The sequence below is a fragment of the Stenotrophomonas sp. YJH_SMC_37 genome (assembly GCF_059370035.1).
In genome coordinates this window covers 1-54,632 of the sequence record NZ_JCAFTG010000019.1, presented here as the reverse complement: position 1 = coordinate 54,632, position 54,632 = coordinate 1, and the positions used below count along the sequence as shown (strand labels likewise).

56 protein-coding genes, 2 tRNA genes and 2 pseudogenes (1 of these 60 running past the window's edge) are annotated in these 54,632 nt (G+C 67.1%); 34 read left to right on the top strand and 26 right to left on the bottom strand.

All coding sequences use genetic code 11. The features are described 5' to 3' along the window. Both AC5P8J_RS19145 and AC5P8J_RS19140 read right to left on the bottom strand, forming a co-directional pair. Positions 1–567, bottom strand: the start of a protein-coding gene (locus tag AC5P8J_RS19145) for a phosphoglycerol transferase I (RefSeq protein WP_494540277.1). It extends 1,539 nt beyond the left edge of the window; the window shows 567 of its 2,106 coding nt (coding positions 1–567); its start codon is at positions 565–567; its stop codon lies beyond the left edge, outside the window. A gap of 244 nt (positions 568–811) precedes the next feature. Beyond that, a pseudogene (locus AC5P8J_RS19140) lies at positions 812–2,458 on the bottom strand (ABC1 kinase family protein); the annotation flags it as partial. A 207-nt stretch (positions 2,459–2,665) separates the two neighbouring features. Here AC5P8J_RS19140 and AC5P8J_RS19135 point away from each other — a divergent pair. Next, complete coding sequence (locus AC5P8J_RS19135; protein WP_021202649.1) at positions 2,666–3,592, top strand: DUF808 domain-containing protein; 927 nt, start codon at positions 2,666–2,668, stop codon at positions 3,590–3,592. Between the two features lie 95 nt (positions 3,593–3,687). Here the strand turns inward: AC5P8J_RS19135 and AC5P8J_RS19130 are convergent, their stop codons facing one another. Further along, entirely contained in the window at positions 3,688–5,226 is a 1,539-nt protein-coding gene (locus AC5P8J_RS19130) for a GGDEF domain-containing protein (protein ID WP_494540278.1), read from the bottom strand. 105 nt (positions 5,227–5,331) lie between these two features. Between AC5P8J_RS19130 and AC5P8J_RS19125 the strand changes: the two genes are divergently transcribed. The 3 genes from AC5P8J_RS19125 (at position 5,332) to AC5P8J_RS19115 (ending at position 7,332) form a co-directional block, all read left to right on the top strand. Continuing rightward, the gene (locus AC5P8J_RS19125) at positions 5,332–5,967 is read left to right on the top strand and encodes a Rossmann-fold NAD(P)-binding domain-containing protein (RefSeq protein ID WP_227853778.1); all 636 of its coding nucleotides are present in this window, start codon (positions 5,332–5,334) and stop codon (positions 5,965–5,967) included. Then, on the top strand, positions 5,967–6,674 hold the full coding sequence (locus tag AC5P8J_RS19120) for a helix-turn-helix transcriptional regulator (RefSeq protein WP_227853779.1): 708 nt from the start codon (positions 5,967–5,969) through the stop codon (positions 6,672–6,674). The genes AC5P8J_RS19125 and AC5P8J_RS19120 overlap by 1 nt, the downstream gene beginning before the upstream one ends. A 271-nt stretch (positions 6,675–6,945) precedes the next feature. Continuing rightward, entirely contained in the window at positions 6,946–7,332 is a 387-nt protein-coding gene (locus tag AC5P8J_RS19115) for a VOC family protein (protein ID WP_227853780.1), read from the top strand. A gap of 136 nt (positions 7,333–7,468) precedes the next feature. Here the strand turns inward: AC5P8J_RS19115 and AC5P8J_RS19110 are convergent, their stop codons facing one another. The 4 genes from AC5P8J_RS19110 to pdhA are packed head-to-tail and all read right to left on the bottom strand — an operon-like array spanning position 7,469 to position 11,357. Beyond that, the gene (locus AC5P8J_RS19110; RefSeq protein WP_495217047.1) at positions 7,469–8,863 is read right to left on the bottom strand and encodes a dihydrolipoamide acetyltransferase family protein; all 1,395 of its coding nucleotides are present in this window, start codon (positions 8,861–8,863) and stop codon (positions 7,469–7,471) included. Next, positions 8,860–9,213 (bottom strand): SH3 domain-containing protein, encoded by a 354-nt coding sequence (locus AC5P8J_RS19105; protein WP_005411349.1) that lies wholly within the window; start codon positions 9,211–9,213, stop codon positions 8,860–8,862. The genes AC5P8J_RS19110 and AC5P8J_RS19105 overlap by 4 nt, the downstream gene beginning before the upstream one ends. A gap of 1 nt (position 9,214) precedes the next feature. Continuing rightward, positions 9,215–10,282 carry an alpha-ketoacid dehydrogenase subunit beta gene (locus AC5P8J_RS19100; RefSeq protein ID WP_005419896.1) on the bottom strand — a complete coding sequence of 356 codons (1,068 nt, stop codon included), beginning with the start codon at positions 10,280–10,282 and terminating at the stop codon, positions 9,215–9,217. Continuing rightward, the gene (gene pdhA / locus AC5P8J_RS19095) at positions 10,275–11,357 is read right to left on the bottom strand and encodes a pyruvate dehydrogenase (acetyl-transferring) E1 component subunit alpha (RefSeq protein ID WP_099485913.1); all 1,083 of its coding nucleotides are present in this window, start codon (positions 11,355–11,357) and stop codon (positions 10,275–10,277) included. Before pdhA ends, AC5P8J_RS19100 begins: the two co-directional genes overlap by 8 nt. Positions 11,358–11,692: 335 nt before the next feature. On the opposite strand from pdhA, the gene AC5P8J_RS19090 reads away from it, so the two are divergent. The 4 genes from AC5P8J_RS19090 (at position 11,693) to AC5P8J_RS19075 (ending at position 16,301) form a co-directional block, all read left to right on the top strand. Beyond that, positions 11,693–12,568 carry a tryptophan 2,3-dioxygenase gene (locus tag AC5P8J_RS19090; RefSeq protein ID WP_005419892.1) on the top strand — a complete coding sequence of 292 codons (876 nt, stop codon included), beginning with the start codon at positions 11,693–11,695 and terminating at the stop codon, positions 12,566–12,568. A gap of 181 nt (positions 12,569–12,749) precedes the next feature. Continuing rightward, positions 12,750–14,249, top strand: coding sequence for a peptide MFS transporter (locus tag AC5P8J_RS19085; protein ID WP_005419890.1), 1,500 nt, complete (start codon positions 12,750–12,752; stop codon positions 14,247–14,249). Between the two features lie 19 nt (positions 14,250–14,268). Continuing rightward, positions 14,269–14,874, top strand: a complete 606-nt coding sequence (locus tag AC5P8J_RS19080) for a thioredoxin family protein (protein WP_069138720.1) — start codon at positions 14,269–14,271, stop codon at positions 14,872–14,874. Between the two features lie 287 nt (positions 14,875–15,161). Then, positions 15,162–16,301, top strand: coding sequence for a hypothetical protein (locus AC5P8J_RS19075; protein ID WP_495217045.1), 1,140 nt, complete (start codon positions 15,162–15,164; stop codon positions 16,299–16,301). 81 nt (positions 16,302–16,382) lie between these two features. On the opposite strand, the gene AC5P8J_RS19070 is transcribed toward AC5P8J_RS19075, so the two are convergent. After that, positions 16,383–16,877 (bottom strand): MarR family winged helix-turn-helix transcriptional regulator, encoded by a 495-nt coding sequence (locus AC5P8J_RS19070; RefSeq protein ID WP_014648685.1) that lies wholly within the window; start codon positions 16,875–16,877, stop codon positions 16,383–16,385. Positions 16,878–17,006: 129 nt separating this feature from the next. Here AC5P8J_RS19070 and hppD point away from each other — a divergent pair, with 129 nt between their 5' ends. Together hppD and hmgA are read left to right on the top strand one after the other, a co-directional pair. Next, on the top strand, positions 17,007–18,119 hold the full coding sequence (hppD, locus tag AC5P8J_RS19065) for a 4-hydroxyphenylpyruvate dioxygenase (protein WP_495217043.1): 1,113 nt from the start codon (positions 17,007–17,009) through the stop codon (positions 18,117–18,119). An 85-nt stretch (positions 18,120–18,204) separates the two neighbouring features. After that, a complete protein-coding gene (gene hmgA / locus AC5P8J_RS19060) occupies positions 18,205–19,512 on the top strand; it encodes a homogentisate 1,2-dioxygenase (protein WP_111099322.1) in 1,308 nt (435 codons plus the stop codon). A 48-nt stretch (positions 19,513–19,560) separates the two neighbouring features. Here hmgA and AC5P8J_RS19055 read toward each other — a convergent pair whose 3' ends face one another. After that, the gene (locus AC5P8J_RS19055; protein ID WP_111099321.1) at positions 19,561–20,100 is read right to left on the bottom strand and encodes a hypothetical protein; all 540 of its coding nucleotides are present in this window, start codon (positions 20,098–20,100) and stop codon (positions 19,561–19,563) included. 125 nt (positions 20,101–20,225) lie between these two features. Between AC5P8J_RS19055 and AC5P8J_RS19050 the strand changes: the two genes are divergently transcribed. Next, positions 20,226–20,882 carry a hypothetical protein gene (locus AC5P8J_RS19050; RefSeq protein ID WP_180876467.1) on the top strand — a complete coding sequence of 219 codons (657 nt, stop codon included), beginning with the start codon at positions 20,226–20,228 and terminating at the stop codon, positions 20,880–20,882. Positions 20,883–20,955: 73 nt separating this feature from the next. Continuing rightward, the gene (locus tag AC5P8J_RS19045; protein WP_021202661.1) at positions 20,956–21,921 is read left to right on the top strand and encodes a sodium:calcium antiporter; all 966 of its coding nucleotides are present in this window, start codon (positions 20,956–20,958) and stop codon (positions 21,919–21,921) included. An 83-nt stretch (positions 21,922–22,004) separates the two neighbouring features. On the opposite strand, the gene AC5P8J_RS19040 is transcribed toward AC5P8J_RS19045, so the two are convergent. The 8 genes from AC5P8J_RS19040 to AC5P8J_RS19005 form a co-directional block, all read right to left on the bottom strand. Then, positions 22,005–22,394 carry a Na+/H+ antiporter subunit G gene (locus AC5P8J_RS19040; RefSeq protein ID WP_012481450.1) on the bottom strand — a complete coding sequence of 130 codons (390 nt, stop codon included), beginning with the start codon at positions 22,392–22,394 and terminating at the stop codon, positions 22,005–22,007. Beyond that, positions 22,391–22,675, bottom strand: coding sequence for a K+/H+ antiporter subunit F (locus tag AC5P8J_RS19035; RefSeq protein ID WP_005411334.1), 285 nt, complete (start codon positions 22,673–22,675; stop codon positions 22,391–22,393). The genes AC5P8J_RS19040 and AC5P8J_RS19035 overlap by 4 nt, the downstream gene beginning before the upstream one ends. Continuing rightward, a complete protein-coding gene (locus AC5P8J_RS19030) occupies positions 22,672–23,178 on the bottom strand; it encodes a Na+/H+ antiporter subunit E (protein WP_021202662.1) in 507 nt (168 codons plus the stop codon). The genes AC5P8J_RS19035 and AC5P8J_RS19030 overlap by 4 nt, the downstream gene beginning before the upstream one ends. Continuing rightward, positions 23,175–24,710, bottom strand: a complete 1,536-nt coding sequence (locus AC5P8J_RS19025; RefSeq protein ID WP_495217042.1) for a monovalent cation/H+ antiporter subunit D — start codon at positions 24,708–24,710, stop codon at positions 23,175–23,177. The genes AC5P8J_RS19030 and AC5P8J_RS19025 overlap by 4 nt, the downstream gene beginning before the upstream one ends. Further along, on the bottom strand, positions 24,707–25,099 hold the full coding sequence (locus AC5P8J_RS19020) for a Na+/H+ antiporter subunit C (protein ID WP_005419863.1): 393 nt from the start codon (positions 25,097–25,099) through the stop codon (positions 24,707–24,709). Before AC5P8J_RS19020 ends, AC5P8J_RS19025 begins: the two co-directional genes overlap by 4 nt. Further along, on the bottom strand, positions 25,099–27,927 hold the full coding sequence (locus AC5P8J_RS19015; RefSeq protein ID WP_495217041.1) for a monovalent cation/H+ antiporter subunit A: 2,829 nt from the start codon (positions 27,925–27,927) through the stop codon (positions 25,099–25,101). The genes AC5P8J_RS19020 and AC5P8J_RS19015 overlap by 1 nt, the downstream gene beginning before the upstream one ends. 333 nt (positions 27,928–28,260) lie before the next feature. Beyond that, positions 28,261–28,746 (bottom strand): Mpo1 family 2-hydroxy fatty acid dioxygenase, encoded by a 486-nt coding sequence (locus AC5P8J_RS19010; RefSeq protein ID WP_021202665.1) that lies wholly within the window; start codon positions 28,744–28,746, stop codon positions 28,261–28,263. A 203-nt stretch (positions 28,747–28,949) separates the two neighbouring features. Beyond that, positions 28,950–29,876, bottom strand: a complete 927-nt coding sequence (locus AC5P8J_RS19005) for a phosphoribosylaminoimidazolesuccinocarboxamide synthase (RefSeq protein ID WP_167693003.1) — start codon at positions 29,874–29,876, stop codon at positions 28,950–28,952. Between the two features lie 141 nt (positions 29,877–30,017). On the opposite strand from AC5P8J_RS19005, the gene AC5P8J_RS19000 reads away from it, so the two are divergent. The 10 genes from AC5P8J_RS19000 to AC5P8J_RS18955 all read left to right on the top strand — a co-directional run bounded on the left by AC5P8J_RS19000 (position 30,018) and on the right by AC5P8J_RS18955 (position 38,587). Then, complete coding sequence (locus AC5P8J_RS19000) at positions 30,018–30,347, top strand: J domain-containing protein (protein WP_008265098.1); 330 nt, start codon at positions 30,018–30,020, stop codon at positions 30,345–30,347. Positions 30,348–30,404: 57 nt separating this feature from the next. Next, entirely contained in the window at positions 30,405–31,082 is a 678-nt protein-coding gene (rpe, locus tag AC5P8J_RS18995; protein ID WP_006474082.1) for a ribulose-phosphate 3-epimerase, read from the top strand. A 12-nt stretch (positions 31,083–31,094) separates the two neighbouring features. Beyond that, positions 31,095–31,577, top strand: coding sequence for a GNAT family N-acetyltransferase (locus AC5P8J_RS18990; RefSeq protein ID WP_134735182.1), 483 nt, complete (start codon positions 31,095–31,097; stop codon positions 31,575–31,577). Positions 31,578–31,801: 224 nt separating this feature from the next. After that, the gene (gene yegS, locus AC5P8J_RS18985) at positions 31,802–32,731 is read left to right on the top strand and encodes a lipid kinase YegS (protein ID WP_019661512.1); all 930 of its coding nucleotides are present in this window, start codon (positions 31,802–31,804) and stop codon (positions 32,729–32,731) included. 312 nt (positions 32,732–33,043) lie between these two features. Continuing rightward, positions 33,044–34,519: an anthranilate synthase component I gene (gene trpE, locus AC5P8J_RS18980; protein WP_111103628.1), complete on the top strand. Its 1,476-nt coding sequence runs from the start codon at positions 33,044–33,046 to the stop codon at positions 34,517–34,519. Positions 34,520–34,586: 67 nt separating this feature from the next. Continuing rightward, on the top strand, positions 34,587–35,366 hold the full coding sequence (locus AC5P8J_RS18975; protein ID WP_021202668.1) for an SIMPL domain-containing protein: 780 nt from the start codon (positions 34,587–34,589) through the stop codon (positions 35,364–35,366). Positions 35,367–35,368: 2 nt separating this feature from the next. Continuing rightward, the gene (locus AC5P8J_RS18970) at positions 35,369–35,956 is read left to right on the top strand and encodes an anthranilate synthase component II (RefSeq protein WP_019661509.1); all 588 of its coding nucleotides are present in this window, start codon (positions 35,369–35,371) and stop codon (positions 35,954–35,956) included. A 16-nt stretch (positions 35,957–35,972) separates the two neighbouring features. After that, the gene (gene trpD, locus AC5P8J_RS18965; RefSeq protein WP_111113252.1) at positions 35,973–37,004 is read left to right on the top strand and encodes an anthranilate phosphoribosyltransferase; all 1,032 of its coding nucleotides are present in this window, start codon (positions 35,973–35,975) and stop codon (positions 37,002–37,004) included. Between the two features lie 75 nt (positions 37,005–37,079). Further along, positions 37,080–37,874, top strand: coding sequence for an indole-3-glycerol phosphate synthase TrpC (trpC, locus tag AC5P8J_RS18960; RefSeq protein WP_019661507.1), 795 nt, complete (start codon positions 37,080–37,082; stop codon positions 37,872–37,874). Continuing rightward, a complete protein-coding gene (locus AC5P8J_RS18955) occupies positions 37,871–38,587 on the top strand; it encodes a haloacid dehalogenase-like hydrolase (protein WP_111098432.1) in 717 nt (238 codons plus the stop codon). The genes trpC and AC5P8J_RS18955 overlap by 4 nt, the downstream gene beginning before the upstream one ends. 141 nt (positions 38,588–38,728) lie before the next feature. On the opposite strand, the gene AC5P8J_RS18950 is transcribed toward AC5P8J_RS18955, so the two are convergent. Together AC5P8J_RS18950 and crp are read right to left on the bottom strand one after the other, a co-directional pair. Beyond that, positions 38,729–39,490: a sulfite exporter TauE/SafE family protein gene (locus AC5P8J_RS18950; RefSeq protein WP_019661505.1), complete on the bottom strand. Its 762-nt coding sequence runs from the start codon at positions 39,488–39,490 to the stop codon at positions 38,729–38,731. 62 nt (positions 39,491–39,552) lie between these two features. Continuing rightward, on the bottom strand, positions 39,553–40,242 hold the full coding sequence (gene crp / locus AC5P8J_RS18945; RefSeq protein WP_010482649.1) for a cAMP-activated global transcriptional regulator CRP: 690 nt from the start codon (positions 40,240–40,242) through the stop codon (positions 39,553–39,555). A 149-nt stretch (positions 40,243–40,391) separates the two neighbouring features. On the opposite strand from crp, the gene speD reads away from it, so the two are divergent. Both speD and AC5P8J_RS18935 read left to right on the top strand, forming a co-directional pair. Then, positions 40,392–41,186 (top strand): adenosylmethionine decarboxylase, encoded by a 795-nt coding sequence (gene speD, locus AC5P8J_RS18940; protein WP_019661504.1) that lies wholly within the window; start codon positions 40,392–40,394, stop codon positions 41,184–41,186. A 167-nt stretch (positions 41,187–41,353) separates the two neighbouring features. After that, positions 41,354–41,674 carry a DMT family transporter gene (locus AC5P8J_RS18935; RefSeq protein WP_005419816.1) on the top strand — a complete coding sequence of 107 codons (321 nt, stop codon included), beginning with the start codon at positions 41,354–41,356 and terminating at the stop codon, positions 41,672–41,674. An 83-nt stretch (positions 41,675–41,757) separates the two neighbouring features. Here AC5P8J_RS18935 and coq7 read toward each other — a convergent pair whose 3' ends face one another. Beyond that, on the bottom strand, positions 41,758–42,402 hold the full coding sequence (gene coq7, locus AC5P8J_RS18930; RefSeq protein ID WP_019661503.1) for a 2-polyprenyl-3-methyl-6-methoxy-1,4-benzoquinone monooxygenase: 645 nt from the start codon (positions 42,400–42,402) through the stop codon (positions 41,758–41,760). A 199-nt stretch (positions 42,403–42,601) separates the two neighbouring features. Between coq7 and rplM the strand changes: the two genes are divergently transcribed. Then, entirely contained in the window at positions 42,602–43,030 is a 429-nt protein-coding gene (rplM, locus tag AC5P8J_RS18925) for a 50S ribosomal protein L13 (protein WP_005414692.1), read from the top strand. Between the two features lie 2 nt (positions 43,031–43,032). Next, positions 43,033–43,425, top strand: a complete 393-nt coding sequence (rpsI, locus tag AC5P8J_RS18920) for a 30S ribosomal protein S9 (protein ID WP_019661502.1) — start codon at positions 43,033–43,035, stop codon at positions 43,423–43,425. 281 nt (positions 43,426–43,706) lie between these two features. Here the strand turns inward: rpsI and AC5P8J_RS18915 are convergent. Together AC5P8J_RS18915 and AC5P8J_RS18910 are read right to left on the bottom strand one after the other, a co-directional pair. Next, positions 43,707–43,781 (bottom strand) — tRNA-Gln (locus AC5P8J_RS18915). A gap of 55 nt (positions 43,782–43,836) precedes the next feature. Next, positions 43,837–43,913 (bottom strand) — tRNA-Met (locus AC5P8J_RS18910). Between the two features lie 121 nt (positions 43,914–44,034). Between AC5P8J_RS18910 and AC5P8J_RS18905 the strand changes: the two genes are divergently transcribed. The 3 genes from AC5P8J_RS18905 to bfr all read left to right on the top strand — a co-directional run bounded on the left by AC5P8J_RS18905 (position 44,035) and on the right by bfr (position 45,585). Further along, complete coding sequence (locus AC5P8J_RS18905; RefSeq protein WP_019661501.1) at positions 44,035–44,655, top strand: RNA pyrophosphohydrolase; 621 nt, start codon at positions 44,035–44,037, stop codon at positions 44,653–44,655. 108 nt (positions 44,656–44,763) lie between these two features. Further along, positions 44,764–44,973 carry a (2Fe-2S)-binding protein gene (locus AC5P8J_RS18900; RefSeq protein ID WP_134732075.1) on the top strand — a complete coding sequence of 70 codons (210 nt, stop codon included), beginning with the start codon at positions 44,764–44,766 and terminating at the stop codon, positions 44,971–44,973. Positions 44,974–45,114: 141 nt separating this feature from the next. Next, a complete protein-coding gene (gene bfr, locus AC5P8J_RS18895; RefSeq protein ID WP_005414691.1) occupies positions 45,115–45,585 on the top strand; it encodes a bacterioferritin in 471 nt (156 codons plus the stop codon). A 1-nt stretch (position 45,586) separates the two neighbouring features. Here the strand turns inward: bfr and AC5P8J_RS18890 are convergent, their stop codons facing one another. The 3 genes from AC5P8J_RS18890 to AC5P8J_RS18880 are packed head-to-tail and all read right to left on the bottom strand — an operon-like array spanning position 45,587 to position 50,368. Continuing rightward, positions 45,587–47,818, bottom strand: a complete 2,232-nt coding sequence (locus tag AC5P8J_RS18890) for an ATP-binding protein (RefSeq protein ID WP_021203725.1) — start codon at positions 47,816–47,818, stop codon at positions 45,587–45,589. 1 nt (position 47,819) lies between these two features. Beyond that, positions 47,820–49,706 (bottom strand): EAL domain-containing protein, encoded by a 1,887-nt coding sequence (locus tag AC5P8J_RS18885; protein ID WP_308306100.1) that lies wholly within the window; start codon positions 49,704–49,706, stop codon positions 47,820–47,822. 44 nt (positions 49,707–49,750) lie between these two features. Continuing rightward, positions 49,751–50,368: a DUF4126 domain-containing protein gene (locus AC5P8J_RS18880; RefSeq protein ID WP_019661497.1), complete on the bottom strand. Its 618-nt coding sequence runs from the start codon at positions 50,366–50,368 to the stop codon at positions 49,751–49,753. Between the two features lie 179 nt (positions 50,369–50,547). Here AC5P8J_RS18880 and AC5P8J_RS18875 point away from each other — a divergent pair, with 179 nt between their 5' ends. The 5 genes from AC5P8J_RS18875 (at position 50,548) to ampE (ending at position 54,284) form a co-directional block, all read left to right on the top strand. Next, positions 50,548–51,291: a DUF6776 family protein gene (locus AC5P8J_RS18875; RefSeq protein WP_019661496.1), complete on the top strand. Its 744-nt coding sequence runs from the start codon at positions 50,548–50,550 to the stop codon at positions 51,289–51,291. A 4-nt stretch (positions 51,292–51,295) separates the two neighbouring features. Continuing rightward, a complete protein-coding gene (locus AC5P8J_RS18870; RefSeq protein WP_006398829.1) occupies positions 51,296–51,760 on the top strand; it encodes a bactofilin family protein in 465 nt (154 codons plus the stop codon). A 31-nt stretch (positions 51,761–51,791) separates the two neighbouring features. Beyond that, complete coding sequence (gene erpA, locus AC5P8J_RS18865; RefSeq protein ID WP_005419789.1) at positions 51,792–52,184, top strand: iron-sulfur cluster insertion protein ErpA; 393 nt, start codon at positions 51,792–51,794, stop codon at positions 52,182–52,184. A gap of 160 nt (positions 52,185–52,344) precedes the next feature. Then, positions 52,345–53,250 (top strand): NAD(+) diphosphatase, encoded by a 906-nt coding sequence (nudC, locus tag AC5P8J_RS18860; protein ID WP_134735180.1) that lies wholly within the window; start codon positions 52,345–52,347, stop codon positions 53,248–53,250. Between the two features lie 146 nt (positions 53,251–53,396). Beyond that, complete coding sequence (gene ampE, locus AC5P8J_RS18855; RefSeq protein WP_021203729.1) at positions 53,397–54,284, top strand: regulatory signaling modulator protein AmpE; 888 nt, start codon at positions 53,397–53,399, stop codon at positions 54,282–54,284. A 236-nt stretch (positions 54,285–54,520) separates the two neighbouring features. On the opposite strand, the pseudogene AC5P8J_RS18850 reads toward ampE, so the two are convergent. Next, positions 54,521–54,632 (bottom strand): annotated as a pseudogene (locus tag AC5P8J_RS18850) (IS110 family transposase); the annotation flags it as partial.

Here is a 54,632-nt window from a genome sequence, read left to right as displayed (position 1 = left end):
CGTGGCCAGGCGGTTGAGATTGGGCATCAGGCCTGGGAACACGTTCTCGTCCAGGTAGGTGCGCTCCAGGCTCTCGCCGTAGATCCAGACGATGTTGCGTGGGCGCTGCAAGGGCTGCGTCGGTACTTGATACTCGGGGGCGATGCGGGAGAAGTCGACCGGGCGCAGCTGCTGGTACAGGCGTTGGCCGTCGCGGGCCAGCGGGCTGATCATGATCGTGGCCACCCACACGGCCGCGAAGCCCGCGAACAGCGCGCCACCGTGGCCGGGCCGGCGCCAGCGCTTCACCCGCGTGGCGAACAGCGGCAGCAGCGAGACCAGCGCCAGCACGATGAAGCCGGCGATGTAGCCCTTGAAGTCGGAGACACCGGCGCCTTCCATGTCGGCGCCGAGGTGGTAAAGGGTGGCAGCGTTGAGCCCATCACCGGACAGCTTGTCGATCAGCCACCATGCGCTGAGCATGAGCAGCAGCAGCGAGAACGCACTGGCCTTCCACCACACCCACTTCTCGGACGCGAGGAACAACCAGCACAGCAGCAACAACGACAGCAGCAGTATCCAGAGCATAGGCAGCTTCGGCAGTGACGGGGTGGTGGTGATGGACGTCGTACCGACGCGTGTCCATCCGACCGGCGCTGCCGCAAGCACATGCATGTGACAGGCCGATGACCCGATAGTGCATGCACGAACCTGACTGAAATGTTTGTTGAAATGACGCGCGCGTAATCGCGCTCAGAAGGTAAAACGAGCGTGAAAGGGGTAGCTGGATTGCATTAAAAATTGCATGAATACGGGTGTTTTTGTCGATGCGCTAGCGATGCCCGCGTTCTTCGCGTGCCCGCGCACGACGGTCGAACAGCAATGCACTGGTTACGATGCCAAGGCCGAGCACTACGCCGATGAACAACAGAATCAGGGCGATGAGTGGATAGCCGAACAGGTGCCAGCCGGTGTCGATCTTCATCATCATCGCGGCGGCCATGATCAATGCCGCGCTGATGATGCCGGCCGCCACGCGGTTGGCGATCTTCTGCAGGTTCTCCATCAGCCGCGATTCTTCCAGGCCCGTCACCTTCATCTGCAGACGGTTCTCGGCCAGCAGCGCCATGATGTCCGACAGCTTGCGCGGCCCATCGCGCAGCAACTGCTGCAGCTCCATCGCCTCGCTGGCGATGTTGGCTGCGGACAGTGATTTTTTCAGGCGCGCACGCATCACATGCTGCAGCTGGCGCTCGACGATGCGGCGGGTATCCAGTTCGGGTGCCAGCAAGCGGCATACGGTTTCCAGGTTGAGCAGTGCCTTGCCCAGCAGGCTCAGTTCCGGCGGCGTGCGCAGCCCGCAGGCGGTGGCGATGCGCACCATGTCCAGCACCACGCGGCCTTCGGAGAACGTGCCGCTGGCGGCGTAACGCGCGATCAACTGGCCGGTCTCGCGCAGATAACGTTCCTCGTCGAACGCCTCCAGCCGCGTGCTGATGCTGATCAGGTCGTCAGCCACTTCCTCGCCACGGCCATCGACCGCTGCGAACAGGATCTTCAGCAAGCGCTCGCGCAGGCGCGGCGGCATGTGCGCAACCATGCCCAGGTCGAAGATCGCCAGCCGTCCATCGGGCATCACCCGCAGGTTGCCGGGGTGCGGGTCGGCGTGGATCTCACCGTGTACGAAGATCTGGTCGAGGTAGCCGCGGATCAACGCCGCCGCCAGCGGGTCCATCGATTGTTCGGTGCGGCGAACATCGGGAATCGCATCCACGCGCACGCCGGTGGCCAGTTCCATGGTCAGCACGCGCTGGCTGCTGTAGTCCCACAGCGGCTGCGGTATCCACAGGCGGCGGAACGGCTTCAGGTGTCGGCCGAAACGGGCCAGGTTCTCGGCCTCGGCGTGGTAGTCCAGCTCCTGCATCAGGGTCTTGGCGAATTCGTTGAGCCAGTCGCGCAGACGCACGCGGCGGCCCACCTGGGTCAGGTGGTCGGCGGCCAGCGCGAAGCTGCGCAGCGCCTCCAGGTCCGAGCGAAGTTGTGCGGCCACTTCAGGCTTCTGCACCTTCACCGCCACCTGGCGTCCGTCGTGCAGCACGGCCCGATGCACCTGCGCGATCGATGCGCAGCCCAGCGGCTCGGGGTCGAACGCGGCAAACAGCTTGTTCACCCCTACACCCAGCTCCTGCTCGATGATGGCGTGGATGCGCTCGACGGGAATCGGCGCTACCTTTTCCTGCATGCGCTCCAGCGCCGTGGCGAACTCTACCGGCACCATGTCCGGGCGCGTGGACAGCATCTGGCCCAGCTTGACGAAGGTTGGCCCCAGAGCTTCCAGATCGCTGACGAACTGTTCCGGGTTGCCGTCCGCGGGAACGTCGGCTGGATTGCCTGCGGCATCCAGGTTCATGCCCGAGAACACCCCTGAATGGCGATAGCGCATCAGCAGGCGCAGGATCTGGCTGCGCCGGTTCATGCCTTTGACCAGCGGAGGATTGCCATTGGCGGTGGGCGGATTGCTCAAGCGGAACTCCCATGCGACGAAGACAGGTAGCGCCGGCCACGGGCCGGCAATGTCCGGACTCCGCAGTGTCGCCGGGGGGCGGTGGGCACGCGGTGAATCCGACGTCTTCCGCAGTCCACACCGGATCGGTCAGAATCCGCTCATTCCCTCTCTGGACTTCCCATGGCCGGTGCCAGCCTGTTCGCCCTGCTCGACGATATCGCCACCCTCCTCGACGATGTCTCGGTCCTGACCAAGGTCGCGGCGAAGAAAACCGCCGGCGTGCTGGGCGACGACCTGGCGCTGAACGCGCAGCAGGTGACCGGAGTCAACGCCAACCGTGAACTGCCGGTGGTGTGGGCGGTGGCCAAGGGCTCGCTGGTCAACAAGGTGATCCTGGTACCGGCAGCACTGGCGATCAGCGCCCTGGAGGCCTGGCTGCGCAGCCGCGGCTGGAACGTGCCGCTGATCGTGCCGCTGATGATGATCGGTGGTGCCTTCCTCTGTTTTGAAGGCGTGGAGAAGCTGGCGCACCGCTTCCTGCACTCAGCTGAGGACGACGCCGAGCATCAGGCCGAACGGCGCAAGGCGCTGGCCGATACGCAGGTGGACATGGTGGCGTGGGAGAAGGACAAGGTGAAGGGCGCGATCCGCACCGACTTCATCCTTTCGGCCGAGATCATCGTGCTGACGCTGGGGGTGGTCGCCACCGCACCGTTCACCAACCAGCTGGTCACGCTGGCCGTGGTTGCACTGGCAATGACGGTCTTCGTCTATGGGCTGGTGGCGGGCATCGTGAAGCTTGATGACGTCGGCCTGTACCTGTCGCGCAAGGGTGGGGCTTTGGCCGCCTTCGGTCGCGGCCTGGTGGCCTCGGCGCCGTGGCTGATGAAGTTCCTGTCGGTGGCTGGCACCATCGCCATGTTCCTGGTCGGCGGCGGCATCCTGGTGCACAACGTGCCGGCGCTGCACCACGCGGTGCAGGCGCTGGGCGGTGAAGGGCAGTGGGGCTGGCTGATCAGTGCTGCGGCCAACATGGTGGTCGGCATCATCGCCGGCGCCATCGTGCTGGCGGCGGTGACCGGGTTCCAGAAGCTGCGCGGGAAATGATCTGTAGAACCGAGCCCACGCTCGGCTGCTCTACGGCGCTGCGCGCCGCCGCCCGAGCATGGGCTCGGGCGCTACAGCGTCTGCACGCTGGATCATCAGCCCGCCTGCACCCGGTTCTTGCCTTGCCGCTTGGCCGCATACAGCGCGTCATCGGCGCGGCGCAGCAGGGTCTCGGTATCGTCACCGGGCTGCCATTGCGCCAGCCCGGCGCTGAAATGCACCGGCACGCGCCGGTCCTGCACGGTCAGCACGCGGTGCGCCAGTGAACGTTGCAGGCGCTGCACGGTGGCCATGCTGTCGGCGCCCTGGGTTTCCGGCAGTACCAGAACGAACTCGTCGCCGCCCAACCGTGCGATGCCGTCGGTGGCGCGCAGCAGCAGCTTGCACACGGCCACCAGGTGCTGCAGCAAAGCATCGCCACCAGCGTGACCGTGCGCCTCGTTGGTCAGGTGGAAATCATCCAGATCGATCACCGCCACGCCCAGCGGCGAGTTGTTGCGCATGGCACGCGCCAGTTCACGCTGGAGCAGTTCGTCCAGGCCGCGGCGGTTCAGTGCCTGGGTCAGCGGATCGATACGCGCCAGGTCACCGGCAGCACGCAGTTCCTGCTCCAGCTCGGCAATGCGCTGCTCTGCGCGTTCCACTTCCTGCCGCGCGCTGGCCAGGTGATCGCGGGCCTGCGCGGCCTGCTGCTGCACCTTGCCGGTGTCGCGCATCACGTCCTGTAGCAACTGGTTGAGGTCGGCGATGCTACGCGCCTCGCGCAGCTGCAGTGCGTAGCTGCCGATGCGGTCGTGGTATTCGCCGGTGCTGGTGGCCATGCCATCCATGCGCTCGATGAACTCGCCCATCAACCCGCGCATCGCCGCCTTCGAATCGTCGATGCCCTGGCGCAGCAGGCCCTGCTTGTAGATCACTTCGCGCAACTCGGCGCGGGTGCGCTCGACCGCTTCCGCTTCCAACGGCCCGTCCAGCAGCTGGCGTACTGCCGCGATCTGGCCCTGCAGCCAGCTGCGGTCATCCAGCAGCTCGCTGACGTTCTCCAGCAGCAGCGCGAACAGCTCCAGCAGCAGCGCCTGCTGCTCCTGCCAGCTCTCGGCACGCACACCGACCTGGTGGCCGAGTTCGCGCACTCCTTGTTCGATCGGCTCCAGTGCGGTACCCGGCTGCCACTGGCGGAGGCGCGTGGCCAGGGCCTGCGCCTGTTCGCGCAGGTCCGGGTCGTGCTGCAGCAGGGCCACCACCGCACCGCCCAGCAGCAGCCGCAGCTGCTCGGACAAGCGCAGGCTTTCCGGCTGCCCGTCCGGCGAATGCTGTTCGATGGTGCGGATGTACTTGTCGATCAGCTGCCGCATCGCGCGCCCATAGCGCGGCCAATCGGCGCTGGCCTGTGCCGACTGCAGGCGGTCGCCCATGTCGCCCAGCTCGCCCGGCAGGGTGGCCATGCCGTCGGCGAACGCCGCCAGCAGCGGTTCCGGCGCGTCGGCGCCTGCGAACAGCTGCTGCAGGGCCACGCCACCGCCGCCCTGCAGCACCACGCGGTCACCCAGCCCATCGTCCACCACCGCGCGCACGCGTGCCGGCGGCCCAAGGGCGGTACCGGAGGCAGGGCGGTGGTCGGGCTGGTCCGTCATGGAGCGAATCCTGGGGCTGGCAGGGACTGGTTCCAGCATATCGGCGCGGCCGCCGACGGCTTGAACGGCTAGGATGGGCGACAGGATGCCGCAGTGGAGGTGCTGATGCGCGTGATGTTGCTGGGGGCGACCGGCCTGGTCGGTGGGCTGACCCTGCCCAGGCTGCTGGACGACCCGCGCTGCAGCGCCGTGGTGGCGCCCACTCGCCGTCCGTTGGGTGTAACTCACGGGAAGCTCGAGAACCCGGTGCTGGCCTTCGACGCGCTGCCCACTTCGCCAGAATGGGCGCGCGTGGACGCGGTCATCTGCGCACTGGGCAGCACCATCGCCCAGGCCGGCAGCCGCGAGGCCTTCCATCGCATCGACCACGACTATCCGCTGGCGTTCGCCCGCCTGGCACAGGCAGAGGGGGCGCGGACCTTTGTGCTGAACTCCGCAGCCGGCGCCAACCCACAGTCGTCGATCTTCTACAGCCGGGTGAAGGGTGCATTGGAGCGCGATCTGCGCGCGCTGGGCTTCAACTCGTTGACCCTGGTCCGCCCAGGGCTGATCGGTGGCGAGCGCAACGAGGTGCGTCGCGGCGAGCGTTTCGCACTGACGGTACTCGGCGCGTTGGGGCCGGTACTGCCGCGGGCGTGGCGGATCAACCCGGCCAGCGAGATCGCCAAGGCACTGGTCGAGGCCGTGCTGGCCCCGCAACCGGGCGAGCACGTGGTGGCATCGCGCGCGCTGGTCGGCTGATGTCGCGTGCGCTGCGCCTGACCCAGCTGCTGCAGCTGCTGCGCCGCCATCGGCGACCCGTGGCCGGGCAGACGCTGGCCGACGCGCTGGGCATCAGTCTGCGCACGCTGTACCGCGATATCGAGACCCTGCGAGAGCAGGGCGCCGACCTGCGTGGCGAGGCCGGCGTCGGCTACCAGCTGGCGCCGAGCGACACCGTGCCACCGATGACCCTGCCGCCGGCCGAGATCGATGCGCTGGTGCTGGGCCTGCGCTGGGTTGCGGCCCGTACCGAACCCGCGTTGGCCGAAGCCGCACGCGATGCCCTGGCGCGTATCGCGCATGTGTTGCCCGCAGCGCGGCGCGAGGCCTTGCGTGACAGTGGCCTGCGGGTGGGCCCTTCGCGTGCGGCGGCCAAGGTTCCCCCAGCTCGTCTGCAGGCCGTGCGAGAGGCTGTCGGTTCACAGCAGCGCCTGAAGTTCGGCTACGAGGACGCGCACGGCCAGCGCAGCGAGCGCATCGTCTGGCCGTTCGCGCTGGGCTACTTCGATGAGGTGCCGATGCTGGCGGCGTGGTGCGAGCGCCGCGAGGATTTCCGCCATTTCCGTCTGGACCGCATCCGCCAGGCGCGTGTGCTGGAGGATCACTACCTCGTGCCACGCGCCACCCTGCTGCGACGCTGGCAGAAGGCGCAGGGCATCGCGCCGGACTGGCTGGACCGTTCGTAGCCACAGCAACAGCGGGGAGCGGGCGGCGGGGTAGAGTCGACTGTTAGTCGACTATCGCGCGCAGCGCGGGGTTTCAAGCGCGTTGAAGGAAGAGCAGTCGACTAACAGTCGACTCTACCGACGGTCGACTATCGCGCGCAGCGCGGGGTTTCAAGCAGGCTGAAGGAAGAGCAGTCGACTAACAGTCGACTCTACCGACAGACGAATCTGCTGACAGAATCTGTCAGCAGGGCCGTACCACCATGATCGCTCCCAACAACGGAGCTTCCCCATGTTCAAGCCCAGCACCCTGCTGCAGCACGTGCGCGACGTCGCCGCCAGCGCCACCTTCTACAGCGGCATCCTCGGCAAGCCGCCGGTCGAGCAGTCGCCCGGCTTCGCCCTGTTCCTGCTCGGCGATGGCGCCGCACTGGGCCTGTGGCAGCGCGACGACGTGCAACCGCCGGTGTTCGCGCAGGCAGGCGCCGCCGAACTGGCAATGGTGGTGGCCAACCCCGACGCCGTGCAGCAGATGCACGATGCGTGGCGCGCTCTTGGTGTGGAGATCCTGCAGGCGCCGGTGACGCTGGAGTTCGGCCATACCTTTGTCGGGGCAGATCCTGATGGCCACCGCCTGCGGGTCTACAGCCGTGCCGAGGGCTTGGTCGCGCGCGATTGATCGCCCGCATTGTGTAGATCCACGCCATGCGTGGATGGAGCGCGACGGAGCAGGCACAAAAAACGCCGGGCTGTGCCCGGCGTTTTTCCAGTTCATGTGCCAACCAACGGTTGGCACCTACCGGTCAGGTGGCCGATCAGCTGGCCAGCGCCAGGTCGTCCATCATCGCGCGCAGGAAGCGGGCGGCTTCACCACCCGTAGCCGCGCGGTGGTCGAAGGTGACCGACAGCGGGATTACCTTGTGCGCTTCCACGCCGCCCATCACCGGGGTCATCTGGTGGCGGGCACGGCCGGCACCGACGATGGCCACGCACGGCGGCACCACGACCGGGGTCGCGTAGCGGCCGGCGAACATGCCGAAGTTGGACAGCGAGATGGTGTAGCCGCTCAGTTCCGAGGCGGCGATCGAACGCGATTCCACCTGCTCGCGCAGGCGATTGACGCCTTCGCGGATGCCGCGTGCATCGAGCATGTCGGCATTGCGCAGGGCCGGCACGAACAGGCCGTCGTCGGTGTCCACGGCGATGCCGATGTCCACCTGGGCGTGCAGGGTGCGGGTCAGCGCTTCACCGTCGAACCAGGCGTTCATGGCCGGCACCTTCTGTGCGGCAACGACGATGGCGCGAACCAGGCGGGCGGTGACGTCGTTGCCCGGCAGCCAGGCGTGGATGTCGGCGTCGTCGTTCAGCGTGGTCGGCACGACCTTGCTGTGCGCGTCGGCCATGACGCGGGCCATGTTGCGGCGCACGCCCTTCAGCGGTTCCGGCTGGCCCTTGGCGACCACGCCCGGCGGCTGGGTGCGCATCGGCTTGCCGGCGGCGGACAGCGGAGTGCGGGCTTCGCTCTGCACCGGGGCAGGTACCTGCGCCGGGGCCGGCGCGGCATACGCGGCGGCAACCGGTGCCGGGGCGGCGCCGAGTTTGGCGGTGCCGTTGGCGGCGGCCTGCTTGACGTCGGCCATGGTCACCGCGCCATCGGTGCCGGTAGCGGCCACGCGGCTCAGGTCCACGCCCAGCTTGCGCGCCATCGCACGCACGGCCGGCACGGCCTTGACGCCACCGACGGCCAGCGCCTGCTCGGCGTGCACGGCATTGGAGCTCTGCATCGCGCCGACCACGGTACCGGCGTCATCGCGCTCGGCTGCGGCGGGCTTGGCGTCCTCGGCGGCAACCGGAGCGGCCGCAGCCGGCAGCGGCGGCGGGGTCGGTGCGGCAGCCGCCGCCGCCGGTGCGGCGTGACCATGGCTGTGGCCGGTGTCCTGGCCATCGGCGCGCTGCGGCAGGTTCGGGTCCAGTTCGAAGCTGGCCAGCACCGAACCGGTCGGGATGATGTCGCCGGCAGCGCCGGACAGCTTCAGCACCTTGCCGGAGAACGGCGAGGGCACTTCCACCACGGCCTTGGCGGTCTCCATCGACACCAGCGGCTCGTCCAGCTTGATCACATCGCCTTCCTTGACGAACCACTCGACGATGGTCGCGTCCGGCAGGCCTTCGCCCAGGTCGGGCAGGTTGAAGTTCTTGGTCTGGCTCATTTGCAGTTCTCTTCCAGCAGTTCCAGTTCGCGGGCCGGCAGCCAACCCGTCGCGCCATTGGCGCGCTCGGACCACCACCACCCGCCGTGTTCGTGATGAAGCTTCACCATCTCGCCGCTTTCCACATCCAGCTCGCGGGCGTCGTAGTCGCACAGGGCTTCGGCGCGACCCTCGTCCAGCAGCTGCAACCAGGCGATGGGCGCCCATCCAGCGCGCCCATCGTTGGTGCGTACCCAGGCAAACGCCGGCCATTCCTCGTCACGTACACCTACTTCGACGATCTGGCCGGTGTGGAACCGGAGCGGGTTGGGATACTGGCTGCGGTAAGCCCCCAGAAGGCGGGCCCGCATGTCAGCCGGCCGCCACCGCGCGCTTGGCCGCCGCCACGATCCGCTCAACGCTCGGCAGGTACTTCATTTCCAGGCGGAACAGCGGAATGTGGGTGTCGTAGCCAGTGACGCGCTCGACCGGGGCCAGCAGGTCGTAGATCGATTCCTCGGCCAGGCGCGCGGCGATCTCGGCGCCGAAGCCCGCGGTCTTCGGGGCCTCCTGCACGATCACGCAGCGGCCGGTCTTGGCCACCGATTCGGCGATGGTGGCGAAGTCCAGCGGGCGCAGCGTGGCCACGTCGATGACTTCGGCACTGATGCCTTCGCCGGCCAGCTTGTCGGCCGCTTCCAGTGCTTCCTTCACCTGCGCGCCCCAGGTCACCAGGGTCACGTCGGTGCCGTCGCGCAGCACGAAGCAGACGTCCAGCGGCAAGGCTTCGCCGTCGTTGACGACCACTTCCTTGTACTGGCGATAGATGCGCTTGGGCTCCATGTAGATCACCGGATCCGGTTCGCGGATCGCGGCCAGCAGCAGGCCGTACGCACGCTGCGGCGACGACGGCAGCACCACGCGCAGGCCCGGCACGTTGGTGAAGATCGCCTCGTTGGCTTCGCTGTGGTGTTCCGGCGCGCGGATGCCACCGCCCCACGGCACGCGCAGCACCATCGGGCAGTGCAGGCGGCCACGCGTGCGGTAACGCAGGCGTGCGGCGTGGCAGACGATATGGTCGACCATCGGGTACATGAAGCCATCGAACTGGGCTTCGGCCACCGGCTTCATGCCTTGTGCGGCCAGGCCGATGGTCAGGCCGGCGATGGTGGTTTCGTCCAGCGGGGTGTCGAGGATGCGGTCCGAGCCGAAGCGCTGCTGCAGGCCGGCAGTGGCGCGGAACACGCCGCCGTTGACGCCCACGTCCTCGCCAAGCACCAGCACCGACGGATCGTGTTCCAGCTCCCAGGCCAGCGCCTGGGTGATGGCTTCGATGAGGGTGATCGGGGTGGTGGTCATGCTGTCATCTCCGCGCGCGACTGCAGCGCTGTCGGCGGCGTTGGTATGCGCGCCGGGCGCGCCGTTCTTGATCTCATCCATGGCGCTTCTCCAGGGCGATCGCCTGGGCACGCTGGGCCAGCAGGTCCGGCGGCGGATCGGCATACAGGAAGTCGAACATCGCCTCGACCGGCTGCACCGGCGTGTTGAGGTACAGGTTCACTTCCTCGTCCACGCGCGCGCCGCACTCGGCGGTCCAGGCGGCTTCTTCTTCCTCGCTCCACACCCCGGCGTTGATCAGGTACTTGCGCAGGCGCAGCATCGGCTCGCGCTGCCAGGCATCCTTCACTTCGGCATCGTCGCGGTAGCGGCGCGCGTCATCGGCGGTGGTGTGGTCGGACAGGCGGTAGGTCATCAGTTCCAGCACGGTGCCACCGTCGCCGGCCAGCGCACGTTCGCGCGCCTGTTCCATTGCCGCCAGCACCGCGATCAGGTCGTTGCCGTCCACCTGCAGGCAGTGCAGGCCGCCTGCCAGGCCCTTCTGCGCCAGCGTTTCGGCACCGGTCTGGGCCGAACGCGGCACCGAGATGGCCCAGCCGTTGTTGACGATGCATAGGATCAGCGGCAGCTTGTAGGCGCCGGCCGAGTTCAGTGCCGCGTAGAAGTCGGTCTTGGAGCTGCCACCGTCGCCGCACACGGCCACGGCGATCTGCGGTTCCTTGTTGAGCTTGAACTTCAGCGCGGCACCTGCCGCATGCAGGCACTGGGTGGAAATCGGCACGCAGAACGGGAAGTCCTTGGCCGCGTTGCCGCCGTAATCGTTGCCGCGTTCGTCGCCGCCCCAGTACATCAGCACGTCGTGCGGGCGCACGCCACGCATGAACATCGCGCCATACTCGCGGTACGAAGGCGCGAACACGTCGTCCTTCTGCATCGCCGCGCCGATACCCACGTGCGCGGCTTCATGGCCCAGGCAGGCGGCATAGGTGCCGAGCTTGCCGGTGCGCTGCAGCGCGATGGATTTGCTGTCGAACGTGCGTACGAACAGCATCTGCTTGAACAGCGGTACCAGGACCTTGGGGTCGCGCAGCGACGCGGGCAGGTCGTCACGGACGAGCGTGCCGTCCGTGTCCAGATACTGCAGGTATTCGATCTTGAATTCAGCGGCAACCGTCATTGCGTACTGCACCTTCGACAGAGAAGTTACAAATGATATGAATCGCCATGTTAAGGAACGCGTACGGAATAGCCTTCCTGCGCCGCAACACGGAGATTCCCCGTTTTACCCCTGCCGGCGGGTGGGGGGCCAATAACAACAACGTATTCAGTCGTTGCTGCAAAGCATCAGAATACGCCTCTGGCTGACTGCCGGTACAACGGCGCGGACGGTTCCACGCGCAGGCCGGTGGTCGGCCGATGCTCCACGGCCAGCCGCACGCCCCGGTATGGACCGGGCGGCTGCCAGCGCGGCGGCAACGCGCTACCCTTGCCGCCCCCGATCTGGTCCCGCCCATGTCCGTCGACAACAACCAACGCGATCTCGAAGCCGGCATCCACACCGACCTGCAGGGACGCCTGACCTACGGCGGCTACCTGCGGCTGGACCAGCTGCTCAGCGCGCAGCAGCCGCTGTCCAGCCCGCCGCACCATGACGAGATGCTCTTCATCATCCAGCACCAGACCTCGGAGCTGTGGCTGAAGCTGCTGGGCCATGAGCTGCGTGCCGCAATCGGCTTCCTGCAGCGCGATGAAGTCTGGCAGTGCCGCAAGGTGCTGGCGCGCAGCAAGCAGGTGCTGCGCCAGCTGACCGAGCAATGGTCGGTGCTGGAAACGCTGACCCCGTCCGAGTACATGGGCTTCCGCGACGTGCTGGGCCCGTCGTCGGGCTTCCAGTCGCTGCAGTACCGCTACATCGAGTTCCTGCTGGGCAACAAGAACGCGCAGATGCTGCAGGTGTTCGAGCATGACCCGGCCGGGCAGGCGCAGCTGCGCACCGTGCTGGAGGCGCCCAGCCTGTACGAGGAATTCCTGAAGTACCTGGCCCGCTTCGGCCATGCCGTGCCGGCGGTCTACGAGGCCCACGACTGGACCCAGCCACACGTGGCCGACGACGCATTGCAGCCGGTCTTCGAGCGCATCTACCAGGACACCGACCGCTACTGGCGCGAGTATGCGCTGTGCGAGGACCTGGTGGACCTGGAGACGGCTTTCCAGCTGTGGCGATTCCGACACATGCGCACCGTGATGCGGGTGATCGGCTTCAAGCGTGGCACCGGCGGTTCGTCCGGCGTGGGCTTCCTGGCCAAGGCGCTGGAACTGACCTTCTTCCCCGAACTGTTCCAGGTGCGCACCAGCCTGCAGGCCGCGCCCCCGGCAGCGCTGGGCTGATCCCCATTCAGCTTGGTTCCCGGCCCGCGGCTGGATCGTTTCAGATGCAAGTTCAGGGAGCAGGCTGCCACCTGCCTCAAACGGCGTGTATTTGACGTGAACGCCAGAAGTCGGTGATCCTCGCGCGTTGCTCCAACTGCACAGCGGACGTGCTCGTCATCCACCGAACCAGGAAATCCGCATGAGCGTAAACGCCACTGCGAACACCCCAGAGCCGGCACTGCCGGACTTCAAGACCACGCTGGGCCACCCGCGCCCGTTGTGGATGCTGTTCATGACCGAGTTCTGGGAACGCTTTGCGTTCTACGGCATCCGCTGGGCGTTGGTGCTGTACATCGTTGCCCAGTTCTACAACGGCAGCGCTGCCGGTGAAGGCGACGCCAGCCGCATCTATGGCGCCTACCTGGCCCTGGTGTACGCCGCGGCCATCTTCGGCGGCTACGTGGCCGACCGGGTACTGGGCTACCAGCGCTCGATCCTGACCGGCGCGATCATCATGGCCGCCGGCCTGTTCATGATCTCGCTGCCGCAGGAGCACATCTTCAAGCTCGGCCTGGCCACGATCATCGTCGGCAACGGCCTGTTCAAGCCCAACATCTCGACCATGGTCGGCAAGTTGTACGGCCTGAAGGACGAGCGCCGCGATTCGGGCTTCACCATCTTCTACATGGGCATCAACATCGGCGCGATGATCGCCCCGGTGCTGACCGAGTACCTGGCCCGCAAGGTGTTCGGTACCGATGCGATGCCGTCCTACAAGGTCGTGTTCATCGCCTCGGGCGTAGGCATGCTGATCTCGCTGGTGTGGTTCTACATCGGTCGTGCCGGCCTGAAGGGCATCGGCGCACCGCCGGCCGGCGCGGAAGGTTTCGGCCGCATCATCATGGTGCTGGCCGGTGCCGTGGTCGCCATCCCGGTCGCTTACTTCCTGCTGGCCACCGGCGCCACCGCGCTGGCCTGGATCCTGGGCGCGATGTTCACCGCGCTGGCCGTACTGCTGCTGGTCGAGGGCATCCGCGAAGGCAAGGTGCAGCGCGACCGCGTGATCGCCATGCTGATCATCTTCGCCTTCAACGTGATGTTCTGGATGTTCTTCGAGCAGGCCGGCAGCTCGTTCACCTTCCTGGCCGAGAACATCGTCAACCGCCAGTTCGGCAGCTGGACCTTCCCGACCGCGTGGTTCCAATCGGTCAACTCGGTGGCGATCATCACCCTGGCCCCGGTCATCGCCTGGATCTGGGTGGCGATGGGCCGCGCCAATCCGTCCATCCCGCGCAAGTTCGGCCTGGGCCTGCTGTTCAACGGCGCCGCCTTCGCGCTGCTGATGTTCGCCCTGTCGCAGATGGTGGTGGACGGCAAGATCCCGTTCTGGACCCTGTTCATGGTCTACGTCATCCAGTCGGTGGGCGAGCTGTGCCTGTCGCCTATCGGCCTGTCGATGGTGACCAAGCTGGCCCCGGTGCGCTTGGTCGGCTTCGGCATGGGCGGCTGGTTCCTGTCCACCGGCATCGGCAACAACCTGTCGGGCATCTTCGCTGGTGTGGTCAGTGGTGAAGGCGGCATGACGGTCGAGTCGGCCCTGAAGGGGTATACCTTCGGGTTCTGGGCCCTGATCGGCTCCGGCGTGGTGCTGTTCCTGATCGCCCCGCTGATCAACAAGCTGATGCACGGCGTCAAGTAATGAAGCGAGGGTAGAAGGCATGCGCAGCAAGCTCGGTGGTGCAATGGTGGTGGTCTGTGCGGCGCTGATCGGCGCCTGTTCCCAACCGCAACCGCCTGCCACCGCCGAGCCCACGCAGCCCCTGGATACCCGGCCCACCGAGCCACCGGTCGCTGACCCCAGCGAACCGGTGGCCTCGGGCAACACCCCGGTGGCGGCGGACATTGCCGCCATCGCCGGGCTCGGCGCGCAGTTCGACCCGGCGCGCGACCCCGCCGATGACCTGGCCACCGCCAAGGTGGAAGCCCAGCGCGGCAAGAAGCGCATCCTGCTCGAGATCGGCAACGCCGCCTGCGATCGCTGCCGGGCGCTGGACGAAATGGTCGAGGGCAACGGCGACCTGCGCCGCTTCCGCGACGCCCACTACGTGTGGGTGAAGGTCAACGCCAGCGACGAACAGCCCAACACCGCCTTCTTCGCCCAGTTCCCGGTGATGGAGCGCGACTACCCGCACCTGCTGGTACTGGACGCCGATGGCAGCCTGCTGGTCTCGCAGGCCACCGGCGAACTGCGCAGGGGCGAAGCCTTCCAGCCTGCGCGGGTGAGCGCGTTCCTCAAGCAGTGGGCACCTGACAAACCGGAATAGGGTAGTGCCGGCCGTTGGCCGGCATGCTCTGGTGGGTGCCGACCGCTGACCGCCTACCCCGGTGGGTGCCGACCGCTGACCGCCATCCCCGGTGGGTGCCGACCGCTGACCGCCATCCCCGGTGGGTGCCGACCGTTGGTCGGCACAGAAGTGCATCCACGCATGGCGTGGATCTACTGTGGTTGCGGTCACATTCCCGGAATCGGCATCTCAATATCGCCACGCACGCGCCGTTACCGGCAAGGACTTCAGTCGACGCCCCGTCGACGCAACCTACCGGAACGCCCATGCACAGCGACCACGCCGAACGATTGCCCGAACCTGCCAGCCACCTGGCCGAGGGTGGGGCAGGCGAGGGCGTGACTTTGCCGGCGCAGGAATCCCTGTTGGACGACGCCGGCACCGGCGAGGACACCGTCGAACTGGCCCCGCCCCGCCACCGCCTGCCGCAGATCGCGTTGCCCGACAACGTGGTGCTGAAGGGCGCGGTACAGAAGCTGGTCGAGCAGAAGGCGCGGCTTGATGCGCTGGCGGCCGAGGGCCAGCTGGCCGGGCTGCTGCCGCCGGAATGGCAGGGCCATGGCGCGCGCGCGATCGAGCTGTCCACCTTCATCCAGGGCGTGCTGCCGTTCCTGCAGACCGGGGAGCGTGGCGAAACCGCGCCTGCCCGTCTGCCGGTGCGGCACGTGCTGGGGGATGACAGCCGATGGGGCCTGGAGGATGTCACCGAGCCGAAGTCGTTGGCGTGGTACCTGGCCAGTGACGAGCGCGCCACGGCGGGCAGCAAGGACGTGGCGGAGGCGTACCTGGTGGGTGCGCTGGGCCTGGCGTGGATGCAGGAAGGGCGCAGCCGCCCGGGCTTCCTGCGTGCGATGGGCCAGGACAGTCTGGCGGCGCGGGTGACCATGCTGGGTTATCCGCCCGCCAACGAACTGGCGCTGTACAACGTCACCGCGCATGGACAGCCGCAGATCTGGTGCGTGCATGGCCGCCGCCGCATGCGCCCGCTGGTGGCGCCGTGGCTGAGCGTGCCGCTGCTGACCGCTTACGGCGTGCCGGCCCCGGTGGCGTGGCCGTCGAGCTTCCCACCGGTGGAGGCCGTGGCCGAACTGCTGGCGACCGTCCGCCCGGGGCGCGCGCTGCCGGAAGTGGATCTGGGCAAGGTAGTGGCGAAGATCGCCGAGGATGCCGCGTCCGACGCCTGGCAACCGGTCAGCCTGCTGCAGCTCAATACATGGTCACCGCGCTGGCATTTCTTCCTGGGCACCTTCGTCGGCCTGCCGTCGCTGCTGCTGGTGGCTGCGGCGCTGGCGCTGCCCGGGGCCGTCGAAGCCGCCACGGTTGCCGCCTCGCTGGGCTTCGCCGGCGGCGCCATCGCAGCACTGGCCGTGCCGTGGATCCACGCACGGCGCAAGCACCTGAGCTGAAAAAAGGGGACGGAGGGGATTAAGTCGTAATGAGCACAGGTGTGCCTGAAACGACTTAATCCCCTCCGTCCCCTTTTTCTTTCAGACCCCTTCGCCCATCCGCTCCAGGCCTTCGCCGGCCAGGCGCAGGATCAGCTTTTCCAGCACCTGCTCTTCCTCCTCGCTCAGCACCGACATCAGCTTGCGGGTGATCTCGATCACCATCGGCGCGATGGTCTCGTACACCTCGAAACCGGCGGCCGACAGCGCCAGTACCGAGCGGCGGCGGTCGTCGCCATGCGTCTCGCGCTTGATGAAGCCGCGCTCCAGCAGGCGGGCCACGGCGCGGCTGACCGCCACCTTGTCCATCGCCGTGCGGTCGGAGACCTCGCTGGCCGAGGAGCCCGGGTACAGCGCCAGGATGGTGATCACCCGCCACTCGGGGATCGCCAGACCGTAACGATCGCCGTACAGCTTGGCGATGTTGCCGCTGACCCGGTTGGACAGCACGCTCAGCCGATACGGCAGGAACTGTTCCAGGTCGAGCAGGACGTGCGAGGCACGCAGGCGGGTCGAAACGGGATCGGCGGGGCTCATGTTGCGGTGCACCTTGCTGGTGGTTTCAAGTGTAACTATAAGGGGTGGGTCCAGACCCTGCATTCTCGCCGGGTCCCTACCTGCCCGCACCTGGTTTGTACCGATGCGGTACCGATTCGGAGCCACGCCATGAATACCGCAGTCCCGACCGCCTCGCATCCCAACCCCGGCATGCAGGTCACCACCTTCGAGAACCCGATGGGCATCGACGGCTTCGAGTTCGTCGAATTCGCCGCCCCGGCCGGCCGTGGCCAGGAGCTGCACGAGTACTTCCGGAAGATGGGCTTCAGCGCGGTGCTCAAGCACAAGCAGCGTCCGATTACCGTCTATCGCCAGGGCGACGTCAACTTCCTGGTCAATGAAGACCCCGATTCGTTCGCGTCGGACTTCGCCGAAAAGCACGGCCCGTGCGCCTGTGGCTTCGCCATCCGCTTCAAGAAGCCGGGCCAGGAGGTCTACCAGACCGCGCTGGGCAACGGTGCCGAAGCCATCGCCTTCAAGGCGGACAGCAAGGCGGTCAGCGCCCCGGTCATCAAGGGCATCGGCGATTGCATGCTGTACCTGGTCGACCGCTACGGCGCGGCCGGCAGCATCTACGACGGCGACTACGAGCCGATCGCCGGCGCCGACCTGCACCCGGTGGGCTTCGGCCTGACCTTCATCGACCACCTGACCCACAACCTGTACTTCGGCAACATGCAGCAGTGGTCGGATTACTACGAGCGCCTGTTCAACTTCCGCGAGATCCGCTACTTCGACATCAAGGGCCTGAAGACCGGCCTGGTGTCCAAGGCGATGACCGCGCCCGATGGCATCGTGCGCATTCCGCTGAACGAATCTTCGGACCCGAAGAGCCAGATCAACGAGTACCTGGACGCGTACAAGGGCGAGGGCATCCAGCACATCGCCTGCTTCACCGAGAACATCTACGAGACCGTCGAAGCAATGCGCGCGCAGGGCGTGGACTTCCTGGATACGCCGGAGACCTACTTCGAGGTGATCGACCAGCGCGTGCCGAACCACGGTGAAGACGTGCCGCGCCTGGCCAAGAACAAGATCCTGATCGATGCCGATCCGGAAACCCACCAGCGCAAGCTGCTGCAGATCTTCACCCAGAACTGCATCGGCCCGATCTTCTTCGAGATCATCCAGCGCAAGGGCAACGAAGGCTTCGGCGAAGGCAACTTCACCGCGCTGTTCGAGAGCATCGAGCGCGACCAGATCCGCCGCGGCGTGCTGTAAGGTCTGCAGGCAATGTCGGCTTCCGGTCGACATTGCCTGTCCGAATGGTAGTGCCGGCCGCTGGCCGGCAATCTCTGGAGTTCCCATGTCCCCCGCCATCACCGCCCGCGGCTACCAGTCCGGCTTCGGCAACGAATTCGCCACCGAGGCCGTCGCCGGCGCGCTGCCGGTCGGACAGAACTCACCGCAGAAGGTGGCCCACGGCCTGTACGCCGAACAGTTGACCGGCACCGCCTTCACCGCGCCGCGCGGCAGCAACCGCCGCAGCTGGCTGTACCGGATCCGCCCGGCGGTGGCCCATGGCGAGTTCACCCCCTTCGCGCAGTCGCAGCTGCAGTGTGATTTCGGCGCTCAGCCGGCCTCGCCGAACCAGCTGCGCTGGAGCCCGCTGCCGCTGCCGGAGCTGCCGACAGATTTTGTCGAAGGCCTGTACACGATGGGTGGCAACGGCTCGCCCGATGCGCATGCCGGCGTGGGCATCCACCTATACGCTGCCAACCGCGACATGGTCGGCCGCTACTTCTACGACGCCGACGGCGAGCTGCTGATCGTGCCGCAGCTGGGCGCGCTGCGCCTGCTGACCGAGCTGGGCGTGATCGAGATCGAGCCGCAGCAGATCGCGGTGATCCCGCGCGGCGTGCGCTTCCGCGTTGAACTGCCCGATGGCCCGAGCCGTGGCTACATCTGCGAGAACTACGGTGCGCTGCTGAAGCTGCCCGACCTCGGCCCGATCGGATCCAACGGCCTGGCCAATCCGCGCGACTTCGAAACCCCGCATGCGGCGTTCGAGGATGTGGATGGCGACTTCGAACTGATCGCCAAGTTCGAAGGCCGCCTGTGGCGTGCACCGATCGACCATTCACCGCTGGACGTGGTGGCCTGGCACGGCAATTACGCGCCGTACCGCTACGACCTGCGTCGCTTCAACACCATCGGTTCGATCAGCTACGACCACCCGGATCCGTCGATCTTCCTGGTGCTGCATTCGCCCAGCGACACCCCGGGCACCAGCAACATGGACTTCGCGATCTTCCCGCCGCGCTGGCTGGTGGCGCAGAACACCTTCCGTCCGCCGTGGTTCCACCGCAACATCGCCAGCGAGTTCATGGGCCTGGTGCATGGCGCCTACGACGCCAAGGCCGAAGGCTTCGTGCCGGGTGGCGCATCGCTGCACAACTGCATGAGCGGCCACGGCCCGGATGCGCCGACCTTCGACAAGGCCTCCAATGCGGATCTGTCGAAGGCCGATGTGATCAAGGACACGATGGCCTTCATGTTCGAGACCCGCGCGGTGATCCGCCCGACCGCACAGGCACTGGCCGCCGGCCACCGTCAGGGCGACTACCAGCAGTGCTGGAACGGCCTGCGCAACAATTTCCGGTCGTCCCGCTAGCGTGGTGGGTGCCGACCGTTGGTCGGCACGATGCGCCGGAACCTGCGCTTACGCCACCTCGGCGAAGGCGTCGCAATGCTCCCGCGGCAACGCCTCCAGCAGGCGCTGGCGCACGCGCTGGCAATAGCCATCCGAAGTCAGCGCGGGCAGCAGCTGCATCGCCGACTGCAGCCGCTGCAGCACCTCATCCTCCGCACGCGCCTGCTGCAGATCGCGGAACAGTGCCGCTGCCTGCGGATGCCGCTGCATTTCCAGGATACCCAGCAGGTAGATGCGCGCTGCCACCAGCGAACGGCGACGTTCGACCGGCGTGGCGCTGGCGTTCGTTGGCACCTTCACCAGCGCCGCATTGGCCGGTTCGGCAGCGGCGTGAGGGGGTGCCGCCGCCGTTGCCGTGCCGGTCGCCAGATAGCCCGCCTGCACCAGCTGGATGACCATCGCCGGCGCATCCTGTCCAAGCAGACCGGTCAGGTCGGCGACGGTACGCTGGCCGTCGCACAGGATCAGCAGCCGGCGCTGGCGCATGTCCAGCGGCGCGCGGTGGGCCTGCAGCGCGGTTCGGGCGAGATCGGTCTTGCGCGGTTGCATGGAAGGGACGGCCAGATCGGTGCTCGCCGAGCCTGAACGAGGGCGATGAAACCGCGATGACAATGCAGCGCCTGCACACCGGATGGGTTAGCGTGCAGCCATCTTCGTGCCAGGGAACCGCACCGATGAAGCACCTCCCGATTGCTGGTCTGTTGCTCCTTTCGCTCGCCGCCTGCGGTGCGGGCCCCGACAAGCAGGGGGCGGCCGGTAGCGGCAGCGACACCCCGGCCGAAACCGCCTCGGCGACCGGGCCAGCGCAGTCGGCCGATCCTGATCTGGCAACCCGCCCCGCCAACGACCTTCGCGAGGACAGTCCCGCGCGCCTGGATGGCTTCGGCGGCGCCGCGCTGGGCGCCGGCATCGCCGAGGTCCGCAGTGGCTTCGGCACGCCGCTGCAGGGTCTGGGCGCCGATGCGGCCGGCAAGCCGCTGCCGGCTGACGACAGCAACGACGGCTGCTACTTCCTGCGCCCGCAGGATGCCGAAGAGCCGCGCCTGATGATCGAAGGCCGCAAGCTGGTGCGCTACGACGTGCGCAGCGCCGCCATCACCGCACCAGGCGGCGGCAAGGTCGGCATGACCCTGGGTGAGCTGCAGGTGCTGTACCCGGAGCGGGCCGATGTCGGCCCTGACAAGTACGACGAGAAGGCCCAGCACCTGCGCGTGCGCCCGGCGCAGGAGGGTGGTGCGGTCATCGACTTCGCGCTCGGCGCTGATGGTCGGGTCAGTGCCTGGCGCGTCGGCAAGACCCCACAGGTCGATTACGCCGAAGGCTGTGGCTGATCCTTGATCCACCGCCGAGCCATGCGCTCGGGCCACGCGTAGAATCGCGCCACCACCGCTGGGGGAGTGCTCGATGATCGCCATTGCCATTGCCTGGTTCCTGCTCGGCCTGCTGCTGCTGGCGCTGGGCGGGGACTCCATCGTCAAGGCCGTGTCCGGCCTGGCCCAGCGTTTCGGGGCCAGCCCATTCACTGCCGGGCTGCTGCTGCTCGGGGTGGCCACCTCGTTGCCGGAGCTGGCAGTCAACGCGCGCGCGCTGGCGGTGGGCCAGCCAGAACTGGCGCTGGGCAATGCGGTCGGCAGCAGCATCACCAACCTGGGCCTGACCCTGGCCGTGGCGGCCATGGCTGCGCCCCTGCTGCTGCGCGCGCGCCTGCAGACGGTGCTGTGGTGGTCGCTGCTGGCGGCAGGTGTGCTGCTGATCCTGTTCGGGCTTGATGGCGGCCTGGCACGTTGGGAGGGCGGCATACTGCTGGCCGGCTTCATCGTGGTGCAGGTGCTGCTGCTGCGCCGTGGTCGCAGCGAGAGCGCGGAGGTGCAGGTGGCCATCGCCGAGTCCGCACTGAGCCGCACCAGCCTGCCGTTGAACGTGCTGCGCGTGCTGATTGCCGCGTTGACGCTGTACTGGGGCGCGCGCCTGGTGGTGGGCGCCGCCGCCGACTTTGGCGTCGCCCTGGGTTGGACGCCGCTGCTGGTCGGCCTGCTGCCGGTGGCGATCGGTACCGCACTGCCGGAAGTGGCCACCGCCATCGCCGCCGCGCGTCGCGGGCATGGCGACATGGTGCTGGGCCACGTGCTGGGTTCCAGCGTGGTCAACCTGCTCCTGGTGATCGGTGCGATGGCCGTGCTGCAGCCGCTGGCGCTGCCGGCCTCGTTCGTGCGCCTGGAACTGCCGGCGCTGCTGGCGTTCGCGCTGGTGCTGTACCCGATGCTGCGTGGCGACCTGAAGATCAGCCGCGGCGAAGGTGTGATCCTGCTGGTCGCGTTTGTCGGCTGGTTCGTGCTGGAACTGCTGCTGGTCGGCGCACCGGCGCTGTAGAGCCGAGCCCATGCTCGGCTGCTGTTCGTGCCGACCAGCGGTCGGCACCTACGGGGCGTCACATTGCCGGCCAGCGGCCGGTTCTACCGGTTCTGCGTGGTTTCTTCTTCCCGCACCGGCTCCGGCGGTGGCAGCTGCTCCTCGGCGGCACGTTCGTTGCCCGGCAGGGTGGGGCGGGTCTCCATCAGCAGCGACAGCGCGGCCTTGGCCATCATGTGCGCGCTGATCGGTGCGGTGATGAACAGGAACACGGTGATCAGCAGCTCGCGCGGCTGCGGGTCCTGGCCGAGGAAGATGTGGTAGCAGACCGAGCACACCAACACGCAGCCCACGCCCAGCGTGCTGGCCTTGGTCGGCGCGTGCAGGCGCTTGAAGAAGGTCGACAGCTTCACCAGGCCCAGTGCGCCCACCAGGATGAAGAAGCAGCCGAACAGCAGCAGGATCGACAGGCCGATCTGGATGGCAGTGATCATTCGACGATGTCCCGGCGCAGCACGAACTTGCTCAGCACCACGGTGCTGCCGAAGCCGAGCATGGCGATGATCAACGCCGCCTCGAAGTAGATCGGTGAATTGAGGTACATGCCGAACAGCATCAGCTCGGCGATCGCGGTCACCGACAGGGTGTCCAGTGCGAGGATGCGGTCGGGCACGGTCGGCCCGCGCAGCAGGCGCCAGGTGGCCAGCAGCATGGCCAGGCCGACCACGTGCATGCACACCACCAGGGTGGTCTGGATGACTTCAAAACCGGTCATGGGAAGATCTCCATCAACGGCGCCTCGTAACGGCGCTTGATCGTATCGATCAGGTCCTGTGGATCCTCCAGGTGCAGCACATGCACCAGCAGGAACTTGCGGTCGTCGCTGAGCGCGGCCGAGACCGTGCCCGGGGTCAGGGTGATCATGCTGGTCAGCGCGGCGATGCCGTGGATGTTGGCGATGTCCAGCGGCAGCCAGATGAAGCCCGGGTGGATGTTCTTTTCCGGGCCCAGCACCTGCAGGGCGACGCGGATGTTGGACATCAGGATGTCCCACAGGGTCACGCACACCAGTCTGGGCAGCGGCCGCAGGGTGCCGATGCGCGCGAACTCGCGGTCCAGGCGCGCGGCGAACAGCGGCACCACCACGCCCAGCACCAGCCCCAGCACGATCTGGCCGAGGGTGAAGCTGTCGGACATCAGCAGCCAGAACGCCACCACCATGATGCTGAGCATCGGCGAGGGAATCAGGCGACGGAACAGGGAGTGCTGGGCAGTCATGGCTGGCGGATCTCCGGCGTGGTCGCGCGCAGCTGCTGCACGTACTCGCTGGGATGCAGCAGCTGTGCGGCGGTGGCGTCGGTGTAGCGCATCAACGGTGCAGCGGCCAGGGCCATGCCGATGCCGTAGGCCAGCAGCAGGCAGGCGGCGTAGAGCTCTACCCGGCGCAGGGGAGCCTTGCGCGGCTTCGGTGCTTCTGGATCGACCGGTGGCACGCGCCAGAACAGGCGGATGCCGCCGCGGGTCAGGCCCATGATCACCAGCAGGCTGCTGACCAGCACGGCGGTCCAGACCGGCCCGGTGTACTGCGCCGGCATGCCGGCCAGCAGCGCGGCCTTGGCCAGGAAGCCGGACAGTGGCGGCAGGCCGGCCACCGACACTGCCCCGATCAGGAACAGCACCGCTGGGGTTTCCTTGCCCGGCATCGGTGCCACCACTTCCTTGCGGTCGCTGGCACCGCCGCGACGACGGCGGATCAGGTCGGCGATCAGGAACAGCGCGGCGGCGACGAAGCTGCTGTGCGGCAGGTAGTACAGGCCCGCTGAGAGTACCTGCGGCGTGCCCACCGAGAAGGCGATGAACAGCGTGGCCGCCGACACGATCACCAGGTACGAGATCAGGACGCGCAGGCGGGTCGCGGCCAGTGCACCCAGGCCACCGAGCACCAGCGTCGCCACGCCGGCCCACAGCAGCCAGTCGCGGCCATAGCCGGCCATCGCGCCTGCGTCATCGCCGAACCACAGCATCTGGATGCGCAGCACCGAGTACAGGCCGACCTTGGTCATGATCGCGAACAGCGCAGCCACCGCTGCTGGCGCACGCGAATAGGCTTCCGGCAGCCACAGGTACAGCGGCATCAGCGCGGCCTTGGCGCAGAACACCAGCAGCAACAGGCCCATCGTCGCCTTCACCAGGGTCAGCTGCGCCGGCGGTATTTCGGCGATGCGCTGCGACAGCTCGGCCATGTTCAGCGAACCCAGCGTGGCGTACAGCAGGCCCAGCGCGATCAGGAACAGGGTCGAGGCGGTGACGTTGAACACCACGTAGTGCAGGCCGATGCGCATGCGCAGGCCGCGGCCACCGCTGAGCAGCAGGCCGTAGGAGGCGATCAGCATCACCTCGAAGAACACGAACAAGTTGAAGATGTCGCCGGTCAGGAACGCACCGTTGAGGCCGACCAGCTGGAACTGGAACAGCGCATGGAAGTGCGGTGCGCGGCGGTCCCAGCCCGAGCAGGCGTGCAGCAGGCAGGGAATGGCCAGCAGCAGGGTGGTCAGCAGCATCCACGCCGACAGCCGGTCGGCCACCAGCGCGATGCCCAGCCGCGACGGCCAGTCGCCCAGCAGGTAGACATTGATGTCACCGCCCGCGGTCGACGCGAACAGCAGGCCCACCGCCAGCGCCAGCGCCGACAGCGCGGTCCACGCGACGGCGCGCTGCACCCTGGGGCCGTAGCGACGGTGTTCGACGAACAGCGACAGTGCAGCACCCAGCAGGGGAATCAGGATCGGCAGGATCACCAGGTGGTTCATGCGCGGTCCTCGCCCTGGCGCGGCGGCACGCGCTCATCCTGCAGGTCATCGTCGGGCTCGTGGGCGTCCACATGGTCGCTGTGGTTGTCGCTGCGGCTGCGCATGGCCAGCACGATGCTCACTGCGGTCATCGCGAAGGCGATCACGATCGCGGTCAGCACCAGCGCCTGTGGCAGCGGATCGGTGTAGTTGCCGAGGTGGCTGTCCACGCCCTCCTGCAGCACCGGCGCCTTGCCCAGCACCACGCGGCCACCGGCGAAGATCAGCAGGTTGGTGGCGTAGGACAGGAAGGTCATGCCGAGAATCACATCGAAGCTGCGCGCGCGCAGCAGCAGGTAGATGCCGATGGCGGTCAGCACGCCGATCGCGGTCGCAAGGGCCAGTTCCATCAGTGCATCTCCCCGGTGCGGGCCGAACGGCGTTGCAGGTCGATCTCGCCCTTGCGGGCGGTGCGGGTACGCGACGGCTTGATCGTGCCCATCATCGACAGCATCAGCATCGCGCCGCCGAACACCACCAGGTAGACGCCGATGTCGAAACCGATCGCACTGGCCAGCGGCACGTCGCCGATCAGCGGCAGGTGCAGATCGAGGTGGCCGCTGGTGAGGAACGGCACGCCGAACAGCATCGAGGCACTGCCGCTGAGCAGGGCGATCAGCAGGCCCATGCCGATGCAGCGGATGTAGTCGAAGCCGAAGCGCGACTCCACCGATGCGGTGCCCTGGATCACGTACTGAATCAGCAGCGGCACCGCCAGCACCAGGCCGGCGATGAAGCCACCGCCCGGCGCGTTGTGGCCGCGCAGGAACAGGAAGATCGATACGGTCAGGGTCAGCGGGAACATGATCTGGGCCAGGTCGGCTGGTACCGGCAGCTTGATCGGAGGGCCGGGCATGATCTGCTCCGGTGCCATCCGCGTGCGCCGCAGCAGGGCATGCACCACCAGCGCGGCGATGCCGAACACGGTGATCTCGCCGAAGGTATCGAAGCCGCGGAAGTCGACCAGGATCACGTTGACCACGTTCTGGCCATAGGCCTCGGGCAGGGCACGGGCGAGCAGTTCGCCGGCCATGGTGTTCGGCGGCAGGGTCATCGCCGAATAGGCCAGCGCACCCAGGCCGGCGCCGGCGATGATCGCGATCACCGCATCGCGGCGCTTGCGCCAGCGCGGACGTTCCGGTCCGGACTGCGCCGGCAGGTAGTTCATGCCCAGCAGCATCAGCACCAGGGTGACCATCTCCACCAGCAGCTGGGTCAGGGCCAGGTCGGGTGCGGACAGGAACACGAAGGTCAGCGCCACCATCAGGCCGACGCCGCCGACCAGCAGCACCGCCAGCAGGCGCTGCTTGTAGATGCGCAGGGTGGCAACGGCGCAGGCCATCATCACCAGCCACAGCGCCCAGCCCAGCAGCGGGATCGGCTGCGGTTTGGTCCAGTTCGGCGAGGCCGGGTTGACGATGTAGGGCGCGGCGGCCACGGTGATGGCCACCAGCACCAGGCCCAGCAGCATGCGCTGCAGGCTGCCATTGGCGATGCCGTTGGTCAGGCGCATGGCCAGTGCGGACACGGCATCCAGCTGCGCATGGAACACATTGCGGCCAGTGCTGATGTTGGTCACGGCGTGCAGGTTGATCAGCTTGCGCAGGCCGAAGTACAGCGCCACGCCGCCGATCACGCCGATCGCGCTCATCGCCAGCGGCAGGTTGAAGCCGTGCCATACCGCCAGGCTGTACTCGGGCATGGCACTGCCGAGGATCGACGCCGCAGCGGCATGCAGCACCGGCGCCACGGTCAGTGCCGGGGCGATGCCTACTGCCACGCAGATCACCACCAGCAGTTCCACCGGTACCTTCATCCAGCGCGGCGGCTCATGCGGCACGCGATCCAGGTCGTGCGGGCCGGGGCCAAAGAAGGTGTCGTGCACGAAGCGCAGGCTGTAGGCCACGCCGAACACGCCAGCCAGCAATGCGGCGATCGACACCGCCGTGCGCATGATCCCCGGGCCTCCGGCCGTGATCGCCTCGGCAAACAGCATTTCCTTGGACAGGAAGCCGTTGAGCAGCGGGATGCCGGCCATCGCCAGCGAGGCAATGATCGCCAGCGCGCTGGTGAACGGCATCAGCCTGCGCAGGCCGCCCAGCTTGCGCATGTCGCGGGTGCCGGTCTCATGGTCGATGATGCCGGCGGCCATGAACAGCGAGGCCTTGAAGGTGGCGTGGTTGAGGATGTGGAACACACCGGCCACCACCGCCATCGGCGTGGACAGGCCGAACAGCAGGGTGATCAGGCCCAGATGGGAAATGGTCGAGTAAGCCAGCAGGCCTTTCAGATCGTGCTGGAAGATCGCGTTCCAGGCGCCGATCAACAGGGTGATCGCACCGATGCCGCTGACCGTGTAGAAGAACAGGTCGCTGCCGGCCAGCGCTGGATGCAGGCGCGCCAGCAGGAACACACCGGCCTTCACCATGGTGGCCGAGTGCAGGTAGGCAGAGACCGGAGTGGGCGCGGCCATCGCGTGCGGCAGCCAGAAATGGAACGGGAACTGCGCGCTCTTGGTGAAGATGCCAGCCAGCACCAGGAACAGCGCGTACGGGTACAGCGCGCTGGCGCGGATCTGCTCGCCAGCGGCCAGCACCACGTCCAGGTCGAAGCTGCCGACGATGCGGCCGATCAGCAGCACGCCACCGAGCAGGGCCAGGCCGCCGCCGCCGGTGATCACCAACGCCATGCGCGCGCCTTCGCGTGCGTCCTGGCGGTGCGACCAGAAGCCGATCAGCAGGAACGAGCTGATGCTGGTCATCTCCCAGAAGATCATCAGCAACAGCAGGTTGCCCGACAGCACCATGCCCAGCATGGCGCCCATGAACAGCAGCAGGTAGCAGTAGAAGCGGTGCGCGTTGTCCTGCTGGCTCAGGTAGTAGCGCGCGTACAGCACCACCAGCGCGCCGATGCCGAGCACCAGCCCGGCGAACATCCAGGCCAGCCCGTCCAGGCGCAGGGTGAAGTCCAGGCCGATCTGTGGCAGCCAGGGCACCAGGGTGCGAACCACCTGGCCATCGAGCACCGCCGGGGTCAGCCAGCCGAGGATGGCCAGCCCGCCCAACGGCGCCAGCGCCGCCAGCCAGGCAGCAGTCGAGCGCGAACTACGGGGGAAGGCCGCAACAGCCGCTGCCATCAGGAACGGCAGGGCCAGCAGCAGGGGCAGGCTGGGGAGCATGCAGGGAATCCATGATTCACGAGCAGGTCAGGGAGAATAACAGGCTGCGAAATGTCGCTGAAACCCATCGAACAGCGATCAATTGCATGTAACGTCCGCTGATTCATATTTTCTGCGACGCAACATCGCGTTCCTGCGTGTTCTCCTCGCTTGCCCTCGGGGGACGCCCTACGCCCACGCAGGGAGACCGCAGGCCCTGTCGCACAGGGGCTGCCGTCGACGGGCGGGAAGTGGGGAGCGGATCACCGGCGCAGGCTGGCAGGGCCGTCGTGGAGTGCGGGTGACGGGATCTGCCCGTTCAGGAAACGACGGCCGCTGTCGGCCGCCGCCAGGTCAGTAGCGCCAGTCCAGCTTGCGGTAGAACTTGGCCATCACCCAGGCCGGGCCGATCAGCAGGTAGGTCAGGTCGGTCAGGAAGCTGGGCTTGCGGCCCTCGAATTTGTGGCCGATGAACTGCGCGATCCAGGCCACCACGAACACGCCCACCGCCAGCCAGCGCAGGGCCTGCAGGCCGATTTCGGCTTCCAGCAGGCGGCACAGGCAGCCGAACACGAAGAACTGGATGAGCATGCCGATGCCCAGCGGGCGCGACAGCTTGTTGTAGAAGCACCAGGCGCTGAACATCGCGAACGCCGACCAGATGCCGTACTGGAACCAGGTGATCAGCGGCGGCAGGCACCACAGCAGGGCCACCACCGACCACAGGATCGCCGGAACCGCCACCACGTGGATGCGCTGGTTGATCACATTGCGGTGGTCGTCGGAGTAGCTGGCGAAATAGCGGTCGATCGGCCGCGCAAGCTCGGTGGATGTCTGCATGCTGCGTTGCTTCCTCGGACAACGGTAGTGCCGGCCGCTGGCCGGCACTCCAGAGCATAGCCGAGTTCATGAGGTTGCCGGCCGGCGGCCGGCACTACCAGAGCCAGGCCATGCCTGGCTGCGGATTCGCCGAGGTTGCCGGCCAGCGGCCGGCACTACCCCTTCAGAGTGCCCCCGCCTGTCCGGCCGGGGGCGCAGGCGGATCAGTCGACGCTGATCCCGGCCAAGCGCTGCAGCGCCTCGGCGTACTTGGCGCGGGTGCGCTCGATGATCTCGCCCGGGATGGTCGGGCCCGGGGCGGTCTTGCCCCAGTCCAGCGTCTCCAGGTAATCGCGCACGAACTGCTTGTCGTAGCTCGGCGGGCTGGTACCCACTTCGTACTCGTCGGCCGGCCAGTAACGCGAGGAATCCGGCGTCAGCATCTCGTCCATGATGTACAGGCGGCCATCGGCGTCGGTACCGAACTCGAACTTGGTATCGGCCAGGAGGATGCCGCGTTCGCGGGCGTAATCGGCGGCGAACTTGTAGATGCGCAGGGTGGCGTCGCGCACGCGCTCGGCCAGGTCCGCACCGACCTGCTTCACCATCGCGTCGAAATCGATGTTCTCGTCGTGGTCGCCGACGGCGGCCTTGGTCGAGGGGGTGAAGATCGGCTCGGGCAGCTGCTCGGCCTGGCGCAGGCCGTCGGGCAGATCGATGCCGCTGACCTTGCCGGTGCGCTGGTAATCCTTCCAGCCGCTGCCGATCAGGTAGCCGCGGGCGATCGCTTCCACCGGCACCGGCTTCAGCTTGCGGGTGACCACCGCGCGCTTGGCATACAGGGCCGGGTCCACGCCTTCGGGCAGCACGCTGGCCACGTCGATGCCGGTCAGGTGGTTGGGCATCAGGTGCGCGGTCTTGGCGAACCAGAAGTTGGAGACCTGGCAGAGCATCTCGCCCTTGCCCGGGATCGGGTCGGGCAGGACCACGTCGAACGCCGACAGGCGATCGGTGGCCACCATCAGCAGGTAGTCGCCCGGCGGGGTCCCTGCAGGCAGCCGCTCGCGCGGGATATCGAACACATCACGCACCTTGCCGCGATGGCGCAAGGGCAGGCCGGGGAGATCGGATTGCAACAGCGTGGTTGGCACGGGCACTCCTGGGGCGTTGTCGATACGGCTGCCCAGCGGACCCGGCGGGCCCGCTGACCAGCGGGCGGCCTAGTGTAAAGCGGTCCGGGCCCGCTGTGACGTAAAATGAGCATCCATTTCGCCGGTCGACCCTGGGGCGCCATGCGCTGGTACGGAAAACTGCTCGGTTTCATCGCCGGGGCCCTGCTGTTCCGGCCCAATCCGCTGTTCGGCGCGGTAGTCGGCCTGTTGATCGGCCATGCCTTTGATTCGGACTGGTTCCGCCTGAACAAGGAGAACCCGTACCGGGAGCTGGGGCTGACCTCCGAGGCCACCGATGCCGAGATCGAGCGCGCCTACCGAAAGCTGATCTCGCAGTACCACCCCGACAAGCTTGGCGGCGCCGCCCCCGAGCTGCAGCAGCAGGCCGAGCAGAAGTCGCGGCGCATCAACGCCGCCTACGACCGCATCAAGACCCTGCGCAAGCGCTGATCCGACAGTCCCGCCTGCGGGCGGGAGAATCCTTTCCCCGTTCCGAAGGCCCCGGCCATGTCCAACTGCCTCATCGCCCCGTCCATTCTCTCTGCCAACTTCGCCCGTCTCGGCGAGGAAGTCGACAACGTCCTCGCCGCTGGCGCGGACTGGGTCCACTTCGACGTGATGGACAACCACTACGTGCCGAACCTGACCATCGGCCCGATGGTCTGCCAGGCGCTGCGCAAGCACGGCGTGACCGCGCCGATCGACGTGCACCTGATGGTCGAGCCGGTGGACCGCATCATCCCGGACTTCGCCGAGGCCGGTGCCACCTACATCAGCTTCCATCCGGAGGCGAGCCGCCACGTGCACCGCACCATCCAGCTGATCCGCTCGCTGGGCTGCAAGCCGGGCATCGTGCTCAATCCGGCCACCCCGGTGGACATCCTCGACTGGGTGCTGGATGACCTGGACCTGGTGCTGCTGATGTCGGTCAACCCGGGCTTCGGCGGCCAGGCCTTCATCCCCTCGGCGCTGGACAAGCTGCGCGTGGTGCGCAAGATGATCGATGCCAGCGGCAAGGACATCCGCCTGGAGATCGACGGTGGCGTGAAAGCCGACAACATCGGTGAGATCGCCGCCGCCGGCGCTGACACCTTCGTTGCCGGTTCGGCCATCTTCAACGCCAGGACCAGCTACCAGGACGTGATCGCGCAGATGCGCGCGAACGTTGCTGCGGCAAGGGGCTGAGCCATGGGTACGGTGGCCGTGTTGAACATCCGCCCGGCCACCGTGGCCGACGCTGGCCTGATCCTGCGCTTCATCCGCGAACTGGCCATCTACGAGAAGGCCGAGCATTCGGTGCAGACCGATGAGATCGGTATTGCCGAAAGCCTGTTCGGTGCCGATGCGACTGCCCGCGCGTTGATCTGCGAAGCCGACGGTGAGGCCATCGGCTATGCGGTGCATTTCTACAACTACTCCACCTGGCTGGGCCGCAAGGGCATCTACCTGGAAGACCTCTACATCAGCCCGGAGAAGCGCGGCGGCGGCGCCGGCAAGGCACTGCTGAAGTACATCGCCCGCCAGGCCGTGGCCGAAGGCTGCGGTCGTTTCGAATGGTCGGTGCTGGACTGGAACACCCCGGCCATCGAGTTCTACACCGCCGCCGGCGCAAAGCCGCAGGACGAGTGGACCGTGTACCGGCTGCAGGGCCAGGCGCTGCACGATTTCGCCAACGGTTGACGTGAAATGCATCCACGCATGGCGTGGATCTACGGCCGGCAAAAAAAAGGCCACGCCAATCACTGGCGTGGCCTCGCTGCATGCGTGGGAGGCTGATCCTGCCTCCATCCGTCGTCCCTGCTATGGACTCCCATTCTCCGGTAGCTGAATGACATCTGCGTGACATTCACCGCGGGAAAACAGCGCATTGCTAGCCTGTGCCACCGCATCCCTGGAAGCTCTGCATGACCACCCCGCGCTGGCGCCTGATCCTCAACGGCAAATCCGCCGGCAACGATGAGTTGCGCGACGCCGTCGGCCATTGGCGCGGACAGGGCGTGCAGCTGGAAGTGCGGGTGACCTGGGAAGACGGTGACGCCGAACGCTACGTGGCCGAGGCGATCGATCATGGCGTGGACGTGATCGTGGCCGCCGGTGGCGATGGCACGCTCAGTGCGGTGGCCGAGACACTGGCACATCGTGAGGAGCCGGCAGATGCGCTGCCCTCGCTGGCGCTGATTCCGATGGGGACCGCCAACGATTTCGCGACTGCTGCCGGCATTCCCACTGAGCCGAAGGAGGCCTTCGCCTTGATCGGGCAGGCGACGCCGCACGCCATTGACCTGTTGCGCGTGGACGCCGATGGCACGCAATGGTGGTGCGCCAATCTCGCCAGCGGTGGCTTCGGCACCCAGGTGACGGTGGAGACCGATGCCGGCCTGAAGAAGATGCTGGGCGGGCTGGCCTATGTGATCACCGGCATCGCCAAGCTGGGCCGCATCGAGCCGATCACCGCGCGCCTGTCCGGCCCGGATTTCGCCTGGGAAGGCGACTTCATCGCCCTGGGCATCGGCAATGGTCGCCAGGCCGGCGGTGGCCAGCAGTTGTGCCCGCAGGCCGTGATCGACGATGGGCTGCTGGATGTCACCGTGCTTCCGGAACTGGAGGGTGAGGTCACCGCCACGCTCGGCCAGATGCTGAAGTCGGGCACCCAGGCGGCGCTGGAACAGCTGGCCACGCGTGCGCGGCTGCCGTGGCTGCAGGTGGAGTCCGAGCGCCCGTTGACCCTCAACCTGGACGGCGAACCAGTCCAGGCCCGCCAGTTCCGCATCGCGTGCGTGCCGGGCAGGGTGCGCATGCACCTGCCGGTCGGTTGCCCGTTGCTGGCTGGGTAGGGGAGGTAGAGTCGACTGTTAGTCGACTGCTTTTCGTTCCGACGGCGTAAAATCCCGCGCTACGCGCGCAAGTCGACTAACAGTCGACTCTACCGGTTCCCGCGCCGGTCCCCCACCGGTCCCCGCCATGAGCCCTGTGCTTTCCCGTGGTTCAGTTTCCCAGGGTTCCCCTCCCGCCCCGGCTGCGATACAGTCAGGGGGTGTCCAGCCTGACGACCCCGCATACCCTTTCTTCCGCACGCCGTTGGTGGCGATGGTGGCCCGTTGCCGTCGTCCGCCCCCATAACGCTGTGTCCCGGAAGGAAAGTCGTCTTGAACTCGCACGCTCAGTTTCAGCAGCAGGCCGCTGAAGGCCACACCCACATTCCCGTCGTCCGTGAAGTGCTGTCCGACCTGGACACGCCGCTTTCGGTCTATCTGAAGCTCGCCGACGGCCCCAATACCTACCTGTTTGAATCCGTCGAAGGCGGCGAGCGCTTTGGTCGTTACTCGATCATCGGCCTGCCGGCGCGTCGCGTGTACGCCTTCCATGGCCACACGCTGACTGTGCGCGAAGACGGCCAGGTGGTGGACACCCGCGAGGTGGCCGACCCGTTCGCCGAAGTCGAGGCGCTGCGCAGCGCCCACTCGGTGCCGAAGCTGGAAGGCCTGCCGGGCTTCACCGGTGGCCTGGTCGGCTGGTTCGGCTTCGAGTGCATCGGCTACATCGAACCACGCCTGGCCCCGCCGGCCGGCCGCGATGAGCTGGGCACGCCCGACATCCTGCTGCTGGATTCCAACGAGCTGGCCGTGTTCGACAATCTCAAGGGCCGGCTGTACCTGATCGTGCACGCCGACCCACGGGTCGAGGGCGCCTTCGAGCAGGCCCAGGCACGCCTGGATGCGCTGACTGCCAAGCTGCGCGCGCCCGGCGCCGGTTATCCCGCACCGCTCAACAGCGACGTGCTGGACGAGTCCGACTTCGTCTCCGGCTTCACCCGCGAAGGCTTCGTCGATGCGGTCCAGCGCAGCAAGGAATACATCCGCGCCGGTGACATCTTCCAGGTGGTGCTCAGCCAGCGCCTGAGCGTGCCGTTCAAGGCGCGCCCGGTGGATGTGTACCGCGCGCTGCGTGCACTGAACCCGTCGCCGTACATGTACTTCCTGGATGTCGGCGACCTGCAGGTGGTCGGTTCATCGCCGGAAATCCTGGTACGCCTTCAGGACGGCGAAGTCACCGTGCGCCCGATCGCCGGCACCCGCCCGCGTGGCGCCACGCTCGAGCTGGACCTGGCGCTGGAAGCCGAGCTGCTGGCCGATCCGAAGGAACGCGCCGAGCATCTGATGCTGATTGACCTGGGCCGCAACGATGCCGGCCGCGTCTCCAAGGCAGGTACCGTGGAGGTGGGCGAGCAGTTCGTGATCGAACGCTACAGCCACGTGATGCACATCGTCAGCGAAGTGACCGGGCAGCTGCAGCCGGGCCTGAGCTATGCCGACGTGCTGCGTGCCACCTTCCCGGCCGGCACGGTCAGCGGCGCGCCGAAGATCCGCGCGCTGGAAGTGATCCGCGAGCTGGAACCGATCAAGCGCAATGTCTACGCCGGCAGCATCGGCTACATCGGCTGGCACGGCGATGCCGATACCGCGATCGCGATCCGCACCGCGGTGATCAAGGACGGCCGCCTGTACGTGCAGGCCGGCGCCGGCATCGTCTACGACTCGGACCCGGACAAGGAATGGGATGAGACGATGAACAAGGGCCGCGCGCTGTTCCGCGCCGTCGCCCAGGCCGCCAAGGGCCTGTGATCCTCCCCGTGCCGTGGCCTGCGCCGCGGCACCTTCCGCTGTTCCCATTCAAGACAAGGAGTACCGCATGAAGCTGCTGAGCGCATTGCTGTGGTCGTCACTGCTGGCCACGATGGCCCCGTCTGCGTGGGCGCAGGCCAACACGATTCCCTCGCAGCCGCACCTGCTGGTGAAGGGGCAGGGCAGCCGCACGGTGATGCCGGACCGGTTCGGCCTGCAGTTGAACATCGAAGAGACCGACATGGACGCCGACGCCGCGCGCCGCCGCGTGCAGGACAACGTTGCCCGCGTGCTGGCACTGTTCAAGCAGCACAAGGCGGTGGACGGCAGCGTGCGTGCGGACAACCTGCGGATCGGCCCGGCCACGCGCTATGAGCAGAACCGGCAGGTCTTCATCGGTACCCGCGTATCGCGCCAGCTGCGTGCCAGCTTCGCCAGCGTGAAGGCGATGCAGGATGTGCTGGGGGCGTTGAAGGCCAACGAGAACGTACAGGTGAGCAGCCTAGCGCCGACCTATTCGGGCGAAGTGGCGCTGCGCCGCGAACTCAAGGGCGAGGCAGCGGCCCAGACCCGCGAGTCCGCGCAGGGCCTGGCCAAGGCCTATGGAACAAGAGTGCGTGGCCTGTACAGCATCTCCGATGTGGCGCCGGACTTCGCCTACGGCATCCGGGCCGGGCAATGGCCCCAGCAGGGCGAGGACGGCGGGGACCTCGACAGGATCTCGGTGACCGGCAGCTACGCGCCCGCCTCCGCGCCCGCGCCCGCTGAGCCCGAATCCATTGAAGCCGGCCCCATCACCTACACCGAAAACGTGTACGCCATTTTCCTGATAAGCGACGGAACCTGACCATGTTGTGGATGATCGACAACTACGACAGCTTCACCTACAACCTCGTGCAGTACCTGCAGACGCTGGGCGCCGAAGTGAAGGTGGTGCGCAACGATGTGATGAGCGTGGACGAGATCGCCGCGCAGAAGCCCGAGCGCATCGTCATTTCGCCCGGCCCGTGCACCCCCAACGAAGCGGGCGTTTCGCTGGAGCTGATCGAACGCCTGGGCCCGACCACGCCGATCCTCGGCGTGTGCCTGGGCCACCAGGGCATCGGCCAGGTCTACGGCGGCACCGTCATCCGCGCCGGCAACATCATGCACGGCAAGACCTCGCCGATCCGCCATGAAGGCAAGGGCGTGTTCGCCGGCCTGCCGGACCGCTACCAGGCCACCCGCTACCACTCGCTGGTGGTGGACAAGAACAGTCTGCCCGACTGCCTGGAAGTGACCGCCTGGACCGAGAACGAGGACGGCTCGATCGAAGAGATCATGGGCCTGCGCCACCGCCAGTTCCCGGTGGAAGGCGTCCAGTTCCATCCCGAATCCATCCTCACCGAACACGGCCACGCGCTGCTGCGCAATTTCCTCCAGCGCCCGGCGGCCTGATCCAAGGAGCATACCCATGAGCTTCTCCCCCCAGGAAGCCCTGCATCGCACCATCGAGCACCGCGAAATCTTCTTCGACGAAATGGTCGACCTGATGCGGCAGATCATGCGCGGCGATGTGTCTCCGATGATGACCGCCGCGATCCTCACCGGCCTGCGCGTGAAGAAGGAGACCGTGGACGAAATCGCCGCGGCGGCCACCGTGATGCGTGAATTCGCCCGGCCAGTGCCGGTGGCCGATACCTCCAACCTGGTTGATATCGTCGGTACCGGTGGCGATGGCTCGCACACCTTCAACATCTCCACCTGCTCGATGTTCGTCGCGGCCGCCGCCGGCGCGCGCGTGGCCAAGCATGGCAATCGCAGCGTGTCGTCCAAGTCCGGCAGTGCCGATGCGCTGGAAGCGCTGGGCGCGGTGATCGAACTGCAGCCGGATCAGGTGGCCGCGGCCATCGAGCGGACCGGCATCGGCTTCATGTTCGCGCCGATCCATCATCCGTCGATGAAGGTGGTCGCGCCGGTACGCCGCGAGATGGGCGTGCGCACCATCTTCAACATCCTCGGCCCGCTGACCAATCCGGCCAGCGCGCCGTCTGTGCTGATGGGCGTGTTCCATCCCGATCTGGTGGGCATCCAGGCCCGCGTGCTGCGCGAACTGGGCACCGAGCGCGCGATGGTGGTCTGGGGCCGCGACAACATGGACGAGATCTCGCTGGGGGCGGGCACCCTGGTGGGCGAGCTGCGCGACGGCAAGGTCCGCGAGTACGAGATCCACCCGGAAGACTTCGGCATCGCCATGTCGGCCAGCCGCAACCTGCGCGTGGACGGCCCGGAACAGTCCATCCAGATGCTGCGCGCGGTGCTGGACAACGAGCCGGGCCCGGCGCTGGACATCGTGGCGCTCAATGCCGGTGCCGCCCTGTACGTTGCCGGCGTGGCCAGCGATATCGGCGATGGCCTGGCCCGTGCCCGTGCCGCCATCGCCAATGGCAGCGCCCGCCAGCGCCTGCAGCAGTATGTGGAAACCACCCGCGCGCTGGTTGCCTGAGCGCGCGGTTCAGCCTGACCCCGTCGATGGCCCGATAATGGCCGTCCTCACCGCCCCCGCACCGACCCGAAGACGATGAGCGACATCCTGCAGACGATCCTGGCCCGCAAGGCCGAAGAAGTGGCCCAGCGCCGCGCCCAGCGCCCGCTCGAGGAGCTTCAGGCCGCCGCGGCCAGCGCCCCGCCGGTACGCGGCTTCGTGCGCGCGCTGCAGGCGGCGGTGGCCAATGGCGACCCGGCGGTGATCGCCGAGGTGAAGAAGGCCAGCCCGTCCAAGGGTGTGATCCGCCCGGACTTCCGCCCGGCCGACATCGCCGTCAGCTACGAATTCGGCGGTGCCAGCTGCCTGTCGGTGCTGACCGACGTGGACTTCTTCCAGGGTGCCGACGCCTACCTGCAGCAGGCCCGCGAGGCCTGCACGCTGCCGGTGCTGCGCAAGGACTTCGTGATCGACGCCTACCAGGTGTACGAAGCGCGCGTGCTGGGCGCCGACTGCATCCTGCTGATCGTGGCCGCGCTGGACGACACCCAGCTGGCCACCTTGTCCGAACTGGCGCTGTCGCTGGGCATGGACGTGCTGGTGGAAGTGCACGACATCGACGAACTGGAGCGTGCGCTGCAGGTGCCGGCACCGATGATCGGCATCAACAACCGCAACCTGCGCACCTTCGAGGTGTCGCTGCAGACCACGCTGGACATGCAGCAGGCCGTGCCGCGCGACCGCCTGCTGGTCACCGAGAGTGGCATCCTGGGGCCGCAGGACGTGGCGCTGATGCGTGATGCCGGCATCCACGCGTTCCTGGTGGGCGAGGCCTTCATGCGCGTGGAAGAGCCGGGCGAGGGCCTGCGTCAGCTATTCTTCGCGGCATGAAAACGCACTATCCGACGCCGCGCGAGGATGCGCCGCTGGTGGTCTTCGACTTCGACCACACCCTCTACGACGGCGATTCGGGCACCCATCTGTTCGCCTCGCTGATCAGGCGCAACCCGTTGCGCATGCTGGCGGCGCTGCTGGTCACGCCGATCGCCGGGCCGATGGTGGCGCTGCTGCCGACCCGTCGTGCCGGCATTTCGGTCTACGTGTGGATCGGCAGTTTCGGCCTGCACCGTGCGCGCGATTTCAACAAGGTGATCGACGCCTATGTGCTGCGCAACGAGGCGCAGATGCGCGCCAAGCTGCTGCCGCAGGCGCTGGAGGTGTTCGCCGCGCACCGGGCCAAGGGCGACCGCGTGGTGGTTGCCACAGGTGCGCCGCCGGAGCTTGCACGCGCGATCCTGGCCTTCGTGGCCCATCAGGATGTGCCGGTGATCGGTACCGAGGTCGGCCCACGGCTGGGCGGCGTCGGTCCAACCCGTCACTGCCACAACGAAGAGAAGATGCGCATGCTGCGCGAGCGCGGCTACGGCGATATTGATATCGCTTACTCCGACAGCACCGCCGACCTGCCGCTGCTGCTGGCGGCCAAGGCACCGGTGGTGGTGAACCCGAAGCCGGGCCGGGTGGCGTTCTTCCGCCGCGTGCTGCCCGCCGGCACCCGCATCCTCAACTGGGGCTGCGCTGACCGCGGCGGTGACAAGGCGTAGCCCGGGGTCAGATCCGCGTAGGGCCTCCGACCCCATCGCACGATGACGGATCTGCCGGCCAGCGGCCGGCACTACCCTTCTCCGTCGCGGTTGTGCCGGCGCTTCTCCGTCCGGTAGTGCCGGCCGCTGGCCGGCAAGCGCTCAGCGCCCCAGGTGCCCGTACACCGCGTGGCCGATCTGGAACAGGCTGATGCCCAGCACCAGCACGCCCACGGCCACCAGCACCCAGCGCTCCTTCACCCGCTTGACCAGGATCGCCGCCACCGGCGCGGCCATCATGCCGCCGATCAGCAGGCCGGCGACGATCTGCAGGTGCTGCACGCCCATCGACAACAGGAAGGTCGCTGACACCGTCAACGTGACCACGAACTCGGCTGCGTTGACTGTTCCGATGGTGGTGCGCGCCTGGCCGCCGCGGGCGAGCAGGGTGGACGTGGCGATGGGCCCCCAGCCACCGCCGCCGCTGGCGTCGAGCAGGCCGGCGAAGAAGCCCAGCACCGGCACCCGGCGGATCTCGCCCTTGGGCATCCAGCGCCCAGCGGCGCGGGCCAGGATGATGATCGCCAGCACCAGCAGGTACAGGTAGATCAGTGGCCGGATGATCTCGCCCGGGAGCTGCGTGAGCACGTACGCGCCCAGGGCGCCGCCCACTGCGCCGGGCAGGGCCAGGCGCAGGAACAGGCGTTTATCGACATTTCCGGCTGCGAGGTGCGACACCCCCGAGGCGCCCGTGGTGAACACTTCAGCGGTGTGGATGCTGGCGCTGACCTGCGCCGGCGGCAGGCCCATGCTCAGCATCACCGACGAGGACACCAGGCCGAACGCCATGCCCAGCGCGCCGTCGACCAGCTGTGCGCCCAGGCCGATGAGGATGAACCACCAGAATTCGCTGCTCAGCTCCATGCACCGAGCCTAGCGCGCCAGGGAGTGCGGACCAAGGTCCGCACCCACCGGGTGCTCAACGGTCAACGGGTGCCGTACAGCACCACGGTCTTGCCGCGGGCATGCAGCAGGCCGTCGGTCTGCAGTTTCTTCAGCACGCGGCCGGCCATCTCGCGCGAGCAGCCGACCAGGCGCGCCAGCTCCTGCCGCGATACACGCAGCTGGCTGCCTTGCGGATGGCTCATCGCCTCCGGTTCCTGCGCCAGGTCGTGCAGGGTGCGCACGATCCGGTCGGTCACGTCCAGGAACGCCAGGCGGCTGGCCTTGCGGCTGGTGTCGAGCAGGCGCTTGGAAATCTGCTGGCCCAGCGCATACAGCAGGCGCGGGGCATCGGCCGACAGCGGGCCGAGGAACAGCTGATGCAGGCGCTCGTAGCTGATTTCGGCCAGCTCGCAGGCGGTACGGGTCCGCAGGATCACCTCGCGGCGGTCCGATTCGACGAACAGGCCCATCTCGCCGACGAATTCGCCGGCACCAAAGTAGCCCAGCACCAGCTCGCGATCGTCATCTTCCTCGGCCATGATCGAAACCGAGCCGCTGATGACGTAATACAGGGTTCCCGCCGGGTCCCCGGGCCGGAAGACGTCGGTACGGGTGGGGTATCGCCGCCTGTGGCTGTGCGCCAGGAAACGATCGATTGTGGCGATATCCAGGGCCAGTGGACTGCTAGCTAGGCGCACGGTTGACACGATAGGAGCGCTCCCTCTGCGCATGAACGGATTCACGGGGTCGATAGCGGAGCTTAACCAGCGCAATTGTTAAGGGCAAACAGTGTGCCAGATGTGAGCGCTCTTCACGTTCCCCCCGGGGGCAGTTTGCCCCATAATTCCCCCTTTCCCTTCTTACACAGGAATCGACCGCCGTGGTCAAGCCGTTGCCTCGCCTGAGGCTGCAGGGTTTCAACAACCTCACCAAGGCGCTGAGCTTCAACATCTATGACGTGTGTTACGCGCGCACCGAAGAGGAGCGTCAGCGTTACATTGAATACATCGATGAAGAGTACAACGCCGACAGGCTGACTCAGATCTTGACCGATGTCGCCGAGATCATCGGCGCCAACATCCTGAACGTGGCCCGCCAGGACTACGACCCGCAGGGTGCCTCGGTGACCATCCTGATCTCCGAAGAACCGGTGATCGACAAGAAGCTGGCCGGCAAGGAGCTGATCTCCGACGCCGTGGTCGCGCACATGGACAAGAGCCACATCACGGTCCATACCTACCCGGAGACCCATCCGCAGGAAGGTATCGCGACGTTCCGCGCGGACATCGACGTGGCCACCTGTGGCGTCATTTCCCCGCTGAAGGCCCTGAACTACCTGATCGAGAGCCTGGAATCGGACATCGTGATCATGGACTACCGCGTCCGTGGCTTCACCCGTGATGTGAAGGGCAAGAAGCACTTCATCGACCACAAGATCAACTCGATCCAGAACTTCCTGGCCAAGAACATCAAGTCGCGTTACGAGATGTTCGACGTCAACGTCTACCAGGAAAACATCTTCCACACGAAGATGCACCTGAAGGACTTCGACCTGGACCAGTACCTGTTCGAGGAAAAGGCCAGGAACCTGTCGTTCAAGGAGCGCATGAAGATCGAGGCGCTGCTCAAGCGCGAGATCGAAGAGTTGTTCCACGGCCGGAACCTGTCCGAGTAAGCCCCATGTGCGATGCCCGCAGGCATCGCCACCCAGGCGGGACGACCCGCCCCGTGGAACTGGCGTCGCACGCGCGATTGGCTCCATGGTGATGTACCGACCCACGGCCCGGTGTGAAAACACCGGGCCGTTTCGTTTTTTCCCCAAAAGGTAAGGAGCCCCCACCCATGCCCTGGATCTACCTGCTGCTGGCCGGCCTGTTCGAGATCGGTTTCGCCCTCGGAATGAAGTACTCCGAAGGCTTCAGCAAACCCCTGCCCACCGTTGCCACGGTGGTGTCCGCCCTGATCAGCCTGTACCTGATGAGCCAGGCGATGAAGAGCATCCCGGTCGGCACGGCCTATGCGATCTGGACCGGCATCGGTGCCATGGGCGTGGCGGTGCTGGGCATCTACCTGTTCAACGACAGCGCATCGCCGGCCCGCCTGGCCTGCGTGGGCCTGATCGTAGCCGGCGTGATCGGCCTGAAGCTGGTCTCGCCCAACTGATTGATGGCCCGACCAACGGTCGGGCCCCACCGTCGGCCCCCCGCACCTCCTGGTAGGCCCGCACCGTTGGTGCGGGCGACCCTTCAAATGCGGTAGGCGATGGTCTTCATCACCCTGGAGGCCAGTGCCATCGCGCCCGGAATCGGGAACGGAAGGCGGCGTGCGCCGGCCTGCTCGGCGTGCTCGGCATGGCGGGCCTCGTCCTCCTTCATCACCTGGATGACCGCGCGGCTGCGCAGGTCGCCGGGCGGCAGGTCGACCAGATGCTCGTCCAGGTGGGCCTCCACCTGGCGCTCGGTCTCGACCACGAAGCCGAGGTTCCAGCCGTCACCGCGCAGCCCGGCCAGCGTACCGATGGTATAGCTGCCGGCGTACCACAGCGGGTTGAACAGGCTGGGACGGCTGTCCAGTTCGGCCAGCCGGGTGGCACACCAGGCCAGATGGTCGGTCTCTTCCTGGGCCGCTTCCAGCAGGTGTTCACGCGTGGCCGGGTCGCGGGCCACGGCGGCCTGGCCGAAATACAGGCCCTGCGCACAGACTTCGCCGACGTGGTTGATCCGCATCAGGCCGGCGGCATGGCGGCGCTCGGCGCTGCCCATGCCGGGCTCGTCGGTCTCCGCAGCCGGGTAGGGGCGGGCCGCCGGTGGGTTGCCGAACACCGTGTCCAGGGCGCGCTGCGCCTCGGTCAGCAGGTGGTCCAGCGGGGTGGTCTGGCGGAGCACGGTCATGGCAGTACGCGGTGGGGCGGAAGTTCCCCCCGATTCTCGCCCGGCCCTGCGTCCGTGCCAACCCGGCCTGACGGTCCACTTGCAAGTGGCTGGCAAGGCCAGTACAATCCCGCCTCTTGCGCTTCACCTTTTCACAACGCGTGGCAGAGTTCCGGCGAGCCTTTCGCCGCAATGAGCCCGACCTAACCTAGAGTTCTTCATGAGCACTTTCACTGCCAAGAACGAGACCGTCCAGCGCGACTGGTACCTCGTCGACGCCGAGGGCAAGACCCTGGGCCGTCTCGCCACCGAGCTGGCCCGCCGTCTGCGTGGCAAGCACAAGCCGGTCTACACCCCGCACGTTGATACCGGCGACTACCTGGTCGTCATCAATGCAGAAAAGATTGCCGTCACCGGCAAGAAGCTGCAGGACAAGATGTATCACCGTTTCACCGGTTACATCGGCAACCTGAAGACCGAGTCCCTGGCCCAGGCGCTGGAGCGCCACCCGGAGCGCGTGATCGAGATCGCCGTCAAGGGCATGCTGCCGAAGGGCCCGCTGGGTCGCCAGATGTACCGCAAGCTCAAGGTCTACGCCGGCACTGAGCATCCGCACGCCGCACAGCAGCCGCAGGTTCTGGATATCTAATCATGGCTATCACTCAAAACTACGGCACTGGCCGCCGCAAGTCCTCCACCGCTCGCGTGTTCCTGCGCAAGGGTTCGGGCAACATCACCGTCAATGGTCGTCCGCTGGACGAGTTCTTCGGTCGTGAGACCGCGCGCATGATCGTGCGCCAGCCGCTCGAGCTGACCAAGAACACCGAAAGCTTCGACATCCTGGTCACCGCCGCTGGCGGCGGCACCACCGGCCAGGCCGGTGCGATCCGTCTGGGTATCGCTCGTGCGCTGGTCGAGTACGACGAAAGCCTGAAGTCCGAGCTGCGCAAGGCTGGCTTCATGACCCGCGACGCCCGCGAAGTCGAGCGTAAGAAGGTCGGTCTGCACAAGGCCCGCCGCGCCACCCAGTTCTCCAAGCGCTGATCTGCTGCGCCTGGTTGGGCTCCTTCGGGGGCCCGCTGGATGGAAAAGCAAAAGCCCGGCTTCGGCCGGGCTTTTGTCGTTTTGGAGTCAGGCATTTCGTGGTTGCCGGCCAGCGGCCGGCACTACCCGTCTTTTTGCATGTCCGACCCCGGGCCTCTCTCTGGAGAAGAGCCCCCTTGTTGTTCAAGGGGTGCGCCGACAGGCGCGGGGATAAGGTGGAATGCGTTACCAAATTAAAAGCAAAAGGCCAGATCTTTCGATCTGGCCTTTTGCTTTTAATTTGGCTGCCCCGGATGGATTCGAACCACCGAATGCCTGAGTCAGAGTCAGGTGCCTTACCGCTTGGCGACGGGGCAAAACGTACAACGATTTTCTCACTTATCACGCTGAAAAACAACTTCATTTTCAGTGTGGTGGCTATGGGTGGACTCGAACCACCGACCCCAGCATTATGAGTGCTGTGCTCTAACCGGCTGAGCTACATAGCCTTGGTGAGCCCGCTATTCTGCGGATGTGTACCGTCCCTGTCAACACTTTTGTGCCGTGCTTGTGGGCCGACAGAGGGCGTGGGATAGTCCCGGGCAGTAGATTTTCTTAGGAGTCCGCATCGTGATCGATCCGGACGGCTATCGACCGAACGTCGGCATTGTGCTGATGCGGCAGGACGGCCAGGTGTTCTGGGCACGACGCGTGCGCCGGGATGGTTGGCAGTTTCCGCAAGGGGGCATGAACACCGATGAGACGCCCGTCGAGGCCATGTATCGTGAACTGCAGGAAGAAACCGGCCTGCTGCCTGAGCATGTGGAAGTGCTCGGGGCCACGCCCGGTTGGCTGCGCTACAAGCTGCCGGCGCGGGCCATCCGCCGCAACGAGCGGCAGGTCTGCATCGGCCAGAAGCAGGTCTGGTTCCTGCTGCGCCTGACCGGCGACGAATCCCATGTGAAGCTGGACCACACTGACTCGCCCGAGTTCGATCATTGGCGCTGGGTCGATTTCTGGTACCCGGTGGAGCATGTGGTGGTGTTCAAGCGCGGCGTCTATGCGCGCGCACTGCGTCATCTGGCGCCTTTGGCGCGCGGGGTCGCCGGGCAGGGCGTAACCGCCATGCCCAAGAGCGCCGCCGAGGCTTGGATGCCCGGCCACACGGCCGGCCACGACCGCCCGCGCAAGCGCCCGCGGACGCGCGGCTACTGGCCGAAGAAGGCCACGGGTGATGGCCCAGCCAGCTGACGGGCTGAACGGTATCGAGAATGGTTCAGGTCTCTGATTGACAACCATTCTCGTTTCCATTGGAATAGCCACCAGGCCGCTCCTGGCCTGTCAGCCCGGTTCCCGCCTGTGTACGTCTGCATCTGCAACGGAGTCACCGACCACCAGATCCGCGAAGCCGCCAGCCATGGTGTCAACACGGTGGCCGAACTGACCATGCGGACCGGCTGTGGTGCGACCTGCGGTTCCTGCCTGGACATGGCCGCGGACCTCTTGGCCAAGGCGCGTGCGACCCACGATCTGCCGCTGCCGGTATTGGGCCTGGCCCAGGTTGCCTGATCGTTTCTTCGCGGCGCATTGACGCCGCGCTTTCGCATCCTTCACGCGCGGCCGCACAGGCCAATGCGCACGATTCGCGTTCCTTCACGGCCGCAGGCAAGGCGTTAAAGTGCCTGCGTTTTCAGCGTGCAGGAGCATCCCATGAAGGGCGACACCAAGGTCATCGAATTCCTCAACAAGGTCCTCTACAACGAGTTGACCGCGATCAACCAGTACTTCCTGCACGCCAAGATGCTGAAGAACTGGGGCATCAAGGAACTGGCCGAGCACGAGTACAAGGAATCGATCGACGAGATGAAGCATGCCGACATGCTCGCCGACCGCATCCTGTTCCTCGAAGGCCTGCCGAACTTCCAGGCGCTGGGCAAGCTGCGCATCGGCGAGAACCCGACCGAGATCCTGCAGTGCGACCTGTCGCTGGAGCGCGACGGCGTGGTCACCCTGCGCGAGGCCGTCGCCTATGCCGATTCGGTCGGCGACTATGTCAGCCGCCAGCTGTTCGTGAAGATTCTCGATTCGGAAGAAGAACACATCGACTGGCTGGAAACCCAGCTCGACCTGATCGAGCGCATCGGCGAGCCCAAGTACCTGCTGAGCAAGCTGGAAGAGTGAGTCAGCTGTCCTGGCCGGCACGATGCTGCGCCAGGTAGCCCGTCAGCGCCACACGTGCCCGGGCGAATTCGGCAACCAGCAGCGCGACCGCCACCGCGGGGCGCTGCAGGCTGCCACCACGGGCCTCGCGTTCGATGCGCTGCGCGACCGCCGACAGCGACAGGGCTCCCACGTTCGCACTCGACGATTTCAGGCTGTGCGCGACCGCCTGCAGGCGGGGCTCGTCGCCGCTCTGCGCGGCCTGCTGCAGCTGCTGCACCATCGCTGGCGCATCGTCAAGAAAGACCGACACGATCTGGATGGCGGCGTCGCCGATCACCGCGTGCAGTTCGTCCAGCACATCGCGGTCGAGTACCGGTTGTGGCTTGGAGCCCACTCGGCTGTCATCGTCCTGCAGAGCCGAGCCATGCTCGGCTGATGGAGCCCCACTGCTGTTGGCCGTCAGCCGAGCCATGCTCGGCTCTGCAGAAGGCCGTGCAGGTGATGCGGCTTTACCGCCACCCCAGCGCTTCAACAGCGCATGCAGCGTGGCGCGGGCGATCGGCTTGGACAGGTAATCGTCCATGCCAGCCTGCAGGCATCGCTCGCGGTCGCCGGCCATGGCATTGGCGGTCATCGCGATGATCGGCAGGCGCGCTCGCCCGGTTTCCGCTTCTTCCGCACGCCAGTGGCGCGTGGCGGCGTAGCCGTCCAGCACCGGCATCTGGCAATCCATCAGCACGATGTCCACGCCGCCTTCGCGAAGAGCGGCCAATGCCTGCTCGCCATCGACGGCGTTGCGCACCTCGCACTGGAATACGCGCAGCAGCTGCTCGGCCACCATCCGGTTGACCGTATTGTCTTCCACCAGCAGCACGCGCAGGTGCAGTGGCGGCAGCACCGGCGCGGGTACCCCATCTCCGGCACTGGAAAGCAGGGCGGCAGGACGGGCAGGCGTGACAGGTGCGGCCAGGAGTGCATGCAGTGCGGCATCGTCGAAGTGCGTGGGCAGCTGGCGCTGGCGCGGTCGTTGCGCTGGTGCGTCATCCTGCAGCCAGAGCACCTGCAGTGCGTCGTCGTCACCGCGCTCGGCCAGTGCCTGCTGCAGCATCGCCTCGCCGCTGCGCCGCGCGCGTGCATCGACCAGCAGCCACGCCGGTGCCGGTTGCCCGGGTTGCGGCGCGGTGCGCAGCTGTTCGACCACGGCGTCCAGCTGGCTCAGCATCTGCACCTGCAGCCCATGGTGGGCGGCGATGCGCTCGATGCGTTTCTGCAGCATTGCATCGGCACTGAACAGCAGCAGCGCTGTCGGCGCGCGGGCCATCGCCGGCAGGTCGCCGGGCACCTTCAGCAGCGGAATCTCGAACCAGAACGTAGCACCCTGGCCGGGCGTGGACTGCACGCCGATCTGCCCGTGCATCAGGTCGATGATGCGCCTGCAGATGGCCAGGCCCAGGCCGGTGCCGCCGTAGATGCGCGTGGTCGAGGCATCGGCCTGGCTGAAGGACTGGAACAGGCGTGCCTGCAGTGCCTCATCGATGCCGATGCCGGTGTCGATGATCTCGAAGCGCAGCTGGTGCTGGGCCGCGCCTTCGCCCAGCCGCTGCACGCGCAGCTGTACCTGGCCGCGCGCGGTGAACTTGATGGCATTGGCCAGAAGATTGCTCAGCACCTGGCGCAGGCGTACCGGGTCGCCGCGCACCGGCAGGCGCACCGACGGGTCAAGCTGCAGGGTCAGGGACAGGCCCTTGGCGTCGGCGGCGCGCTGCATCAGCTGCACCACGCCATCCAGCAGATCGCGCAGGTTGAAGCTGGTGATTTCCAGTTCCAGCGCCTGTGCTTCCAGCCGTGAGTAGTCGAGGATGTCATCGACGATGCGCAGCAGCTGCTGTGAACTGGCCGAAGCGGTGGCCAGCATCTGCCGCTGGTCCTCGCCCAGCGGCCCGTGCGCGATCAGCTCCAGCATCGGCAGGATGCCGTTGAGCGGGGTGCGGATCTCGTGGCTCATGGTGGCCAGGAACTCGCCCTTGGCCAGCACCGCTGCTTCGGCGGCCTGCTTGGCCTGCAGCAGCTGCTGTTCCAGCTGGCCCTGGCGTTCGGTGGTACGGCGCAGCTGGTCGCGTTCGGCGGCGAGCGCATCGTGTGCGCGTTGCAGCCGGGCCAGTGCACGGCTGCGTGCGCGCAGGCGCAGGCCCAACAGCAGCGCCACGGCGGCCGCGGCAAGGGCAACCAGCAGCACGCCCCACAGCGGCACGTCAGAGCACCGCGTTGTGGAAGTCGAAGTTCAGGTCGCTGCCGGCCGACTGCACCATGTTGCCCTGGATGTAATCGACGCCGCCGACCCACATCGCCGCGGCGGCCTGTGGGTCCTCGATCTGCTGCCCGATGATCTGCAGCCCGGCCGCATGTGCCTGTTCGATCGCCTTGCGCAGTTCCTCGCGCGTGGCCGGGTTGGCATGGCTGCTGGAGAAGCGCGCGGCCATGCGCACGAACGACAGCGGCAGCTGGGTCAGCAGGGCGTCGGCTTCGCCGCTGGGCTCGAACTGGCTCAGGCAGAAGCGCACCCCGGCGCCGGCCATGCGCTGGCAGAACTGTTGCAGCGGCACGGTGTGGATCAGTGCGTCGGGGAGGCGCACGTCGATCACCAGCGCACTGCCCGGCAGGTCACGCTGCTGCAGCGATTCCAGCAGCCAGTCGGCGAAGGCGTCGCGCTGCAGGGTGCGCAGCGACTGCGAGACGAACAGGTTCAGCGGCGGCGTGGCGTGCCGGTAGAGATCCAGCAGGCCCAGCGCGTGGTCCATCACCTGCTGGTCGAGGTCGGCGATACGGCCTGCCGCTTCGGCGGCCGGAATAACCTGGCCAGCCGCCAGCACCGTGCCATCGGCCTGGCGCAGGCGCAGCAGCAGCTGGTACTGCGCGGTGTTGCCACCGGCGACGGCGACGATCGGCTGATAGGCCAGCTCCAGCTGGCCTTCCAGCAGTGCCAGGTGCTCCTGTTCGGTGACGGCGTGGCGGTGCACATGGCCCGCCACACCGGCGCTGAGCAGGCGTGCCTGCAGGGTGGTGCGCTCGATCGCTTCCAGTGCAGCGTTGGCATCGTCGAAGCCCGGCGACAGCGGCGCATAACCCACCACGCCGCGCAGGTGCACCGATTCGTCGTCGCGGATCACGAAGGCACGCGCCGACAGCTGCTCGCGCAGGGAAGCGGCGATGCCTTCCAGGGCATCTTCGTCGGCGTTGCGGGCCAGCAGCAGGAAACTGTTGTCGTTCAGGCGTGCCAGCAGGTGTGGATGGCCGGCCTCGGCCAGGCGCTGCCCGGCCTGTACCATCAGGCGCTCGAAGGCGGCATAACCATAGCGTTCGCGCAGCCCCAGCGCGCTGGCCACTTCGATGAAGAACACACCGCCCCGGTCGCGGTGGGCGAGTGCGGTGTTGAGCTGCTGCAGCACGTGATGGCGCGTCGGCAGGCCGGTTTCCGGATTGCTGGTGGCCGGTACGCCGCTGGCACCGGGCAGGGTCGCGGCCTGCGCACGTGCGCGGCGGATGCGGTTGGCCACGGCGGCGATCAGGTGGCGCGGGCGGATCGGCTTGCTCAGGTAATCGTCGGCGCCGCTGTCGAGCACTTCGAACTGGCGCTCTGGATCCGGATCGCCGCTGAGGAACACGATCGGCAGCAGCTGCAGGCCGGGCTGCTGGCGGATCAGTGCGGTCAGCCGCATGCCATCCAGTCCGGGCAGGTGCAGATCCATCAGGATCAGGTCGGGACGGTGTTCCTTGATCGCCTGCAGCGCGCCGTCGGCGTCGCTGTGCACGATTGCCTGCATGCCGGCGCCGTGCAGCACGCTCTGCGCGAACAGGGCCTGGGCGCGGTCGTCCTCGACGATCAGCACGCGGTAGGGCGAATCGGAGGCCAACGGCGCCTGGTCGTTGTTGCCAGCCTCGGCCAGGAAGGCCGGGCCCGGCAGAGGCGGTGGCGCGCTGCCGATCGATGCGGGCATGTCGCAGCTGGCCAGCGGCGGAACCACTGCGGGTACTGCGGCGACCGCGCTCGCCGGCTCCGCGGCCCAGCGTTGCCAATGATCGGCCGGAGGGGATTCAGCGCGTCCCGGGCGGGCGCCCGCGGGGGATTCGTTTGCGGCCATCGGTGCTCCTGGTGTTCGCGTCCATTATGCGACAAGCCCGAGGTTCAACCGGTACCCGGCTGGCGCGGACCGTCCGGCGACGCACTGCGTGCCAGCCAGCGCACGCCCTTCCACAAGGTGCGCCAGACCAGCCACACCAGCAGCGCGCCCGCCAGGCTGCAGGCCAGCACCACGATCAGCGCGATCCACGGGTGCGCCAGGGCCAGGGCCAGGCCCCCGACCACCACGGTGTCCTCGGCGGCGGAGGCCACCCAGTTGCTGGCAGGCTCGGGCGAGGTATTGAGCAGGGCACGGGTGCCGGCTTTCAGTCCATGGCTGGCCAGCGCGACACCGGCACCGGCAGCAAGTGCGCCGGTACCCAGCTGCCCATCCGGCGACAGCGTGGCTGCGGCAAGGAAGGCACCTGCGGGTACACGTGCCAGGGTCTGCACCAGATCCCACGCCGAGTCCACGCCGGGAATCTTGTCGGCGAAGAATTCGGTCACCGCCAGCGCCGCCGAAGTGCCCAGCACCCACCACGATTCAGTAGCCTGCAGGGCCGGTGGCAGGTCGACCCAGCCGAGCAGGCCGGCCAGGCCGACACCGAACACGGTGAGGTAGACGCGGATGCCGGCCAGCCAGGCCAGCAGGATGCCGATCACGAACAGGTGGGCTTCGGTCATGGCGATGCTCCGGCGACGGAACTGTGCAGGGGACCACACTATCGACGATGGCATGCCTGAACGCCACAGACCGTGGCTCGCTGCTGCGCAGGAAACCCACCCGTCCTGTCATACACTAGCCCGTCGTTTGCCACAGGGGCCGTACCGGTGTCGCCCTTGCGATACCCCGGAAACCACCCATGACCAACCGTCCTCCCATGCGCGTGCAGGTCCGCCTGCCCGGCGCGCCGCAACCGCCTGCCGACCGTCGCCGCCTGCTGGTGATCGGCGGCATCTGGCTGCTCAGCCTGGTGCTGGCCGTGCTCGGTGGCTGCTGGATGGCCACCCCGCGCGATGCCCAGGGCCAGCGCCTGCAGGCCGCCGAGAAGCGTGCCGAGACGCTGCAGGCGCAGCTGACCGAACTGCGCCAGAAGCAGGCCACGCTGGAAGCCTCCGACCGCATCAGCCGCGCTGCCAACACCGAGGTGCAGTCCTCGCTGGCCGAGCGCGATGAGGAAATCGCCGGCCTGCGTGCCGACGTTGCCTTCTATGAGCGCCTGGTGGGTTCGACCAGCCAGCGCAAGGGCCTGAACACCCATTCGATCGAGTTCAGCCCGGAAGCGGCCGGCACCTGGCAGTACACCGCCGTGCTGACCCAGAACCTCAACCGCGGCGCCATCAGCCAGGGGCAGATGCGCTTCACCGTGGAAGGCGTCAGGAACGGCAAGCTGGCCACGATCAGCTGGGATGATCTGCACCAGCGCAGCAAGGTACCGGGACAGGATTACTCGTTCCGGTACTTCCAGCAGCTCACCGGCAGCGTGATGCTGCCGGCTGACTTCACCCCGCAACGCGTGCGGGTGACATTGGGGAGTGGTACGGGGGGTACCACCCAGGTATTCGACTGGAAACAGGCCGGTGCGCCGGCCGCCAAAGGGGAGTAGGCAGATGTTCGGAAGCAGCAAATCCAACCGTGAAGGCCAGCTGGTGGTGGATGCCCTGATCGGCAACCAGGTGGTGATCCGCGGTGATGTGGAATTCAGTGGTGGCCTGTACGTGGAAGGCCGCATCCATGGCAAGGTGATCGCCGCCGAAGGCGCCAGTGGCGCGACCCTGACGGTCGCCGAGCATGGCGTGATCGAGGGCGAGATCCGCGCGCAGGTGGTGGTCATCAGCGGCCGCCTGGACGGCGATGTACACGCCACCGAGAAGGTCGAACTGACCCCGAGCGCACGGGTCAATGGCAACGTCCATTACCAGGTGGTGGAGATGAATGCGGGCGCCCAGCTGAACGGCCGCCTGATCCATGCCAGCGCCCCGATGGCGGCCCTGCCGGCGCCGGAAGGCGATGAGGCCAATGGCGGCAAGGGCGACACTGCTGCACGCCGCAAGCTGGCCGAGGCGATGGCTTGAAAGCCATCCCCGGCACCCCCATGCTGACATCATGAGCACGCTAGTCTCCCTGCCCGGCGCCACTCCGGTTGCCGCGCCCGATTACCAATCGCTGGAGCGCCCGCTGAACTTCACCGAGTCGGCGGCCGCCAAGGTCAAATCCCTTATCCAGGAAGAGGGCAACCCCGACCTGGCCCTGCGTGTGTACATCGAGGGCGGCGGCTGTTCGGGCTTCCAGTACGGGTTCGAGTTCGACGAGAACCGTGCCGAGGATGACCTGGCGGTACAGACCAGCGGGGTGACCCTGCTGGTCGATCCGCTGAGCCTGCAGTACCTGATGGGCGCCGAGGTGGATTACACCGAGAGCCTGACCGGTGCCCAGTTCGTGATCCGCAACCCGAACGCAAAGACCACCTGCGGCTGCGGCAGCAGCTTCAGCATGTAAGAGCCCTGTGGCCAGGATGTGCCAACCACGGTTGGCACCCACCAGAGCGGATCAGTAGATCCACGCCGTGCGTGGATGCTCTGTGCCTCCATGCACACAACAGCAGATTGCGCACAGCGCCGACCTTGCCACCCGCATCGATTGGCGGCACGCTTGCCGGATGCCCAATACTTCTTCGCCGCTTTCCGGTTTCGCCTTCGTTGGCGAACCGCTGGAGCGCGCCGATGCCCTGCGCGACGATGCCGATGCACTGGCGCGCCTGTGGCCGGGCGCGCGCATTCTCGTGCTCGATCAGGACGGCAGCGCCTTTACCGGCGATGACGACCAGCCGCTGGCGCTGGCCGGTGCCGACATCGGGGGGGGGCCCGGCTCCGCGATCTTCCTCGGCCTGCGCGGGGAACAAGCATGGTTCTCGGTTGAAGCCGCCAGCGTCACCGTCACCGCACCACGTCGCCTCGACCTGCGCCAGGCCGCGCTGCTGTGGTCGATGGCCGATGCGACCGCCTTCAGCTATGCCCGCGGCATGTCTTACTGGCACTCGCGCACCCGCTTCTGCGGTGTGTGCGGCGGCGCCGTGGCGTTTGCCCGAGGCGGCTTCGTCGGCCGTTGCGCGCAGTGTTCCACCGAGCACTACCCGCGTGTCGATCCCGCCGTGATCGTCGCCGTGGAGAACCAGGGCCGGCTGCTGCTGGGCCGGCAGTCGAACTGGGCCCCGCGTCGTTACTCGGTGCTGGCCGGCTTCGTCGAACCCGGCGAGACGTTCGAGCAGACCGTGGTGCGTGAAGTGCACGAGGAGAGCAAGGTGCGGGTGACCGCCTGCCAGTACCTCGGTTCGCAGCCGTGGCCGTTCCCCGGCGCGCTGATGATCGGTTTCCGTGCACAGGCGCAGGATGACCTGCCGACTGTGGATGGCGAACTGGAAGACGCGCGCTGGTTCACTGCCGATGAGGTTGGCGCAGCATTGGCACGCGATGTGGACGACGATGGCCAAGGCATCCGCCTGTCGCCGCCGATCTCGATTTCGCGCGGCCTGATCGAACACTGGTACCGCGAGCAGCAGGGCTGAACCGGCCTGCGGCCGGGCCGGTTGTGGCCGCTGTATTGCCGCCACCTGAACACGGCCCGGGTTACAGTCCGGTTCACCGCTGAGGGGCGCCGCTGCGACAGGTAAGGTAACGGCGCCGAGCGTTCCGTTTCGTAGGGAGACCTGCCATGTTCACCACTCTGGCCGCCGTGCTGGTGGCACTGGCCCTGGGCCATGTTGCCCCGGCCGCTGCCGCCTCGCTGCGCCGTTTCGACGGCTTCCGGCGCTGGCTGGGCTGGCTGGACGCGCATGGCGGAAAGGCGTGGCAGGGACCGGCCGGTGTTGCATTGGCGCTGCTGCCGCCGCTGCTGCTGATGGCGCTGCTGGCATGGCTGCTGCGCGGGGTGCTGTTCGGGCTGCCGTCGCTGATGCTGGGCGTGGCGGTGCTGGCCTGGTGCTGGGGGCCGCGTGATCTGGATCGTGATATCGAAGCGATCATCGATGCGGACGACGCCGCAACGCGTCAGGCCGCCGTGCGCAACCTGCAGGCGGCCGGTGGCAGCCTGCGCGAAGACGTGCCGTCGCTGGTCGAGGCCACCGTGCTCAACGCGCTGCGGCGCTGGTTCGCGGTGCTGTTCTGGTTCCTGCTGCTGGGCCCGGCCGGTGCGCTGGGGTACCGGCTGCTGGCGCTGATGGCGGAAAGCCCGATGCGTGCCCGCGTGCCGGTGGAGCCGCTGGCGCTGGCGCAGCGCCTGCTGGGCTGGATCGAGTGGCCGGTGGCGCAGCTGATGGCGTTTTCGATGGCGCTGGTGGGCAACTTCGATACGGCGTGGAAGGCGTGGCGCCAGGCGCATGGCGAGCGGCTGGCCGGCACCATCGGGTTCCTGGGCGCGGTGGCGCGGGCCAGCGTCAACGCCGAGCTGCGCGAAGATGCGCACGATTACACCGAGGCCGGGCTGTTGCCGGTGTGGCAGCGGCTGCCGGACCTGCGTGATGCGATGAGCCTGGTGTGGCGGATGCTGCTGCTGTGGCTGGCGATCCTCGCGTTGCTGGTGATTGCAGGCTGGGTGACGTAGGTGTTCTGGCAGGGCTTGCAGCCCTGCACCTGCAGAGGCGACAGCAACAGCAACAGCAACGGCAGGATTGCTGCGGGTTGGCGGGGTGGGTCGGATGGCGGGGGACGCCGTGAATCCGTCCATGGAGGCTTGGTCGCCGCATCCATGCGGCTCACACCCCCGCCATCCGACCCACCCCGCCTTCGACAGTTTTCCGTGCACTGACGTTCTGTAGAGCCGAGATCCTATGTTCGTGGTCAAGCCTGCTGGAAGCAGGCTTGACCCACTTTCAGCATGGCCGGGTCAAAGTCCCGGCCGCTCTTGAAGACGCCCCAAGCGATCCTGGCCAGCTTTCTGGCCAGGATGTTG

Bases quoted from the DNA above. Each gene is read 5' to 3' on its own strand.
- AC5P8J_RS19135 (WP_021202649.1), top strand. From the start codon at position 2,666: ATGGCCGGTGCCAGCCTGTTCGCCCTGCTCGACGATATCGCCACCCTC.
- AC5P8J_RS19130 (WP_494540278.1), bottom strand. From the start codon at position 5,226: ATGACGGACCAGCCCGACCACCGCCCTGCCTCCGGTACCGCCCTTGGG.
- AC5P8J_RS19125 (WP_227853778.1), top strand. From the start codon at position 5,332: ATGCGCGTGATGTTGCTGGGGGCGACCGGCCTGGTCGGTGGGCTGACC.
- AC5P8J_RS19120 (WP_227853779.1), top strand. From the start codon at position 5,967: ATGTCGCGTGCGCTGCGCCTGACCCAGCTGCTGCAGCTGCTGCGCCGC.
- AC5P8J_RS19115 (WP_227853780.1), top strand. From the start codon at position 6,946: ATGTTCAAGCCCAGCACCCTGCTGCAGCACGTGCGCGACGTCGCCGCC.
- AC5P8J_RS19110 (WP_495217047.1), bottom strand. From the start codon at position 8,863: ATGAGCCAGACCAAGAACTTCAACCTGCCCGACCTGGGCGAAGGCCTG.
- AC5P8J_RS19105 (WP_005411349.1), bottom strand. From the start codon at position 9,213: ATGCGGGCCCGCCTTCTGGGGGCTTACCGCAGCCAGTATCCCAACCCG.
- AC5P8J_RS19100 (WP_005419896.1), bottom strand. From the start codon at position 10,282: ATGGATGAGATCAAGAACGGCGCGCCCGGCGCGCATACCAACGCCGCC.
- pdhA (WP_099485913.1), bottom strand. From the start codon at position 11,357: ATGACGGTTGCCGCTGAATTCAAGATCGAATACCTGCAGTATCTGGAC.
- AC5P8J_RS19090 (WP_005419892.1), top strand. From the start codon at position 11,693: ATGTCCGTCGACAACAACCAACGCGATCTCGAAGCCGGCATCCACACC.
- AC5P8J_RS19085 (WP_005419890.1), top strand. From the start codon at position 12,750: ATGAGCGTAAACGCCACTGCGAACACCCCAGAGCCGGCACTGCCGGAC.
- AC5P8J_RS19080 (WP_069138720.1), top strand. From the start codon at position 14,269: ATGCGCAGCAAGCTCGGTGGTGCAATGGTGGTGGTCTGTGCGGCGCTG.
- AC5P8J_RS19075 (WP_495217045.1), top strand. From the start codon at position 15,162: ATGCACAGCGACCACGCCGAACGATTGCCCGAACCTGCCAGCCACCTG.
- AC5P8J_RS19070 (WP_014648685.1), bottom strand. From the start codon at position 16,877: ATGAGCCCCGCCGATCCCGTTTCGACCCGCCTGCGTGCCTCGCACGTC.
- hppD (WP_495217043.1), top strand. From the start codon at position 17,007: ATGAATACCGCAGTCCCGACCGCCTCGCATCCCAACCCCGGCATGCAG.
- hmgA (WP_111099322.1), top strand. From the start codon at position 18,205: ATGTCCCCCGCCATCACCGCCCGCGGCTACCAGTCCGGCTTCGGCAAC.
- AC5P8J_RS19055 (WP_111099321.1), bottom strand. From the start codon at position 20,100: ATGCAACCGCGCAAGACCGATCTCGCCCGAACCGCGCTGCAGGCCCAC.
- AC5P8J_RS19050 (WP_180876467.1), top strand. From the start codon at position 20,226: ATGAAGCACCTCCCGATTGCTGGTCTGTTGCTCCTTTCGCTCGCCGCC.
- AC5P8J_RS19045 (WP_021202661.1), top strand. From the start codon at position 20,956: ATGATCGCCATTGCCATTGCCTGGTTCCTGCTCGGCCTGCTGCTGCTG.
- AC5P8J_RS19040 (WP_012481450.1), bottom strand. From the start codon at position 22,394: ATGATCACTGCCATCCAGATCGGCCTGTCGATCCTGCTGCTGTTCGGC.
- AC5P8J_RS19035 (WP_005411334.1), bottom strand. From the start codon at position 22,675: ATGACCGGTTTTGAAGTCATCCAGACCACCCTGGTGGTGTGCATGCAC.
- AC5P8J_RS19030 (WP_021202662.1), bottom strand. From the start codon at position 23,178: ATGACTGCCCAGCACTCCCTGTTCCGTCGCCTGATTCCCTCGCCGATG.
- AC5P8J_RS19025 (WP_495217042.1), bottom strand. From the start codon at position 24,710: ATGAACCACCTGGTGATCCTGCCGATCCTGATTCCCCTGCTGGGTGCT.
- AC5P8J_RS19020 (WP_005419863.1), bottom strand. From the start codon at position 25,099: ATGGAACTGGCCCTTGCGACCGCGATCGGCGTGCTGACCGCCATCGGC.
- AC5P8J_RS19015 (WP_495217041.1), bottom strand. From the start codon at position 27,927: ATGCTCCCCAGCCTGCCCCTGCTGCTGGCCCTGCCGTTCCTGATGGCA.
- AC5P8J_RS19010 (WP_021202665.1), bottom strand. From the start codon at position 28,746: ATGCAGACATCCACCGAGCTTGCGCGGCCGATCGACCGCTATTTCGCC.
- AC5P8J_RS19000 (WP_008265098.1), top strand. From the start codon at position 30,018: ATGCGCTGGTACGGAAAACTGCTCGGTTTCATCGCCGGGGCCCTGCTG.
- rpe (WP_006474082.1), top strand. From the start codon at position 30,405: ATGTCCAACTGCCTCATCGCCCCGTCCATTCTCTCTGCCAACTTCGCC.
- yegS (WP_019661512.1), top strand. From the start codon at position 31,802: ATGACCACCCCGCGCTGGCGCCTGATCCTCAACGGCAAATCCGCCGGC.
- AC5P8J_RS18975 (WP_021202668.1), top strand. From the start codon at position 34,587: ATGAAGCTGCTGAGCGCATTGCTGTGGTCGTCACTGCTGGCCACGATG.
- AC5P8J_RS18970 (WP_019661509.1), top strand. From the start codon at position 35,369: ATGTTGTGGATGATCGACAACTACGACAGCTTCACCTACAACCTCGTG.
- trpD (WP_111113252.1), top strand. From the start codon at position 35,973: ATGAGCTTCTCCCCCCAGGAAGCCCTGCATCGCACCATCGAGCACCGC.
- trpC (WP_019661507.1), top strand. From the start codon at position 37,080: ATGAGCGACATCCTGCAGACGATCCTGGCCCGCAAGGCCGAAGAAGTG.
- AC5P8J_RS18955 (WP_111098432.1), top strand. From the start codon at position 37,871: ATGAAAACGCACTATCCGACGCCGCGCGAGGATGCGCCGCTGGTGGTC.
- AC5P8J_RS18950 (WP_019661505.1), bottom strand. From the start codon at position 39,490: ATGGAGCTGAGCAGCGAATTCTGGTGGTTCATCCTCATCGGCCTGGGC.
- crp (WP_010482649.1), bottom strand. From the start codon at position 40,242: ATGCGCAGAGGGAGCGCTCCTATCGTGTCAACCGTGCGCCTAGCTAGC.
- AC5P8J_RS18935 (WP_005419816.1), top strand. From the start codon at position 41,354: ATGCCCTGGATCTACCTGCTGCTGGCCGGCCTGTTCGAGATCGGTTTC.
- coq7 (WP_019661503.1), bottom strand. From the start codon at position 42,402: ATGACCGTGCTCCGCCAGACCACCCCGCTGGACCACCTGCTGACCGAG.
- rplM (WP_005414692.1), top strand. From the start codon at position 42,602: ATGAGCACTTTCACTGCCAAGAACGAGACCGTCCAGCGCGACTGGTAC.
- rpsI (WP_019661502.1), top strand. From the start codon at position 43,033: ATGGCTATCACTCAAAACTACGGCACTGGCCGCCGCAAGTCCTCCACC.
- bfr (WP_005414691.1), top strand. From the start codon at position 45,115: ATGAAGGGCGACACCAAGGTCATCGAATTCCTCAACAAGGTCCTCTAC.
- AC5P8J_RS18885 (WP_308306100.1), bottom strand. From the start codon at position 49,706: ATGGCCGCAAACGAATCCCCCGCGGGCGCCCGCCCGGGACGCGCTGAA.
- AC5P8J_RS18880 (WP_019661497.1), bottom strand. From the start codon at position 50,368: ATGACCGAAGCCCACCTGTTCGTGATCGGCATCCTGCTGGCCTGGCTG.
- AC5P8J_RS18875 (WP_019661496.1), top strand. From the start codon at position 50,548: ATGACCAACCGTCCTCCCATGCGCGTGCAGGTCCGCCTGCCCGGCGCG.
- AC5P8J_RS18870 (WP_006398829.1), top strand. From the start codon at position 51,296: ATGTTCGGAAGCAGCAAATCCAACCGTGAAGGCCAGCTGGTGGTGGAT.
- erpA (WP_005419789.1), top strand. From the start codon at position 51,792: ATGAGCACGCTAGTCTCCCTGCCCGGCGCCACTCCGGTTGCCGCGCCC.
- nudC (WP_134735180.1), top strand. From the start codon at position 52,345: ATGCCCAATACTTCTTCGCCGCTTTCCGGTTTCGCCTTCGTTGGCGAA.
- ampE (WP_021203729.1), top strand. From the start codon at position 53,397: ATGTTCACCACTCTGGCCGCCGTGCTGGTGGCACTGGCCCTGGGCCAT.